Origin of the sequence: Brevundimonas sp. (genome assembly GCF_041648615.1) — a bacterium.
Lineage (GTDB): Bacteria > Pseudomonadota > Alphaproteobacteria > Caulobacterales > Caulobacteraceae > Brevundimonas.
Map to the genome: position 1 here is coordinate 1 of NZ_JBAZOS010000021.1, position 50,097 is coordinate 50,097.

The window sequence follows — 50,097 nt, forward strand, 5'->3', positions numbered from 1 at the left end:
ATGAAGGCGCGTTCGTAATAGGTGTCGGCGGGCCCGGCCGACGCGGCCTGCGGCGCGCACAGAACGGCGGCGGCCAGCAAGGCGGCTTTGGTCTTCGGGGCGGTCTGGCCTATCGTCATGGGCCGCACCCTACGCGCCACGCGTTCCGGTCCGGTTTCCGAGCAGGGTTATCAAAGTGCTTCTGTCCAGCGACCTGTGGGTGTCCGCCCTGATCCGCCGCGCCGAGCTGTCGGGAGCCTTCGCCACGGTCGCGCGCAAGGGCGACGCGCGCGCCGGCACGGTCATCGTCAAGGCCTTCAACACCTCAACCCGCCGCGCCCGACTCTATAGTGAGGCCTTCGGTCCCGACGGCGAACGTCTGTGGATGCAGCCGGTCGAAAGCGAGTTCGAAAGCGAACTGGACGCCTACATCCAGCGCCAGGCCGGCTACGATCCCGACATCTGGGTGGTCGAGATCGAGGACCGCGAGGGGCGGCACTTCATCACGGAGAAGGTGGCGGGCGACTTGAGCGGCTAGTGGCTAGTGGCGAGTGGCGAGTGGCGAGTGGCGAGTGACGAGTGGCGAGTGGCGAGTGGCGAGTGGCGAGTGGCGATTTTTCGACGGCCGGAAAGATGCAAGCCGCAGCCAGCCTTGGCCTTCCCACTAATCACTCGTCACTCGTCACTCGTCACTCTTCGTCCCTAACCACCTGTGACCACCCCGCCCCGCCGGTGCGAAATGCTTAACCGCGTTCGGGAACGGAACCGCAAGCGCCCTGGCCTAGGGTCATCTTCAACGGGTCGAGAAACGAGCCCGGCGGTGGTGGGTGTGTCGATGCTCTTTCTTCTGAACGACGTTGTGTTCGACCTGGACGAGGCCTCCCCGGTCACGCCCGGCGACGCGCGCCGGTTCGAGAACCTGGACCTGGACTATGTCCTGGAGCTGGGCTGCGAGCTGTTCGCCGAAGACCCGCTGATGCACCAGAACGATCCCCAGCGCGCCCGTCGTCTGGCCTGGCTGATCCACGACCGGTCGCCCGAGGTCAACGCCGCCCTGTTCGCCGCCCCCGCCGCCGGCTGCGACCCCGCGCTGGTCGAGCCGCAGTTCTGCGCCCTGCCCACCGCCATCATGCGCCAGCTCAAGACCCGCGCCTCGAAGGGCAAGCTGGACGCCGTCGCCGCCGACAGGGCCGTGTGGATGCGCATGGCGGCCTGACACCCGGCCTTGCACGTACTCCATCCCGCTGTTTAAGGTTGTGGCCTGGGGCTGACGAAGCGGGGGCCATGCGTATGACGGGATATCTGAGGGCGGCCGTCATGGCGGTCACGGCGCTGATTGTGTTCGCAGCAGCGCCGGCCCGGGCGGAATGGCGGAGGGCGGAAACCGACCATTTCATCATCTACGGCGACGTATCCGAGCGCACCCTGCGCACCTACGCCACCAAGATCGAACGTTTCGACGCCCTCCTGCGGACCTATTATCCGATCCAGAGCGACGTCCAGATTCCGAAGCTGGAAATCTATCTGGCGGACGGGGCGCGGGACATGCGCCGCATCCTTCCCGACGGCTCGGAGAGCATCGCCGGCTTCTACTCCGCCGACGCGGGTCGCATCTACACGGTGACCAACATCTCAAACTCGGGGGCGCTGAGCACCCTGTTCCACGAATACGCGCACCATTTCATGTTCCAGATGTCGGCCGAGGCCTATCCGTCGTGGTTCGTGGAGGGCTTCGCCGAATACTATTCCACCGTCGTCATGGAACCGGAGAAGATCGAGGTCGGGCGCGAAGACCGCGGGCGGATGTTGATGTTCACGCAACTGGGGAGCAACGAATGGGCGCCCCTGGCCGACGTGCTGAAATGGCGGATCAGTCGATCCGGTCGGGCTCGCGTCTTCGACTACTACGCCCAAGCCTGGGCGCTGACCCACTATCTGATGAGCGCGCCCGAACGACAGCGGATGTTGAGCCAGTATCTGAACGCCGTGATCCGGGGCGGCGACCCGATCGCGGCGATGCAGACGGCGACCGGCCGCACCTCGATCGAACTTCAGAACGACTTGCGCCGCTACTTTCTCGGACGCATCACCTACTATACCCCCCAGATCGAAATCCCGATGCCCGAGGTCGCGATCTCGACCCTGGACGCGGATGTCGGCGCCCTGGTCTGGTATGATCTCCGACTGGACGACACGCCCCTGGTGGTCCCGCCCGACAACGACCCCGATGATCCGCGCTCCGCGGAGCGAAGAGCCGAGATGGCCCGCGATGCAGCCCGGCATCGCGCTGAACTGGTCACCGACGCCCTCGCGGCGGCGGCGCGGCGCCCGGGCCAGCGCATGGCCATGATGGTCGCCGCCCGAGCGCATCGGTTGAAGGGCGACCCGGCGGCAGGTCTGGCGACGCTGCAACCGCTCCTGTCGGCCACATCCACGGACGCAGACGCGCTACGCATCGCCGCCGCGCTCCTGATGGACCAGATCAAGGCGGAGCCGAACTCCGGGAACGAACCGTCCCAGCGACGCCTCGCCATGTCCTATTTGGGTCAGGCCATGGAATACAAGCCGCTGGACTTCCGCATCTATCTCGGCCTGAACGACACGCGGCGCGGGCAGCCCGGCTATCCCAACGCCAACGACATATCGACCCTGGAGGTGGCCACCGCGCTTGCCCCTCAAGCCGACGAGAACCGGCTGAGGCTGGCCGAGGCCTATATGGCCAGGTTCCTGTGGAGTGAGGCGAAGACGGTGCTCGATCCGGTCGCCAACGCGCCCCACCCCGGCGCCGACCGCGTCCGCGCCCGAACCATGCTCGGCGCCATCGCAACCGCGACCGGGGAGGTTGTGGACGTCGACCAGGAGCCAGAGGCCGCGCTCTAGCGCTTGTGGAAGGTCATCGTCGACAGCCCCGTCCACGTCTTTGATCCATGGCGAACCCTAGAACACGGCGTTGAACAGCACGTGCACCACCGTCGCGCCCAGCACGATGACGCCGAAGCCGGCGATGAGGCTGACGGCGGGATGCGGGCCGGTGTGAGGCGGGGGCGGGTCTGCGTGGTTCGGGGCCATGGCCGTTCCTTCGTTTCCAAAGGCGGCGCCCGGCTGCGTGACCGGGTCGTCTCGCCGGAACCGACGATGACTCCAAAAGCCCTGTCTGGCGAGGGGTTATTCTCCGACGGGTGACTTTCGGCCCCGTCCGCGCTACCTCGCGCGGCCCAACGGATAGAACATGTCGAAGCTCACTCTCGAACAGGAGGCCCTGCGCCGCAGGACCTTCGCCATCATCGCGCACCCCGACGCCGGCAAGACCACGCTGACCGAGCACATCCTGCTGGCCGGTGGCGCCATCCGCGCGGCCGGGGCCGTGCGCGCGCGCGGCGAGAACCGGCGCACCCAGTCCGACTGGATGAAGATCGAGAAGGAACGCGGCATCTCCGTCTCGGCCTCGGTCATGACGTTCGAGCACGACGGCAAGATGTTCAACCTGCTCGACACCCCGGGCCACGAGGACTTCTCGGAAGACACCTACCGCACCCTGACCGCCGCCGACTGCGCCATCATGGTGCTGGACGCCGCCAAGGGCATCGAGCCGCAGACGCTGAAGCTGTTCGAGGTCTGCCGCCTGCGCGACATTCCGATCATCACCTTCATCAACAAGCTGGACCGCGAGGCCCAGGATCCGATGGCCCTGCTGGACGAGATCGCCAGCCGGCTGCAGCTGGACCCCGCCCCGATCTGGTGGCCGGCCGAGAGCGGCGCCCGTCTGCGCGGCATGGTCGAGATGGGCACGGGCCGGTTCCAGCCCTACGCCCGCAAGCCCGCCGGCTCGGCCGAGGACGTGCCCCATCCCGAGGCCCTGCCCCTGGCCGAGGCCGCGCGCTATTTCGAGCCCGGCGAACACGAGGCCCTGATGGAGGCGCAGGAACTGGTCGAGGGCGGCTATCCGGCCTTTGACCGCCAGTCCTTCCTCGAGGGGCATATGACCCCGGTGCTGTGGGGTTCGGCCCTGCGCCATTTCGGCATTGAGGAATTGCTGGCCGCGATCGGCGAATGGGCCCCGCCGCCCAAGGTCATGAAGGCGCACAAGGCGGCTCCCGCCGGAACCCGCAACGCCCCCGATCCGGTCCCCCTGACCGTCCAGCCGGGCGAGCCCGAGGTCACCGGCTTCGTCTTCAAGGTCCAGGCCAATATGGACCCCAACCACCGCGACCGCATCGCCATGTTCCGCATGGCCTCGGGCAAGTTCCAGCGCGGCATGAAGCTGAAGGTCCAGAACACCGGCAAGCAGCTGTCGGTCAACGCCCCGATCATGTTCTTCGCCTCGGACCGCGAACTGGCCGAGGACGCCTACGCCGGAGACGTCATCGGCATCCCCAACCACGGCGTCCTGCGCGTCGGCGACAGCCTGTCCGAAAGCGGCCTGATCCGCTTCGCCGGCCTGCCCAATTTCGCGCCCGAAATCCTCCAGCGTGTCCGGGTCAAGGATCCGCTCAAGGCGAAGCACCTGAAGAAGGCGCTGGACGGCCTGGCCGAGGAGGGCGTCACCCAGCTGTTCCGCCCCGAGATGGGCTCGGACTTCATCGTCGGCGCCGTCGGCCAGCTGCAGTTCGAGGTCATGGCCGACCGCCTGGGCGAGGAATACGGCCTGGAAGTCATCTTCGAGCCCTCGCCCTGGGCCGAGGCCCGATGGATCGGCGGGACAAAGGCCGACCTCGAGGACTTCATGGGCAAATACCGCGGCCAGATGGCCCGCGATATCGACGACGATCCCGTCTTCCTCGCCAAGTCGAGCTGGGAGACCGGCTATGTCATGGAGCGGTTCACCAGCGTCGCCTTCACCAAGACGAAGGAGCGGGGCTAGGCCCTCTGGACAACCTGTCATGGACACCGCCTATGTGCGTCCGGTTGCATGAGGGACTCCATGACCGCTCCGAGCCGTTTCGCCGCCGCCCTTCGGGTCATCCTGATCAGCGCGGCGATCACCGCCATTCCCGGACTGGCGCACGCCGACTGGCGCAAGGCGGAAACCCGGCATTTCGTCGTCTACAGCAACGGTTTCGAGCGCGACCTGCGCGACTATGCGATCGAGCTGGAGCGCATCGATCAACTGATGCGCACGTATTTCGCCCTGCCGGAGCAACAGGACGACCGCAAACTGCCCGTCTATATCGTGCGCAACCGCACCGACCTCGGAATCGTCGCGCCTGAATTGCCAGAGCGTGTCGCGGGCTTCTATTCGGCCAACTTTCGCGACATCCGCGCCGTGGCGATCAGAGCCGCCGGCGACGAGACCCTGCGGCACGAGTACGGCCACCACTTCATGTTCCGGAACTTTCCGGGGGCCTATCCCGCCTGGTTTCGCGAGGGCTTCGCCGAGTTCTTCAGCACCGCGACCGTCAGTCCGGCGGGACGCGCCGCCGTGGGCAAGACCCCGTTCAGCAGCGCACGCGTGTTGAACAATCTTCGTTGGCTGCCGATGGAGGCGGTGCTGGGCGGGCCCCCCAATCTGCAGGACGGTCGCGAGACCGCGGCCTTCTACGCCCAGTCCTGGCTGCTGACGCACTGGACGCTGACCGATCCGGATCGACGCGGCCGCATGGAAAAATACCTGGCCGACACGGCGCGCGGCGTGGCGATCGATGCGGCCTTGAGAACGCATTTCGACATGGACGCCGAACAATTAGGCCGAACCTTGAGGGCGTACCTCGACGCGGGTCCCCGGTACGCCGAGCTGGACCTGGGCGCGGCCAGTCCCGCGTTGACGACTTCGGCCCTGCCCGACAGTGCGGACGAGGTCCTGCTGCTCGACATCAACGCCCGCGACGGCGGTCCCGCCAGCCAGGGGCCGGCCGTACTGGACCGGGCGCGACAGGCGGCGGAACGTCATCCCGGCGATCTGCTGGCCCAGTCGATGGTGGCGAGGGCCGAGCTTCGCTGGGGCGATCCCGCGAAGGCGGAGCAGGCCGTCCAGCCCCTGCTCGACGCCGACCCGACCAACGTCGATCTGTTGTTGCTGATGGCCGACGCCCGGATAACGGCCGGCGACAAGCTCACCGATCCGGAGGCGCGGGAGCGGCTGTACCGCCAGGCGAGGGGGTTCCTGGCCCGGGCGTATGAGGTCGATCCCGCCGAGCACCGGGTCTATCAGTCCATCGCCTACAGCCGGCGGTTCGCCCCGGACTATCCCACCGAGAACGACGTGGAGCTGTGGCGGCGCGCCGTCGCCATCGCCCCCGAGGTCGCCAGCAACCGCCCGGTGACCGCCGAGGCCATGCTCCGCCACGGGCTCGTCGACGAGGCGGAACAGGTCATACTGCCCATCGCCAACGATCCGCACGGCCGCGAAACGCCCGCCCGGATCCAGCGCATCCTGACCCGGATCGCCGAGGCCCGCGCCGGCGCCCCGGCCCCGGCCGGATCGACGGACTGATCCCCGCAAGCTGTGGGCTTCAACAACCTGAGGCTGGACCGCGCTCCGCAAACCGGGCTTAGAATGACGGACGCCTCGGGAGTTCCATTTTGCCGTCAGCCGTTCAACGTCTTCTTCTCGCCCTCGCCCTGCTCGCCCTGACGCCGGCGTCCGCCCTCGCCGAATGGCGCCGCGCCGAGAGTGCGAACTTCATCGTCTACAGTGACGGCTCCGAGCGGACGCTGCGAGAATACACCGCCAAGCTGGAGCGGTTTGATGCGCTGATGAGGCTGACCCTCGGCGGCGGCCCGGCGGACGACATTCGCAAGCTGCCTGTCTATCTGGTCGGCGACGATCGGGCGCTGCGGATCGCCCAGCCCCGGCTCCCGGACGGCATCGCCGGCTATTATTCGTCGAGCGAGAACGACATCTTCGCCATCCTGGTGCGGGGCAAGAGCGACGACATTCTGCTGCACGAATACGGCCACCACTTCATGGCCCGGAGCGGGGACGGCCGGTATCCCGGCTGGCTGAGCGAGGGTTTCGCGGAATATTTCGCCACGGCCACGGTGACCGAGCGCGGAAAGGCGACCATCGGCCTGCCCGACCCCGGCCGCCAGTATGCCCTGCAGCAGAACCGCTGGCTGCCGATGGACCAGGTGCTGAGGGCGAAGGGTTCGTTCGACATCGAGGACCGGACGGGCCGCAGCATGTACTACGCCCAGTCATGGGCGCTGACCCACTGGGCGCTTGGCGATGCGGACCGCGTGCGGCGTCTGGGAGCTTATCAGACCGCTGTCAGCGGGGGTCAGGACCCTGTCGACGCGTGGCAGGCGGCGTTCGGAATGACGCCCGAGCAGTTGACGAGCCAGCTGCGCGCCTATCTTCGCAGCGGCCTCAGGTACGCCCCGATGGACGTCCCTCCCATCACGCCGGTCATCACGGTGTCGAGCCTGTCGCCGGCCGCGGATGCGGTCCTCCTCCCCCTGATCAATGCGCGGACGCCCAATCCCGCCGAGGTCGACGGGCCCGCGCTCCTGGCGTCGCTGCGCGCCGCAGCCGCCCGTTTCCCGGCCGATCCGTTGGCCCTGGTCGCTCTGGGCCGTGCGGAAAGGCAGTGGGGCGAAGACGCGGCCGCAGAGGCGGCCCTGACCGCGGCCCTCGAACGGCAGGCTGACAACATCGAGGCCCTGCTGCTCATGGCGGACATCGTCGATGAGCGCGGCGATCTGGCGGCCGACGAGGTGGAAGGCGTGCGGCAGCGCCGTCTCGCGCAAGGGTTTCTTCGCCGCGCCCTGGACGCCGATCCGACCGACTATCGGGTCTACGCCGCCCTGGCGCGCATCCGGCGCGGCGCATCGGACTATCCCAGCGACAACGATCTCATGACCTGGGTTCTGGCGGTCCAGTACGCGCCGCAGGTCATGTCGATCCGGGGCGACGCCGCAATGGCCATGCTGGAAAGCGGCCGCTACGACGAAGCGGTCATCCTGCTCACCCCCATCGTCAACAATCCCCATGGCGGCTCCAGCGTTGAACGGGGCCGTCAACTGCTCGAACAGATCGCGCAAAGGCGCGCCTCGGCCGGGGACTGACTTTCAGAACACGGTCGAACTCCCGGCGCGGCGCTGCGTTTGCACCTTGCACCCCCGGGACGCCTGTTTGGTCCCGAAGCGGGACGACCGGAGCGCCTGAAGCCATGTTCGAATTCGGCCGGGATCTGAGAAAGCTGTTCGAAAAGGCGCGCGAGAGCGACGACCTCGGCTGGCTGGAGCTGATCGGCGCCGACCTGGTCGAGGCCGAGGCCCGCCGCGAGTCGATCGACGCCGGCCGCGTGTCCTGCACCGACCCCTTCGCCGGCTGGATGCGCGCCTCGGCCCTGTGGCGCGAGCATGCGCGCCGCACCGGCCGCCGGACCAGCCTGGAGCGCGCCGCCGCGGCCGCGTCCGACGCCGCCCGGCACACGGCGACGCCGGACCAGACGGCCGCCACGGCCATCGAATCCGGCGAAATTCACCTGCTGCGCTTCGACCTGTTCGGCGGCCCCGAAAAGCTGACGGCGGCGCTGATGGATGTTCAGTCCCTGACCATGGAACGCCCCGCGACCCGCGCGGCCGCGGCGGCGCTGCACGCCCGGCTGACGGCGCGCCGGGCGCGGCTGTCGGGAGAACCCTCGGCCATGCTCGACGCCGCGGCCCTGCTGGACGCCGCCGTCCACGGCGCCCAGGGCATGCCCCGGACCGTGGGCGACGACCTGAGGCTGGATCGCGCGGCGCTTTCGCTCGACGCCGGCGTGGCGCGGCGGGACGGCCGCCTGCTGGATCAGGCCGGGCGCGACCTGCAGGTGCTGGTCGAGGCCGCGTCGCCCGACTACCGCCCCCTCACCCGCGCCCGCGCCCTGGCCCTCGCCGGCGCCGGCCTGATGGCGCTGGCCCGGCTGGCGCGGAACGAGGCCGCGACCGAGCAGGGCCAGGCCCTTTTCGACGCGGCGGCCGAACAGTTCACGCCGGACCACAGCCCCCTGGACTGGGTCGCGGTGCAGCTTGTTCAGGCCCAGGCCGACACCCCCCTTCTGCCCCTCACCCAGGCCGAGGCCCTGACCCGCGAGCCGGGTCTGGTGCTGGGCGCCCTGGCGCGCGAGCGGCGTCTGGCGGCGGCGACCAACCTCGCCGAGGACGCAGGCGATGTCGCCGCCCTCTTCGGGCTGGAGGCGATCGTCCGTCAGCGACTGCTCAACCGGACCGCGCCGCCGCTGGACTGGGCCGCCGACCAGATCGGCATGGCGCGTCTGGTCATGGCCAGGGGCCGGCTGATGGGCGTCGAGCCGCGCGCCGTCGGCCTGATGCTGACCGAGGCCATGGAGACCGCGCGTGAATGGGGCGCGCCGGCGCTGGTCGAGCGGGCCATGCTGGCCGCGCCCGAGACCATCGGTCTCTGACGGCTAGCCGCCCAGCGCCACGAACCCGCCGTTGCCGAAACAGGATTTGCCATAGCGCAGCGGCTGGCCGTCCTCGGCCATGACCCGTCCGCCGGCCGCTTCCAGCACCGCCTGCCCCGCGGCCGTGTCCCATTCCGACGTCGGGCCCGTGCGCGGATAGGCGTCGAACCGCCCCTCGGCGATCAGGCAGAATTTCAGCGACGAGTCCGTGCCCTGCCACTGGACGCAGCCATGGCGCGAGGCGAGGCGTTCGGCCTCCGCGTCCGTCATGCTGTGGCTCATCACCGCCATCGGCGAGGCCGGCCGGTCACGCACCTTGATGGCCTGCCAGCCTTCGCCGAAGCGGCGACGGAAGGCGCCACCGCCCGGCGCGGCGCTGCGCCAGGTCGTGGCCGTCGCCGGGGCCGTCACCACGCCCGCGACCACGACGCCCTCATGGACCAGGGCGATGTTGACGGTGAAACTCTCGCGGCCCTCGACGAAGCCGCGCGTGCCGTCCAGCGGATCGATCAGCCAGAACCAGTCGGCGGCATGGGCCGGCGCGCCGTCGGCGGCCACGGCCTCCTCCGCCACCGTCTGCACCCCGGGATACAAGGCCTCCAGCCGGGCCAGGATCAGGGCCTCGGCCTCCTTGTCGGCCTGGGTCACGGGGCTGTCGTCGGCCTTGGCCTCAGCGACCACGCCGTTGCGCCAGTACGGCAGGATGACCCGGGCAGCGTCCTCGGCGATGTCGGCCAGGGCCTCGGTCAGGGCGCCGGACGCAAGGTCGGCGGTCAGTCGTTTGATCATGGCGCGGGGATTAGAGCATCGGACCGGTTTCGCGAACCGGCAAATCAGGTCAGCGTCCGGCCTGTTATCGACTGTTGCCCCGGGGCCCTATGACCGACACCTCCACCGCTCTTCCTGATGGTCCGGCCCTTCCGGATGGCCAGGCGCTCGCCGCCCTGATCGCGGGCAAGCTGTGCCACGACTTCATCAGCCCGGCCGGCGCGATCAGCTCGGGCCTGGACCTGTTGAAGGATCCGTCGGCCCAGGACATGCGCGACGACGCCATGAGCCTGATCGAGGCCAGCGCGAGGAAGATGGTGGCCCTGGTCTCGTTCGCCCGGGTCGCCTTCGGAGCCGCGACCTCGGCCGAGCGATTCTCGGGGGCCGAACTGGGCGAGCTGGTGGCCGGCCTGACCGAGGGCGGCCGGGCGACCCTGGACTGGAAGGCCGAGGACGCCAGCTATTCCAAGGCCCAGTCCCGCGCTCTGGTGAACCTGGCCTATCTGACCATGGCGGCCCTGCCTTCCGGCGGGACCGCCGTCGTCTCGACCCGCCGCGACGGCGCCGATCTGGTCATCGAGGGGCTGGCCCAGGGAAACCGGGCCCGCCTGAAGGCCGAGGCCGTTTCGGGCCTGGCGGGAGAGGCCTTGAGCGAAGGTCTCCCCGGTCAGTGGATCCAGCCCTACTGGCTCTGGCTGACGGCGCATGACGCGGGCGGGACGCTGGATGTGCAGTGCGAGGAGGGGCGCGTTGTCCTCACCGCCCGCATGCCTAACTGAGCCTTAAGCCGGTTTCCCAAGGACTCATTAACCGGCTCGGGGCGACTATAGAACTTGCCGCACACGCGGGCGTTGTGCGACGCAATATTGGAACCCGGACCTTGACCCCCAGAACCTGTCTGATCGTCGACGACAGCCGGATCATCCGCAAGGTCGCGCGGCGCATCGTCGAGGGGCTGGGTTTCGAGGTCGATGAGGCCGCCGACGGATCCGAGGCCCTCGTCTTCTGCGCCGGAGTGATTCCCGAGGTCATCCTGCTGGACTGGTCGATGCCCGTGATGGACGGCATGACCTTCCTGCGCCGGCTGCGCGCCCTGCCCGGCGGCCTGGCCCCCAAGGTCCTGTTCTGCACCATCGAGACCCGCGCCGAGCGCATCGCCGAGGCCCTTCTGGCCGGCGCCGACGACTATGTGATGAAGCCGTTCGACGGCGAGATCCTGACCTCGAAATTCGCCGAAGTGGGGGCCGTCTGAACCCATGACGCCAGACGATTTCGATCGCCTGCAGACGTTGATGGCCTCGCGCGCGGGCTTCCGGCTGACGCGCGACCGGATGAAGCTGGCCGAGCATCGCCTGGGTCCGGTGGCCCGGCGCGAGGGCTTCGAAACGGTCGACGCCATGCTGGCCTCGCTCTGGGCCAAACCCGTGGCCTCCCTCGGCTGGGCGGTGATCGAGGCCCTGCTCAACCCCGAAACCTGGTTCCGGCGCGACCGCGACAGCTTCGACACCCTCGCCCGCGAACTGCTCCCCGCCCTGGGCAAGGCCCGCGGCGACCGGCCGGTGCGGATCTGGTCCGCCGGCTGCTCGACCGGCCAGGAGGCCTGGTCCCTCGCCATCGCGGCCCAGGAGGCGCACGTCGCCGTCGAGATCGTCGCCACCGACCTGTCGCAACGGGCGCTCGAAAAGGGCCGCTCGGGCGCCTACACCGGCTTCGAGATCCAGCGCGGGCTGAAGGCCGAAACTATGTTGCGCTGGTTCGATCAGGCCGAGGACGCCTGGATCGCCAAGGCCGAGCTTCGCGCGGTCGTGCATTTCGCCCGCGCCAACCTGGCCGACGCCCCGACCGACGACCACCGCTTCGACGTGATCTTCTGCCGGCATCTGCTCGGCGACGCCGATCCCGCCCGCCGTCGCGACATGTTCGACAATCTGGAACGCCGTCTGGTCGACGACGGCTGCCTGTTCCTCGGTCCGGACGAAACCCCCGACGGCGACAGCATCGCCTTCCGCGCGGTCGCCGGCCGCAAGGGCCTGTTCGTGAAATCGGCCGCGGCGCTGAGGCGGGCGGCGTAAGGCTCCGGACTTTCGTCATTCCGCGGCTTGCGGCTTATGTCGCGCATGTACCGGGTATCGCGCTTGGCCCCGCCATGATGTCGCGCATGTATCGTACGAATTGTCTCGGGTGGCCCGCGTTGGGTTTCGGGTCCTGACGGCGGATCGGACGGTCCGCGTCCGGAGGTCGGTCGCGTCACAGGGAGAGCCCCGGAGCGGGCGCCCCGAAGGTCTCCCAAGGGTGGACAGCGGACGTTGCCCTGCTCCGTTCGCGGTGCAACGTTGCGCGCGCCGGAAGCGAAATGGGCGGCCATAGGGCCGCCCACCGACGTCGCTAGAGGGGACCGCCTGCCGTCAGCTCCCAAGCCGTTCCGGTGTAGGTTGCTTCACACCACTGGCCGGAAGAGAGGCTCTTCAGCGGTCCGGAGCCGACGTTCAGATTGAAGGCTCCGCCTCCGGTTCTGACGAGCCGGAAGCAATCTCCCTTCACCGCGCCGACGGTTGACAGGGACACGGTCCTGTTCGCCGTCAGCGCCGTTTTGAAGAGATTAAGTCGCGGATCGGACCGGGGCGCGAGGGTGACCGGCGCATCCCCGCGATCAGCCGGACCCGGTACGGTCTCGTATTCCACCCGCGACAGGGGACCCGAGAGCGACGCGCTGACGCCGTTCCGCAGTCCGAAGAAGATGTTGTCATCACCTCCGGCTCCCTCTTCAACCTCGTGATGGAAGCCACTGGTATTGTTGCCTTCGCAATCGATCCAGAATCGGTTGCCGACTGACGTACCGAGAATCTGGACGCCCTGGGCCCTGAAGCCGGACACCTTGCCTCGGATCAAAAGCCCGCTGGATTCATAGACGAGAAGGCCATAGCCGTTTTCGGTCGACCCTTTGGTCAGCTGAACGTTCAGGTCGCCGGAAGCCAGATCGCGCAACTGAAGTCCGGAGCCAACGAGTTCTGAGCGCTGCCTGATCGCACCATCTATTCGGCCGCCGTTGTCCCAGATGCGGCCCAATGCAAAAGCGTCGTCGACATCAACGTCCAGATAGACGCTGGACGGATTGCCGGCCCCCTCCGCGCCACAGGCGAACGCTGTCATTCCGCTTGCGCTGATGGACCCGCTCAGGCGGGCGTTCACGGCTTGTCGCCAGAAAACAGCCGTTCCGTTCCCGCCGCTGATCTGGAAGCTTAGGGTCACGTCTTCCGCCGGCTGGCCCGCGACGCCGTAGACCGCCACGCCTCCCGAGGAATCGACACCCGCCGTTCCGCAGTCCCGGGCGTAGACGTCGACAACGATGTTTCGGAGCACATGGCCAACCATGTCGTTTTCGATGTCGAAGGCGAACAGCCTGGCCCGGAAGGACTGAACCTGGAGACGGATGTTCTCACCGGCGATCACGGCGACGCCTTGCCGATAGCAATCTTCGGAAACCACGCGACCGAAGATGTTCGAGCAATAGGCCAGATCGCCGCCACCCGCATCGGGGTCATAGCCATGCGCCAGGACGGCGCCGTCGCCGCGGCAGTTGATGGCCCGCACATCGATATGGGCCGTGTCGACGGCGTAGAGCTGCAGGCCGTGACCCCATTCGCCTTGGCTCGAATTGTGCGCCTTGTCGCCGTCGATTGTGAACCCGAAGACTCTCAGATTGCGGTCCCGATTTGCGTTGGAGCCGGGCCGGCGGGTGACGTTTCCGACCACAGGTTCATGGGCGTTGCGATTGGCTGTTCCCTTAAGCACCGTCCCCGGGTGCGCCGGGTCGCCAACCGCGCCGATATCGTCACCCCAGAGCGTCTCGTTAGAGGCCAGGTAGACGTTCCCGAGATAGCAGAGCCCCGGCTCATGCCGGTCGAGGAACACCTTTCCGTATCTCCGCAGGGCGGTTGTCAGCGTCGTGGAATTCACCGTCACGCCGTCGGCGACGGCGCCGACCTGAAGCGCCCTGACGCCCCCTTCGTGTTCAGCGACCAGCTCCCACCAGCCGCCGTCGGCGGATTGAAATTTGCCTCCATGGTTGGGTTGACTGCCAACCCGTACGTACAGACCGTCGCCCCCGTCGCCCGCGACCGCCAGGCCGGCGATGCGGGCCGACTTTTCGGAAGCCGCAATAGTGGCGGCGGCTGCCTCTGCGCGGGTATCAAACGTAATAGCCATCGTCTTTATCCTCGGGGCGGGATCGCCCGGGGAAGGGCTTATTTCGACCGGACGTCAATATTGGTCGCATGAAGGAATTAATTCCTACTTTTACGCTGAAGAAGCGCGGCCTGTCATACCGCCCGGCGGTGAACCCGGCCTCGCGGGGGAACGTCCCCAACGGGTCGAGTGTTGAACGTCGCCTCCGGGTCGGGAGCGGACCGTTGTCTGATAGTCGATAGCGGTCGTCAGGAGCCCTCGGGCACACGTCGCCCGAGCTTCCAATCAGTGACGTCGTCCACCTCGAAGACATCGCCAGTCGCTTTCTGGACAGCGAACCACCCCATGTTGGTGCTTCCACAGACGTCCTCAAAGCAATGGGCGCGAAGGGCCAGAACGTAGTAGCCGCGAGGGCCGTCCGCTTCCGGGATGTCGTCGCAAAGAGCGACATGGCTGGTCGGCAGGCCTCGCTGTGCCGTGACCCGGGCCGTGGCCGTCGCACAGGCGGCCTCGGCCGTAGAAGCGGGCGGCGTCTGCGCGCAACCCGGCGAGGAAAGCGCGACAATCGCCAGCGGTATTGTGAGGCCTCTCGTCATTGCGGACGTCCCCGTTTCCTGGGCCACTCTACCGCACTATCCAACAGCCGCTACGGGTCGCGACCCGTCCTCGCTTCACCCGTCGAAGGATGACGAAGCCGACTTAGCCCGCTAGCGTAGCCTTTCATCGGGGAGGATGACTCATGCGGCTGCTCTGGCTGGTCGGATCGTTGGCGCTGGCGTTGCTGATCGCGGTGCTGACCTTGCAGAGCCCGCGCCCCGCGCCGGCGAGCGCGCCCGCGACGGCCTTCTCCACCGAACGGGCGATGCTCGACGTCCGCGAAATCGCGCGCCGCCCCCATCCCGTCGGCTCGGCCGACCATGCGCGGGTCCAGGCCCTGCTGCTGCAGCGGATGGCCGCCCTCGGGCTGCAGACCTCGACCCAGACGGGGCCGCTTTCGCCCGAGGCCGTGCGTCGGATCGAGCGCGACGACCGGTCGGCCGCGGGGCTCCAGGCGACCAATCTGATCGGCGTCCTGCCGGGCCGCGACCCGCGCCTGCCCGCCGTCGCCCTGATGGCCCACTACGACACCGTGCCGGACTCCGCCGGCGCGGCGGACGATACGGCGGGCGTCGCCGCCATTCTCGAGGCCGTTCGCGCCATCGGCGCCCGCGGCGGCGCCGACCGCACGCTCGTGGTCCTGCTGACCGACGGCGAGGAACTGAACCTGGACGGCGCCCGCGTCTTCTGGGGCGGCCACCCCTTGCGCGATCGCATCGGCGCGGTGGTCAATCTGGAAGCGCGCGGCGGCGGCGGCCGGGCCATGATGTTCGAGACCGGTCGCGGCAACGCCGAAACCATCGCCCTGTTCGCCCGCTCGGGCGTCAGGGCGACCGGCGGCGTCTCATCCAACTCGCTGGCGGTGTTCGTCTATGAGCTGATGCCCAACGGCACCGACTTCACCATCCCCAGGGATCGCGGCGTCCAGGGGATCAACCTCGCCTTCATCGGCCGCCCGGCCCAGTATCACGCCGACGTCTCGACGCCCGACGCCCTGGATCAGGGCAGCGTCCAGCACATCGGCGCCCAGGCGCTGGAGGTCGCGGACGCCCTGCTGCGGGCCCCCGCCCTGCCCGCGGCGACGCAGAACCTTGTCTACGCCGACCTGTTCGGCCGGGTCATCGTCGGCCATCCGCCGGTCATGGGTTGGGCCTTGCTGGGACTGGGCTTCCTGGGCCTCGGCGCGGCCCTCTGGCGGGCCCGGTCCCGCGCGGGCCTGACCTTCGCGGACGCCGGACGCGGGATGGTCGACGGCCTGTGGTTCCTGTCGACGGGTCTGGTCCTGACCCAGGCCGTCCGCCTGCTGGCCGGACCGCTGTCCGCCCGCGCCGACAGCGCCGACGCCTACTACACCCTGCTGGCCCGGCTGCCGTGGATGGAGGCCGGGACCGCGCTGGCGGTCCTCGCCCTCGCGCTCGCCCTGCTGGGCGGGCGCACCCGGCCCGACCGCCGCGTGGTCGCCGGAGGGATCGCCGCCGCGGCCCTTCTGGCCCTCCTGCTCGGCGGATGGAATGTGGTCGTCATCGGCGCGGCGGTCGTGGCCGTCGGCCTGTCGCTGGCGCCGGGCCTCGCCGCCCGTTCGGCCTGGGGCGGATGGACGGGACTGATCGGCCTGATCCTGATCGTCGCGACAGCGGCGCAAGGCTTCGCGCCCGAGGCGGCCTTCCTGTTCGTCTGGACCGGCCTGCTGGCCGCCCTGGCCGCCGCCGTCGCCGCCTTCGCCGATCCCGGCCTGACCCGCCCCCGGTCCCTGGCCCCGATCGCGGTCGCCGCCGTCCTCGCGGCCGGCTGGATCGCGGGACTGGCCCATACCGTCTTCCTCGGCATCGGCATGGACCTGCCCGGCGTGATGGTCCTGCTCGGCCTGCTGGTGCTGATGTTCATCCGGCCGTTCAGCCCCGAGCGGGCCGCCGCGCGGCCCCTGCTGATGGCGGCGATGGCGGTGCTTTTGCTGGGCGCCGCCCTGTCGGGCGCGGCCCGCTTCGCCGAGCCGGACAGGGCGCCCGCGACGGTCGCCTCGGTATGATCGCGCCGCTCTATCTGGAAGACCTCCACGTCGGCCAGGCCTTCGTCACCCCCTCGGTCGCCGTCACCACCGAAGAGATCAAGGCCTTCGCCCGCCAGTTCGACCCCCAGCCCTTCCACCTCGACGAGGCGGCCGCGCAGGACAGCCTGTTCGCGGGCCTCGCCGCCAGCGGCTGGCACACGGCGGCGCTGAGCATGCGGCTGCTGGTCGACGGCCTGCCGATCGCGGGCGGCCTGATCGGCGTCGGCGGCGAGACCACCTGGCCCCGCCCGACCCGCCCCGGCGACACGCTCACGGTTCACGTCGAGGTGCTGGAGATCACCCCCTCGAAGTCGCGCCCCGACCGCGGCATGGTCCGCACCCGCAACGAGACCCGCAACCAGCACGGCGAGCCGGTGCAGATCTCCACCCTCGGCATCGTCGCCTGGCGCCGCCCGGGCTAGGGGCGCGCGGCCGGCAGGTTCATCACAAAGAACACGAAGGGGTCACGAAGGGCACGAAGGGAGCGGCGATGCGTCGAGCGGGCGGTTTTCTTCCGACTGTCATGAGATTGCGGCTTCGCCGCATTCAGTTTTCGAAGGCGGCTCCTGCCCTGTCCACGGCACAGGACCCTTTGTGTCCTTCGTGACCCCTTCGTGTCCTTCGTGATGAACCAGCCCTGCCCACGTCAGGGCACGGTAACCCTCAGCCCCCGTCCGTCCACACCGTCTTGTACAGGTCGAACCGGCGGTCCCGCAGATTGCGCACCGTGCCCTGCGACTTGGCCCAGGCCAGGTCCGACAGGTCGAGGTCGGCCACGGTCACCGTCTCCACATTCTCCGACGCCTCGGCCGCCACCCCGTCCCGCGCGAACGGGAAGTCGCACGGCGTCAGGATGCACGACTGCGCATACTGGATGTCCATGTTCTCGACGTTCGGCAGATTGCCGACATTGCCCGACAGGATGACGTAGCACTGGTTCTCGATGGCCCGCGCCTGCGAGCAGTAGCGCACCCGCAGATAGCCCTGCCGGTTGTCGGTGCAGAACGGCACGAACAGCAGCCGCGCGCCCTCGTCGACCAGCCGCCGCGCCAGTTCCGGGAACTCGGAATCATAGCAGATCAGCACCCCGATCGGCCCGCAATCGGTCGGGATGGCGTGCACCCGGTCGCCGCCCTTGATGTTCCACCAGTGCCGCTCGTTCGGCGTCGGGTGGATCTTCTCCTGCTCGTGCACCGAGCCGTCGCGCAGGAAGACATAGGCGACGTTCTGGATGTCGCCGTCGTCCGTCTGCGTCGGGTGAGAGCCGCCGATGATGTTGATATTGTACTCGACCGCCATCTTGCGCATCGCCTCGACGAAGCGCGGCGTATAGCGGGTCAGGGCCTCGATCGACTCCACCGGGCTGAGCTTCTTCTTCTCCAGCGACAGCAGCTGCAGGGTGAACAGCTCGGGGAAGACCACGAAGTCCGAGCGGTAGTCCGAGGTCACGTCGACGAAATATTCGATGTTGGAGATGAACTCCTCGAAGCTGGCGACCTTGCGGGCCTGCAGTTGCACCGTCGCCACCCGCACCGTCTCCTTGACCGCGAAGGCCGCGCCCCGCCCGTGCGTCTCGGTATAGTAGGGGTTGCGCCAGACCATGTGCGCCGCATGGCCCATCGAGGCCGTGTCCGAGGTCAGATAGTTCTCCAGCACCCCGATCGGCTCGAAGCCGCCGCGCATGTGGAAGCCGATCACCGGGTCGTTCAGCTTGCGCGCCGTCACCGCGTCCAGATATTCGCGGGCGTCGGGATAGGCCGCCTTGCGCCGCGCCAGCCCCGGCATCCGCCCGCCGAAGACGATGCCGCGCAAGTTCTCGGCCTCGCACAGGTCGCGCCGGGCGTCGTACAGCCGCTGGCCGATGCGCAGGCGGCGCCGGTCCGGATCGACGCACACTTCCATGCCGTAGAACCAGTCCCCGACCGGATCGTGCCGCGCCGCATAGCCGCCGCCGGTGATCTGGGTCCAGGTGTGCGGTGCCATGGCCGTCTTCTCGTCGATGCGGAATCCGGCGGCGTAGCCGACGATCTCGTCGGCGTATTCGACCACGAACTGCCCGTCGGGAAAGGCCGCGATCTGGCCCCGCAGCATGCCCGGCGTATAGGCGGGCATGTCCTTGTAGACCTTGGCCACGAGGGCCGAGATGGCGTTCACATCGGCCAGTCTGGCGTTGCGGATGGAGAGGACGGCGGGCTTGGAAGGTTTTGTCATGCGGTGTGAACGCACGGCGGAGCTTGGGGATCAAGTCCTCGGCCGGCCAATGCGCCGGTCATCTTTGTCAGACTGGCGCAGCGCGGCCAGGTCGGCTTCCGGTGGGAGACAGTCGCGGCCGGGACCATGGCCCCCGATCACAGACAGATCGTCATAGGTGCCGCCATTTCCGCCAATCCTGACGATCGCGTTTCGGCCCTTGCGTTCAAGACCACGGCGCATGGCGCTCCTAGATGAAGAAGTGCAGATGGAGGGAGACAGATGGAATACGCAATCGGCGTGGGTTTGGCGCTTCTGGCGGGCCTGTTCCTGGCGTGGGTGGGCCTGGACAGAGATCGGGCTGCGTACCCCGTGATCCTGATCCTGATCGCCGTACTCTACGAACTGTTCGCTGTGTTGGGCGGCTCAACCGCTGCATTGTTGTCAGAGCTCCTGCCGACGGCCGTCTTCGTCGGGGTTTCCGTCCTGGGCTTCCGCACAAGCCTCTGGTGGGTGGTCGCCGGCCTCATCGGGCACGGCGTCTACGACATCTTTCACCCCGCTATCTTCACGAACCCGGGCGTGCCCGTGTGGTGGCCGATGTTCTGCATGGCCTATGACGTAGCGGCCGGCGTCTTCCTGGCCTGGCGGCTCATGCGCAGTCACGGCGTGCACGCCGGACTTGCCTGATCGACCGGAGTCGCGGGGCGTGAACCATCCCGCGGCCCCTGCGTCTCGTCGACCTTCCAGACAAGCTTCACAGCAGCTAAGTCTTCCGTATGGAGGTCTTGGCGCAAACGCGTGTTGTGCTGTGGGAAGGCGGCAGCCTTTGGCTCGTCGACGCCGCCCGCTTCGAGGGGGAAACCCGAAGCACCGATTTCCACGCCCACCACGCCATTCAGGTAACCTTCAGCCTTGGAGGAACCTTCCGGCTGGTCGCGGAGGATGAAGCGAGTACGACCACCGATACGGTGGTGGCGGCGGACGGCCTTCATCGCTTTGAAGCGGAGGGGCGCATCGCCCTTCTGTTTGTGGAGCCCGAAAGCCGGCTTGGCCGGGGACTCGCCTCCCGCCATATCTCCGGAACCCTGACCGAGCTTGCGCCATCGCCTCTTCTTGCGGCCGAGTTGGCGGCCTTGACGACGTCTGACTGGCGCGCCGCTGACAGCGAGATAGTCGCGTGGGGACGGAGACTCGTCGGCGCGCTGGCGGCCGACGAGCGAGCCGAGATTCCTGACTACAGAATCCGGAAGGTCATCGTGTGGGCGAGTGAACGCCTTGATCGGACGCTGAGCCTGGCTGACGCCGTCCCGGTTGCGGGCCTTTCGTCGAGCCGATTGCGGCACCTGTTCGTCGAGCAGACCGGCTTGCCGTTCAAGACCTACCTTCTGTGGCTGAGGCTCAGCAAGGCTGTCGCGATCGTGGCAAGGGGGTCGCCGCTTACTGCCGCGGCGCATGAGGCCGGGTTCTCGGATTCAGCGCACCTCAGCCGCACCTTCAGGCGGATGTTCGGGGTCGCCCCCACGGCGCTGCAGATGCTGACCTGACCCTGGATCGAGTGAAACGGCAGGCGCCCGAGGGCGGCGCCCATGCAGGACAGGTGAAGACGGACCGACCCCGGGTCGGCCCGTCATCCGGCGCGCACTAGTTCGAGGCGCAGTTCGTCTCGGTCGTGCAACGGCAGTCGTCGCCGCACTGGCAGTCGGGACCGCAGGCGCAGGCGCCGTCGGCGGCGCATGGGCCCTTGGCCGGCGCCAGATCGGCCTGGGAGGTGTTGGTTTCGGTGGGGAACATGAAAGTCTCCTTGGTTGTCATTGTCGATGACCGTCTTCTATCGCCGCCGATCCATCTGCTCTTGAACGCAAGGGCTGTTATCGAACGCCGGTCTTCAGGGCCGACGCGACCCGGCAGGGCCCACCTACGTCAATATCGGTCGCATGCTCGTCGCCATCCGCCGGTCAGCGCGAAAGAACATATTGGCAACCGGAACAAACCGTGTACTAACTGCGCCTCAACAGGGAGTGGGTCACGGTCATCGGACCGAAGGCGGGCCTCTCCTCCAGGTACCGAACGGGAATCATGGCAAGGGAGAGTGGCAAGGTGGCGGCACAGGCGAATCTGAAATTGGTGACCCGGGACGACGGCGACAAACAGCGGGCTCTGGAGGCGGCGATCGCCCAGATCGACCGCGCCTTCGGCAAGGGCTCGGTGATGAAGCTCGGCAGGGGCGGCGCGGCGCTGGAGGCGATTCCGTCCGTCTCGACCGGCTCGCTGGGCCTCGACATGGCGCTCGGCATCGGCGGCCTGCCGCGCGGCCGCGTCATCGAGGTGTTCGGGCCGGAAAGCTCGGGCAAGACGACCCTGGCCCTGCACACCGTGGCCGAGATCCAGAAGGCCGGCGGCACCGCCGCCTTCGTCGACGCCGAACATGCGCTGGATCCGGGCTACGCCCAGAAGCTGGGCGTCAATCTCGACGACCTGCTGGTGTCCCAGCCCGACACGGGCGAACAGGCGCTTGAGATCGTCGACACCCTGGTGCGCTCGGGCGCCGTGGACATCGTGGTGGTCGACTCCGTCGCCGCCCTGACGCCGCGCGCCGAGATCGAGGGCGAGATGGGCGACAGCCTGCCCGGCCTGCAGGCCCGCCTGATGAGCCAGGCGCTGCGCAAGCTGACCGCCTCGATCAACAAGTCGCAGTGCATCGTCCTGTTCATCAACCAGATCCGTCACAAGATCGGCGTCATGTACGGCTCGCCGGAAACGACGACGGGCGGCAACGCGCTGAAATTCTACGCCTCGGTCCGCCTCGACATCCGCCGCACCGGCGCGATCAAGGACCGCGACGAGGTCGTCGGCAACACCACCCGGGTCAAGGTGGTCAAGAACAAGGTCGCCCCGCCGTTCCGCGAGGTCATCTTCGACATCATGTACGGCGAAGGCATCTCCAAACTGGGCGAGATCATCGACCTGGGGGTCAAGGCCGGCATCGTCGAGAAGTCGGGCAGCTGGTTCTCCTACGACAGCCAGCGCATCGGCCAGGGCCGCGAGAATGTGCGCGCCTTCCTCAAGGCCAATCCCGACGTCGCCGACTCGATCGAAAAGGCCGTGCGCGCCTCGACCACCAAGATCGCCGAGGAACTGCTGGGAACCCCCGAACCCGACGAGGGCCAGGACCTCGAGGGCTGACCCGGACGTAGCGGTCGTTCCATCCGCTTCGGCCGATGGTTTCGCGGCCCATGTTTGGACTGGGTAGACTCTTTAGACGGTGTTTTTCGGCCGAAGAGTCTACCTCCCCCCACCTTCTCCGGCCGGGTCCCGCGACCCGCCACCGACCCCGTGTGGGCCGGGCCGGACGGAGCGGCCGTCCGGTCTCCACCCGGACCGGGCGGCCATTTTTCTCAGCCAAGCGCCCGAACCAGCGTCGGGCGTATCCGCAGGAAGGCGATGTAGAGGCGCTCCAGCAGGCCCAGCACCGTCCGGTTCCGCGCCGCCAGCCCCAGCGGCCGCAGGACCGGAATGGCCCGCCACATGGCGGCGAAGGCGGCGGCGCCCGACAGCATCACCCCCGCCTCCCGCGCATGAAACCGGGCCAGCAGCTCGGTCCGGGCGATGGGACAGGACGCCTCGCCGTCCGCCACATCGGTGAAGGCGATGGCGCCGCGCCGGTCCAGCCGGCGCATCAGGGCGATCTCGCGCCGGCACAGGGGACAGCCGCCGTCGAACCAGACTTCAAGCTTGGACATGGGCCCCTCTATACCCGCTCAAGGCGCCCCGGCGGCCACGTGCGGCGATCTGTCCGGTCCGGGCCGGTCGGCCCGCCCGTGTTCACGGCCGGGTGATGCATTGGCGCCCAAACCCCTATATGACGCCCGTTCCCCGTTTCTCCCCGACCGAACGCGCACCGTCATGTCCAGCCTGAACCAGATCCGCTCGACCTTCCTCGACTATTTCGCGGCCGACGGGCACGAGACGGTCGCCTCCGCGCCCCTGGTGCCGCAGAACGACCCGACCCTGCTGTTCGTCAATGCGGGCATGGTGCCGTTCAAGGACTATTTCACCGGCGCGGCCACGCCCCCGTACAAGCGCGCCGCCAGCTCGCAGAAATGCGTCCGCGCCGGCGGCAAGCACAACGATCTCGACAACGTCGGCTACACTGCCCGCCACCACACCTTCTTCGAAATGCTGGGGAATTTCTCCTTCGGCGACTATTTCAAGGAACACGCCATCGAGATGGCGTGGAACCTGTGCACGAAAGAGTTCGGCCTCGACGCCAAACGGCTGATGGTCACCGTCTATATCGACGACGACGAGGCCTTCGACCTGTGGAAGAAGATCGCCGGCCTGCCGGACTCCAGGATCGTCCGCATCGCCGGCTCCGACAATTTCTGGTCCATGGGCGACACCGGCCCCTGCGGCCCCTGCACCGAAATCTTCTGGGACCACGGCGACCACATCCCCGGCGGCCCTCCCGGTTCGCCGGATGAGGACGGCGATCGCTTCGTGGAGATCTGGAACAACGTCTTCATGCAGTTCGAACAGGCCGCCGACGGCAGCCGCACCCTGCTGCCGAAGCCGTCGATCGACACCGGCATGGGCCTCGAGCGCATCGCGGCCGTGCTGCAGGGCGTCCATTCCAACTATGAGACCGACCTGTTCCGCACCCTGATCGCGGCCTCGGAAGACGCCACCCGTACGAAGGCCGAAGGCGACCGCACGCCCAGCCACCGCGTCATCGCCGACCACCTGCGCAGCTCGTCCTTCCTGATCGCCGACGGCGTCACGCCCTCGAACGAGGGCCGCGGCTACGTCCTGCGCCGCATCATGCGCCGCGCCATGCGCCACGCCCACCTGCTGGGCGCCGCCGATCCCCTGATGCACCGCCTGGTGCCGACCCTCGTCGCCGAGATGGGCGAGGCCTACCCCGAGCTGCGCCGCGCCGAGGCCTTCATCACCGACACCCTGAAGCAGGAAGAGATCCGCTTCCGCACCACCCTCGGCCGCGGCATGGGCCTGCTGGAGGACGCGTCGCGCGACCTCGGCGAGGGCGGCGTCCTGTCGGGCCAGACGGCCTTCACCCTCTATGACACCTACGGCTTCCCACTCGACCTGACCCAGGACGAGGCCCGCCGCCGCGGCTTCACCGTCGACACCGACGCCTTCGACGCCGCCATGAACGAACAGCGCAGCCGCAGCCGCGAACACTGGACCGGCTCGGGCCAGACCGCCTCGACCGGCGAATGGCTGGCCCTGCGCGACCGCCTCGGCCCCACCGCCTTCACCGGCTATGACGCCATTGAGGGATCGGGCGAAGTCCTCGCCATCGTCCGCGACGGCGCCTCGGTCGACGAACTGTCATCCGGCGAGACCGCCGAAGTCCTGTTCGACCAGACCCCCTTCTACGGCGAAGGCGGCGGCCAGGCCGGCGACCGCGGCGAGATCGAATGGACCGACACGCACGGCCAGCAGGGCTCGGCCACAGTGCTGGACGTCCAGAAACACGCCGGCGACCTGTTCGCCCACCGCATCGAGGTCACATCCGGAACCCTGGCCGTCGGCGCCCGGGCCCAGCTGCGCGCCGGCGCCGACGCCCGCCTGACCACCCGCGCCAACCACTCCGCCGCCCACCTGCTGCACAAGGCCTTGGCCAATGTGCTGGGCGGCCACGTGGCCCAGAAGGGCCAGATGGTCGACGCCGAACGCCTGCGTTTCGACTTCAGCCACAACGCCCCCGTCACCGAGGACGAACTGGCCCGGATGGAGGACGAGGTGAACGCCGTCATCCGCCAGAACCTGCCCGCCGAGACGAAGATGATGGCCCCTCAGGAGGCCATCGCCGCCGGCGCCGTCGCCCTGTTCGGCGAGAAATACGGCGACGAGGTCCGCGTCCTCACGCTGGGCCGCGCCCTGACCGGCGAGGGGCCCTATTCGGTCGAGCTGTGCGGCGGCACCCATGTGGCCCGCACTGGCGACATCGCCCTGTTCAAGATCACCTCCGAGACCGGCATCGCCGCCGGCGTGCGCCGCATCGAGGCCCTGACCGGCGAGGCCGCGCGCCAGTATCTGCTGGCCCAGGCCGGGGTGGCGAAGTCGCTGGCCCAGTCGTTCAAGGTCCAGGTCGCCGACGTGCCGGCGCGGGTCGAGGCCCTGACCGCCGACCGCCGCGCGCTGGAGAAGCAGGTCGCCGACCTGAAGAAGCAACTGGCCCTCGGCGGCGGCGGAGCGTCCGCCAACGCCGCGCCCGAAGAGATCGCCGGCGTCAAGCTGATCGCCCGCGTGCTGGACGGCGTCGACGGCAAGGGCCTGCGCGGCGTGGCCGAGGACTTCCGCAAACAGGTCGGCTCGGGCGTCGTCGCCCTGGTCGGAGTCACTGACGGCAAGGCCGCGATCACCGTCGCCGTGACCTCGGACATCACCGACAAGGTCAACGCCGCCGACCTGGCGCGCGCGGCGGTCATCGCCATGGGCGGACAGGGCGCGGGCGGCAAGGCCGACTTCGCCCAGGGCGGCGCGCCCGACGGATCGAAGGCCGAGGCCGGTCTGGCGGCGGTGCGGGCGACCCTGGGGGCCCAGGCCGCCTAGGCTGGCGCGCTCTGCAGGTCCACCGCGGCCAGCTTCCAGTCGAACAGGCCCCGCCGCTCCAGGATCAGGGCCAGATGGTCGTCAGGCCGGTCGCGGTCAGTCAGGGTGACGGCGAATTCGTTCAGGCTGCGATAGCCCCAGGACTGGTGGATGTCGTTTCCGTCCCGCTTGTCAGCGGGATCGGGGTCGCCGGGCCGCGTCGGATCCGGGGCTTCAGCCGTGGTGACCATGTTCGCCACCACTTCCGGCGTGACCAAGGTGTCCACCGCGCCGGACAGCAGCATGGGCGCCAGCATCATGCCCAGACCGCCCAGCCCGCTTTCGACCACGCGCGGATCGCGCCGCATGCGGGCGACCAGCTCATCGTTCAGTTCGTCCTTGAGGCTGGCGCGCAGGGACGGAAAGTCCACCAGCTGCTCGATCCTGCGCTCGTCACCGGCCTTCGCCGCCTTGATCAGGGCCTTGGCCGCGAGGATGGGCGACGCGGCCCATGCGAGCATGAAGACGGCCACGGCCGCCACGGCGACGCCGATGAGGATCTTTCTGGTCATGCTTCCCTCTGGCGTCGAAACGCCTTCCCGCCGTCACGGTAACCGGGAATCGGCCGGCAACGCCAGTCCGCGATCAGCCGGCCTTGCCGCCGCTGTCGCCGACCGTCGGCACGGCGCGGGCAGGCGCCGGCGCCACGCCGTCGGGCAGGCCGATATGGACCAGCTTCCATTCGAACGGCCCCTTGCGCTCGAAGGTGAAGATGGTCTCGGAGCCGCCCTCGTCGGTCACGCTCATTCGGGCGCGGTTCATGCCCCAATACACCGGCTTCGGCATCGGCCCGCCCGTGGTCGTGGCGTCCGGCGACGGCAAGGGACCGCCCGTGCGTTGCGCGGCGTAACGGCCCTCTCCCCGGGTCAGGGCTGCGAGAGCGGGCGGAGTCAGATAGCCCTCGACATCCGGAGCCTGGGGCGCCGCCGCCTGTTCGATCTGGCGACGTACGGCGCCGATCGGGTCTTCCATGAAGGACGGGGCCGGGGCCATGGCGGCGGGATTGCCGTCCAGCTGGGGCCGCAGCGACTGGCGCACGGCCGCATAGTCGACCAGCCGCGCCAGGCCGGCGGCGTCATTGGCGTCGGCCGCTGATCTCACGGCGAAGAAGGCGACGCCGGGGGCGGCGAAGAAGCTGATCACCGCAACGGCGATGAAAGCGACGATGAGCCTGCCGACAAACTTCATGGTGGATCCCCGACGTCCTGGCGCCACAATGCACGAACCCCGTTCGGGCTCAAACGAAAGGCTCGCCGGACGCGAGTCCGGCGAGCCTCTTTTCGTTGGGCCGCGGTCGTCGGCCCTACGGGACCTCCCGACCCGACGCGGCCTGGCGCTTCGTGCGGGCGCTCAAACAGCGAGCGACCGCGCCGCGAGCGTTAGCGCCCTTCTAGGACGCCTTCATCGCCGCGGTGAGGTTCTCGGCCACCTTGTCGAGGAAGCCCTCGGTGGTCAGCCAGCTCTGTTGATCACCGACCAGCAGCGCCAGATCCTTGGTCATGAAGCCGGCCTCGACGGTTTCGACGACGACGCGCTCCAGCGTGTCGGCGAAGGTCGCCAGTTCGGCGTTGTCGTCCAGCTTGGCCCGGTGAGAGAAGCCGCGCGTCCAAGCGTAGATCGAGGCGATGGAATTGGTCGAGGTCGCCTCGCCCTTCTGGTGCTGGCGGTAGTGGCGGGTGACGGTGCCGTGGGCGGCTTCCGACTCCAGTATCCTGCCGTCCGGCGTCATCAGCACCGAGGTCATCAGCCCGAGCGAGCCGAAGCCCTGGGCCACCACGTCGGACTGCACGTCGCCGTCGTAGTTCTTGCACGCCCAGACGAAACCGCCCGACCATTTGATGGCCGCGGCCACCATGTCGTCGATCAGGCGGTGCTCATAGGTCAGGCCCTTGGCCTTGAAGTCGGCGGCGAACTCCTCCTCGAACACCTTCTGGAAGATGTCCTTGAAGCGGCCGTCATAGGCTTTCAGGATCGTGTTCTTGGTCGACAGATAGACCGGGAAGTTCCGGCCCAGGCCGAAGGCGAAGCTGGCGCGGGCGAACTCGGTGATCGAGTCGTCGAGGTTGTACATGCCCATGGCGATGCCGGCCGAGGGGAAGTCGAACACTTCGTAGTTCTGCTCCTGGCCGTCATTGCCGACCCACTTCATGGTCAGCTTGCCCGGACCCGGAACGAGGAAGTCCGTGGCCTTGTACTGGTCGCCGAAGGCGTGGCGGCCGACGACGATCGGCTGGGTCCAGCCGGGAACCAGACGGGGCACGTTCGAGCAGATGATCGGCTCGCGGAAGACCACGCCGCCCAGGATGTTGCGGATGGTGCCGTTCGGCGACTTCCACATCTTCTTGAGGCCGAACTCCTTCACCCGCGCTTCGTCGGGGGTGATGGTGGCGCATTTGACGCCCACGCCGTGCTTCTGGATCGCATGGGCCGCGTCGATCGTCACCTGGTCGTCGGTGGCGTCGCGGTTCTCCATCGACAGGTCGTAGTAGTCGAGGTCGACGTCCAGGAAGGGGAAGACCAGCTTGTCCTTGATCATCTGCCAGATGATCCGGGTCATCTCGTCGCCGTCGATGTCCACGATGGGATTGGCGACCTTGATCTTGGCCATGCGGGTGTTCGCCTCTGACTGGGAATGGGGAGTAAGGGGCGCGGTATAGCGGCGCGAGCCGGCGGGCGCAAAGGGGCGAAGGCTGGCGTGTTGAGCCCCGATCCGGAAAAAAGTCTGTGCGGCCAAGCTGAACCACATCGCAACAGCGTGGTTCTGTCGCCGGGAAGGGCGGCTTCCTGTTCGTGCAGGGACATCTGTTGGATATCGAAACCAAAGTACTGGTTCAGCGGTGGATCATCGCCTTCTCTGAGACTCCGATCCTGATCGACGCCGAGTTGATGCGGCGTGTCCTCAGTGACCACGAAGCCCGCCTTGCGGATGCCGCCCGCGTATCGGGTGCGGGCTGTCGCTCCGCGGGCTGACAGGATGGGACGTCCCTCGCAGATTTCGGGTATCGTCCGGAAAGGCGCTGGGCCTGGGCGAGATCGGGGATCGACGATGCGACGTTTTGGAGGGGTTTGCCTGGCGGCCATGGTGTTGGCGGCGTGCGGCCAGGCGGGTGAAAAAGCGGCGGCCCAGGCTCCGGGTGGCGCAGTTGAGGAAGAATCCACCACGCCCGCCTCGGGGGCCCGCAGCGAAACCCGCAAATTCCGCGACTGGCTGGCCATCTGCGACAACACCAACGACTGCGTCGCCTTCGGGCCGACCAGCGAGGGCACGGGCTGGGTGCGGGTCGGCTCGGCGCCGGGGCCGGACGGCGCGCGGACCGTTTCGGTCGGCTTCTGGCCTTCCGGCGGCGACGGCCTGACCGGCCCCATCACCCTGACCCTGGACGGCCGACGCCATGTCGCGGCGGCCGTCGCCGGGGACCACGATCCGGTCGGCGCGGCGGAGGTCGCTGCGGCTGACGTCCCGGCGGTCGTGTCCGGACTGGCGGCAGGGCGGAGTCTGACCCTGACGGGGGGCGGCGAGACGGTCGAGATGTCGCTGTCGGGCGCATCTGCGGCGATGCTGTGGATCGACGAGCGTCAGGGCCGACTGGACACCCCCACCGCCCTCGTCCGCAAGGGAACGCGCCCCGCATCGTCCGTGCCCGGCCCCGCGCCGGCGCCCCGGGTGGTCGCCGCGCCCCCGATCGCCCAGACCGGTTTTGGCGACAGCGGCCAGACCCTTCCCCCCGCGCTGGAGGCGGTGGCCGCGGTCAAGGCCTGCCGGGCCGAGACCGGCGACAGCGCGGTCAGCGACGAGGTCATGTCGGCGCGGCTGGACGTTTCGACCGAACTCTGGGCCGTGCCCTGTTTCGTCGGGGCCTACAACGTCGGTCACGACTGGTATCTGACCGGGCCGGGCGGGCGGAACCCGCGCGCCGTGAGCCTGCTTTCAGCGAACGGCGAAAGCAGCGCCGGCACTATCAACGGCGGCTATGACGCGGAAACCCGCACCATAAGCGCCTTCTCCAAGGGGCGAGGTATCGGGGACTGCGGCACGGCATCGACCTGGACATGGACAGGCCGCGGCTTTGTCCTGAGCTCGGAGACGGCCATGACGGAGTGCTGGGGGATCCCGGCCGATTTCTGGCCGACGACCTGGCGGACGCGATGAACGAAGCCGAAGTCCTGATCGTCGGCGCCGGGCCCGCGGGCCTGACCGCGGCGACCTATCTGGCGCGCTTCCGGCGGCGGGTCCTTGTCGCCGACGGTGGCGCATCACGCGCCCGCTGGATACCGCTGAGCCACAATATGCCGGGCTTTCCCAGCGGCATCCCCGGCGACGCGATCCTGAGCCGGATGACCGAACAGGCGACGGAATATGGCGCAGTCATCGAGGGCGGACGGGTCGAAAGCCTGACCCGCGACGGCGACGGCTTCATCGCCCGGCTGAACGGTCGCGACCTCCACGTCCGCTCGGTGCTGCTGGCCACCGGGGTGATCGACCACCATCCTGATCTGCCCGGCGTCGAGCGCGCCATCGAGCGGGCTTTGGTCCGCATCTGCCCGATCTGTGACGGCTACGAGGTCAGCGACAAGGCCGTCGCGGTGATCGGCGACGACGACAAGGGCGTGCGCGAGGCGGCCTTCCTGCGCACCTATTCCGACCGGGTGACCCTGATCCACATCGGCCCGCCCGAGGCCCTGACCGCGCGGGACGAGATGACGCGTATGGGCATCGAACTGATCTGCGCGCCCATCGACAACGTCCGGCTTGAAGGCGACCGGGTCACGGCGCTGAGTTGGGGCGGGACGTTCCGCAGCTTCGACTCGGTCTATTCGGCCCTGGGCGCCTCGCCGAATGCGGATCTGGCCGAGGGGCTGGATGCGAGGGTCGGCGAGGACGGACGTCTGTTCGTCGATGCGCACCAGCAGACCAGCGTGAAGGGCCTGTACGCAGCCGGCGACGTCGTGCGCGGCCTGAACCAGATCGCGGTCGCCGGCGCCGAGGCGGCCGTCGCCGCCACAGCGATCCACAACCGCCTGCGTGAGGCCGACGGCTGGACGGTGCGCGATTGACCGCTCGTGATCAGCGCCTGCGTCCAGAACCGACGCAGGTGCATGTTTGACTGACCGAACCCGTCGAGGTCCGGTCTTTGACAATCGAATGAATTCGCTCACGCCGTCGCAAGTTGATCATCCGGACGAGCCGGACGGTCCGGACGGTGTTTTTCGACCGTCCGGACCGTCCGTCGGTCAGGCTCCGCCCAGCCGCGCCGCCACCCACTGATCGACCACCCGGCCCAGCACCTCCAGCGGCATCGCACCGCCGTCCAGCACCGCCGAGTGGAAGCTCTTGATGTCGAAGCGGTCGCCGGTGCGCTCGCGAGCGACCGTCCTGAGACGGTCGATCTCGGTGTGGCCGATCTTGTAGCCGCAGGCCTGCCCCGGCCAGACGCAGTAGCGCTCGATCTCGCTCTCGGCCGCCGCGGGCGCCAGGCCCACCGTCTCGATCATGTATCGAATGGCCTGTTCGCGGCTCCAGCCCAGGGCGTGGACGCCGGTGTCGATGACGATGCGGGCGGCGCGATACAGGAACGACTGGTGATAACCCAGCTTCCCTTCCGGGAAGTCGTCATACATGCCCAGTTCGTCGGCCAGTTGCTCGGCGTAGAGGCCCCAGCCCTCGCCATAGGCGTTGAAGCCGAGCGACTTGAGCAGCAGCGGCGTGTCAGTCGCCTCCAGCGCCAGCGCGCCCTGAAGGTGATGGCCCGGCAGGCTCTCGTGATAGGTCAGGGTCGGCAGGGCCCAGCGCGGCCAGATCGCCGTATCGACCAGGTTGATGTAGTAGGCGCCCGGCCGCGACCCATCCAGCGACGGGCTCTGGGCATAGCCGCGCGGCGCGCCCAATTCGATGGACGGCGGCACCCGGCGCACCTCGACCCGCGCCTTCGGCAGGCGTTCGAACATCTGCGGCAACCGCGCCTCGACCGCGGCGACCTGCCGGTTGAGGTCGGCCAGCAGGGCCGCGCGCCCATCGTCCGTGTTCGGATAGAGATAGCGAGGCTCCTTGCCGAAGGCGGTCAGCCGCGCCCCGACCGAGCCCTGCGTATAGCCGCGCTGGCGCAGCAGGGGGTCCGCCAGGGCCTCGATCCGCCCCACCTGCTCCAGGCCCACCTGATGCGCCTCCGCCGGGGTCAGCCCGGTCGATGTCTGGAACCGGAGACAGAGGTTGTAATAGGCCTCGCCGTTCGGACGCGCGCCGATCCCGGCGTCATGGGCGGCGTTGGGAAGATGCCGCTCCATCTGGGCGATCTGCCTGTCCAGCGCGGCGGCGACCGGCCCGTCCACGAGCGCCCTCGCCCGACCGGCCCAGTCTCCGGCGATCCCGGCCGCGGCGGTCTTGCGGACCAGCGACTGAACCAGGCCGGCGCTTTCTCCGGTCTCGCGGCGCAGGGCGCGAAGCTGGGTCAGCGCCTTGTTGATCACGAAGTCGGGCGGGATGACGCCATGATCGGCCGCATCCATGGCGGATCGTCCGGTCTCATGGTCGAGGCCTTCGGCGAAGCTTTCCAGCCGCGCCAGATAGGCGTCGGCGTCGGCCGCCGTGGCGACCGTATGCTGGCTGTCGAGAAAGTCGGGGACCGCCTGATACAGACCGGTCAGCTGGCTGACGACATAGGGGCAGGGATAGCCGTAGCTGTCGACGCCGCCGAACGGGAAGGCGGCGATCTCGGCCGAGCGGTCCGCCATCCAGACCACGCTGTCGTAGTCGGAGCGGTCGCGGCCGGTCAGGGCCGAGGCGTCAAGCGCCGCCAGCGCCGGGCGCGCCTCGACCATGGGCTTGAAGATGTTCAGGCGGTCGGCGTAGCTCCGGCTGTCGAGGCGGGATTTCAGGCCCGCCCGCGGACCGACGTCCAGGCCCAGACCGGTGGCGCCGATGGGCGACGCCTCAAGCACGCCTTCGAAGATGACGTCATAGAGGGCGCGGGCCCGGGACGGTCCGTCGCCTTGCCACGAGGGAACCCCCGCACGGGCGAGAGCGGGAAGGGCGAGAAGCCCCAGCCCGCCGGCGGCGGACGTCAACAGGCGGCGGCGGCTGAGCATAGGTTTCCCCCAACGGACAGCCCGCACCCTCGCGCGGGAGACTCCGCCTGACAAGCCGTCGCCTGCGCGGTCCGGGGGCGGGGGATCCAACGCTCAGGGCCGGACGCGGCTCGACCCGGACCCCGGGAGCAGGAGACTCCAGGATCCGGGCCCCGACCCCCTGGAAGGGCCGACGATCATGCACGGGAGAAGGAAATTTCGCCTGCGGCGGACCGGATTGGCGAAAGGGTCTCAGCGGCTCCAGGGCGTGATGATGCGGTCCGGCGAGCGCAGGCGCCGGCGGGTCCGGCTGCGGCGCCAGTCCTGCAGGACCGAGAGCCAACCCCATGCAGGCTCCTTATGGGTGTGATGCATCTCTTCCATCTCGGCCTCCTCTGGCCTTGCCTTGCTGATATGATCAGGATGAGCTTGACAGGGGCGCTGGACAAACCAGATTGTAGGTTGCTCACATAAGGTTCACTTATGGCCGATCCTCTCGCTGGCATTCCCCTCGCCTCGATCCGCGTGTTCGAGGCCGCCGCCCGTCTCAGGAGCTTCACGCGCGCGGCCGAGGAACTGGGCATGACCCAGGCCGCGGTCAGCTGGCAGATCAAGGCGCTGGAGGGCCGGCTGGGCCAGAGCCTGTTCCGGCGGTTGCCGCGCGAGGTTCAGCCGACCGATGGCGGGGAACGGCTGTCGCGGGCCGCCACCGAAGCGATGACCCTCCTGCGCCGTGCCGTCAGCGACCTGACCGAGGCGGACGAGCACATCCTGTCGATCACCACCCTGGCCTCGCTGGCGGCGCAGTGGCTGGCCCCGCGACTGGGGACGTTCCAGGTGGCCAACCCCGGGCTGGCGGTGCGGCTGGACACCAGTCCGATGCTGCTGGACCTGGCGCGTGAGGGGTTCGACGTCGGCATCCGCTCCGGCCATGGAGACTGGCCGGGGATGGAGAGCCAGCTTTTGATGCCCAGTGTCTTCACCCCCGTGTGCAGCCCGGCCATGGCCGAACGGCTGAACCTGACCCGGCCCGCCGACCTGCTGGACGCGCCGCGCATCGGCATGGAGAAGGAATGGGCCGCCTGGTTCGCCGCGGCCGGGGTCAGCGGCGGAACCCAGCCCATGAGCCGTCTGACCGCCGACTATCAGGTGCTTGAGGTCGCGGCCGCCCTGGGCGACCAGGGCGTCGCCCTGGCCTCGCCTATCCTGTTTGCACGCGAGCTGCGCAACGGCCTGCTGGTTCGCCCCTTCGCCCAGTCGGTGTCATTCCACACCGGCTACTATCTGGTCTGGCCCGAGGGCCGCAGGCGATCGCCCAAGATCGCCCGCTTCCGCGAGTGGCTGGCGGCCCAGGCCGACGCCGATCCGACGATCGTCGAGGCGCGCGCGAGCCTCTAGCTCCGCATCAGCCCTTCCAGCACCGCCAGCGGCACAGAGCCGTTCAGCAGCACGCGGTCGTGGAAGGCCTTGAGATCAAAGCCGGGACGGGCCTCAGCCTCGGCGCGCAGGCGGGCGATCACGGTCTGGCCCAGTTTGTACGAGCAGGCCTGACCGATGGAGACGCAGTAGCGGTCGATCTCCTTTTCGGCCGACTCCGGCGGCTCGCCGCATTCGTCGATCATGTAGCGGATGGCCTGGTCGCGGCTCCAGCGCTTGTGATGCAGGCCGGTGTCGACCACCAGCCGGACGGCGCGGAACAGGTAGGACTGAAGATAGCCCACCCGGCCCAGCGGGTTTCCGGCGTAGACGTCCAGGTCGTCGGCGGCGACGCGCTCGGCGTAGAGCGCCCAGCCTTCATTGTAGGCGGAGTTGCCGGCGACGCGGCGATAGATGGGCAGGCTGCCCGCCTCCCGCGCCACGGTGATCTGGAAATGGTGGCCGGGCGACGCCTCGTGATAGGTCAGGGTCGGCAGACCCCATTTGGGCCAGTTCGCGGTGTTGGACAGGTTGATGTAGTAGGCGCCCGGTCGCGAGCCATCCAGCGACGCGGCCTGGTAGTATCCGCCCGGCGCGCCAAGCTCGATGGCCGGCGGCACGCGCCGGATCTCCACCGCCGCTGTGGGCAGGGTGTTGAATACGCGCGGCAGCAGCGGCTTCAGCGCCGCCATCTGTTCGTTCAGGGAGCCGATCAGCGCGACCTTGGCCTCGTCCGTATTGGGCCAGAGATATTGCGGGTCCTCGCTGAGCGCCTTGATCCGCTCGCCGACCGAACCGTCGGCCATGCCCATGCCCTTCAGGATCGTGTCGATCTCGGCCTGGATCGAGGCGACCTGTTGCAGGCCGATGTCGTGGATGTCCTGGGCGTTGTAGTCGGTGGTGGTGTAGGCGCGAAGGGCCAGGGCATAGGCCTTGTCGCCCTGCGGCAGCTTCCACGCCCCCGCATCCTCCGTGGCGTTAGGACGCTGGGCCTCAAAGGCCGCGATCTGGCGAGCGAGGGCCGGCTTGATCTCGGCATCGACCACCTGGGCGGCCTGGGCGCCCCAGTCGCCGATCATGTCACGCTCGTCCGTCTTGCGGATCAGCGCCTGGATCATGGCCATGTCGTAGGCCGGGGTGTCGCGCAGGGTCCGCAGCTGGGTCAGGGTCTTGTCCATCAGGAAGGACGGCAGCATGACGCCCAGGGCCGCATCGGCGGTGATCCGCTCGCTCTCCTGATCCAGCACCCGGGCGAAGGCGGACAGGCGCGAGATGAAGGCTTCCGCGTCGGCCTCGGTCTCCAGCCGGTGCTGGTTGGCCATGAAGTCCGGCACCGAGAAATAGGCCCCCGACCGCTGGGTCACGACATAGGGACCGATGCCGCCGCCGTACGGGATGTCCGCCGCCCGGGCCGCGCCCTCCGCCGTGAAGCGATAGACGGCCAGCGAGACCTTGGCCTGATCCGACAGGCCCTCTTCCGACACCGTCTGGATCTCGGCCCAGCGGGCGCGGGCGCGAACGCGGTCGGCCTCGGCGTCAGCCAGCCCGACCTGCCGCAACTGGCCCGACAGGGCGGCGCGGGCGTCGCGGTCGAGGCCCAGGTTGGTCGCGTATTCCGGCGACAGGTCCACGTTCTCGTTGAACCAGCGGGTCAGCATGGCGTCGAGCCGGGCGTCCGCCCCGGACATCGCCGGGGTCTGGGCGGCGGCGGGCAGGGCCGCCAGCAGGCCCAGGCCGGCGGCGGAAAGCATCAGGCGGCGGCGGTCGATCATGGGGAATTCCTGCTTGGCGTGGCTGCCCATCCGGCCCGCGCGCGAGCCGGATGGGCAGCTTTCGGGTTCAGGCGCGCTGGGCCGCGATCCAGTCGGACATGATCTTGTCCAGCACGGTCAGCGGCACCCCGCCGGCGTTCATGCCGGCGTCGTGGAAGGCGCGAATGTCGAAGCGGTCGCCGAGCGCGGCCTGGGCCCTGGCGCGCAGCTCCACCCACTTGTTATGGCCGACCTTGTAGCTGGAGGCCTGGCCCGGCCAGACGCAATAGCGTTCGACCTCGGTGGTGACCGCCGTCTCGGAATCGCCGAGGGTTTCGACCATGTAGCGGATGGTCTGTTCCCGGCTCCAGCGCTTGTGGTGCAGCCCGGAGTCGGCGACCAGCCGGGTGGCGCGGAACAGCAGCGACTGGAGATAGCCGATCTGGCCGATCGGGTTGTCGGCATAGACGCCCATCTCGTCGGCCAGCTGTTCGGAATAGAGCGCCCAGCCCTCGGAATAGGCCGAGAAGCCCAGCACCTTCATCAGCAAGGGGCGGTCAGCCTGTTCCTGCTGCAGGGCGATCTGGTGGTGATGGCCCGGCGACGCCTCGTGATAGGTCAGGGTCGGCAGCTGCATGCGCGGCCATTCCGACGTGTCGCGCAGGTTGATGTAGTAGGCGCCGGGCCGCGAGCCGTCGAGCGCGGGCGAGTTGTAGTAGCCGCCGGGCGCGCCCGCCTCGATGAAGGTCGGCACGCGGCGGATCTCGACCGGGGCGGCGGGGATGCGGCCGAAATACTGCGGCAGGCGTTTGGCCATGTCGGCCATCTGGGCGTTGAGGTCGGCCAGCAGCTGGGCCTTGCCCGCGTCGGTGTTGGGATAGAGCTGCGCCGGATCCTTGCCGAGGGCGGAGATGCGCTCGCCCACGGATCCCCGGGTCAGGCCCTGGGCCTTCAGCAGCACGTCGGCGCGCGCCGAAAGCTCGGCCACCTGTTGCAGGCCGAGGGCGTGGATCTCGGCGCCCGACAGGGTCGAGGTGGTGTAGCTGCGGATGCCCCAGTCGTAATAGGCCTCGCCGTCGGGCAGGCGCCAGACGCCGGCGTCATGGGTCGCGTCGGCGCGGCGGGCGCGCATGGCGTCGGCCTGACGGCGCAGGGCCGGATAGACTTCGGTCTCGACGATCCGTCGCGCGCGCGCGCCCCAGTCGCCGGCGAGGTTCTTCTCGCCGGCCCGGCGCACGATGGAGGTGGTCAGGACCGACTGGTCGGGCGGGGTGTCATAGAGGTTGGCGAGCTGGAGCAGGGTCTTGTCGATGACGAAGTCCGGCGGCACCGCGCCGGCCGCGAAATCGGCCTGCATCCGCGCGGTTTCCTGATCCAGCGCTGTCGGGAAGGCGGCCACGCGCGACAGATAGGCCTCGGCGTCCTCGGCCGTCTCGATCGCGTGCTGGGTGTCGAGGAAGTCGGGCAGGCCCTGATACGACCCGGTCAGCTGGGAGATGGTGTAGGGCGCCGGGCCGAACCCGCCGCCGCCATAGGGGAAGCGCTCGCCCATCATCTGGGTGTCGCCGAAGAAGGTCAGGGTGTCGTGGTAGACGCCTTCGGTCTCGGGCAGGGCGCTCCGGTCGATGGCCGCAAGCTCGCCCATCTGGCCCCGGAACACGACCCGGTCGGCGTCGATCTTGGCCTGGGAGCGGTCGTCGAGCCGGGACTTCATCGCCGCCATCGGTCCCTTGTCCATGCCCAGGGAGGTCAGGGTCTCGGGAGACTCCAGCAGGAAGGTCTGCACGACCTTGTCCATCAGGGCGGTGAGCGCGGCCGAGGCCGAGCCCGCGGCGGCGGGCGTTTGCGCCAGGGCCTGGCCGCAGGCGGCGAGGCCCGCTCCGGCGGCGGCGGTGAACAGCAGGCGGCGACGATTGATCATGACGGCAGGCTCCGTGGCGCGAGGCGCCAGAGGATGGCGCCGGGCGGCGATTGGCAAGTTACCGATGGTTCAGCCGGCGTGCAGTTCCTGTTTGACCCGCTCGGCCAGGGTCTTGATGTCCAGCGGCTTGGGCAGGAAGGACACTCCGACCTCATCCTGCAGCAGGTCCGAGAAGTCGCTTTCCGCATAGCCCGAGATGAACAGGACGGGCGCATCGCCGAGGAAGGGCCGCGCCTTCTTCAGCAGGGCCGGCCCGTCGAGGCCGGGCATGATGACGTCCGAGATCATCATGTCGATGGTCCCGGCGTGCTGTTCGGCGAGCTCCAGCGCCTCCTCGCCGTCCGCGGCCTCGATGACCTCATAGCCGCGCTGGCGCAGCAGGCGGGCGGCGATGCCGCGCACGGCGGCCTCGTCCTCGACGAACAGGATGCGGCCGGCGCCCGACAGGTCGCGCGGGGCCTTCACCTTGATCTCGACCGGCGCGATTTCGGCCAGTTCGGCTTCCGCCGCCTCGGGCAGGAAGATGCGGAACACGGCCCCGCCCGCCGGCCCATTGGACACGTTGATGTGGCCGCCGGCCTGTTCGACGATGCCGTAGACGGTGGCCAGACCCATGCCCGTGCCCTCGTTCACCGCCTTGGTGGTGAAGAAGGGCTCGAAGATCTTGTCGAGAAGTTCCGGCGGCACGCCCGGGCCGCTGTCGGTCACCTCGATCAGGGCGACCACGTCGGTGGCCGGACTGGTCCAGCCCAGGGCGCGGGCCTCGTCGGCGGTCAGGCGGGCGGTGCGGATGGTGACCACGCCGGCGCCCGGCTCGACCACGCCGCGCATGGCGTCGCGGGCGTTGACGGCCAGGTTCATCACCGCCGTCTCCAGCTGGCTCTTGTCGGCCAGGACCACCGGCAGGTCGCGGCCGTAGTCGGTCTCGAGCCGCACGTCCTCGCGCAGCAGGCGGCGCAGCAGGACGGCGAACTCGCCCACCAGCTCGCCGAGGTCGAGGCGCTCGCGGCGGACCGTCGACTTGCGCGAGAAGGCCAGCAGCTTGCGCACCAGGTCGGCGGCGCGGATGGCGGTCTGGCGGATTTCGTTGAGGCCCTCGTACGAGGGATCGCCGACCGGATGGCGCTCCAGCAAGCCCGAGAGCTGCAGCTGGATGGCGGTCAGCAGGTTGTTGAAGTCGTGGGCCACGCCGCCGGCCAGCTGGCCCACGGCCTGCATCTTCTGGGCCTGCGAGAGCTGCAGCTCCATCGACTTCTGGGCCGAGACGTCGAACAGCCAGATGCGCCGCTTGTCGCCCTCGGGGGCCACATAGAGGTGCAGCATCTTGTCCGGGAAGGCGCGGGCGACCAGCTCGATCGGGCCTGAGGAGCCGTCCTCCAGCTTGACGCGGGCCTCGTTGACGCCCGCCGGATCGAACAGATGGCCGAAGGCGGCGTCGCGCGCGGCGGCGGGGCCGGTCAGCACCGACAGGGCGGCGTTGGCCTCCTCGACCTTGCCGGCGAACAGGTCTTCGGCGGCGATGACCGCCGAGCCGAACGGCGCCCCGGCGGCCATGGCGCGGCTTTCCACGGCGTTCGAGATCGTGGCGGGCCGGTGGCTGGCCATGGCGCCGACGGGCAGGACAGCCTCCGGCGCGGCGCGAACGAGGAACCGGCCCTCCCCCGCTGCGCCGATCAGCACCTCCTGCTCGCGGTCGCCGATGACGACGATGGCGCGGCCCTGCTGGCCGGCGCGGGCCTGGGCGAAGGCCATGTAGAGGGCCGAGGCCGACTTGCCCTTCGGCAGGGCGGTGGTGGCGCCGTTGGCCTCGGCCCAGGCGCCGTTGAAGGCCAGCACCTGGCCGGTGGCCCAGACCAGGGCGGCCGGCTCGGCCATGGCGTCCAGCAGGTCGACGGCGGCGTCGGCCATCGGCTTGCGGGACTCGCCGCGCGAGAACGAGAACAGGCCGATCAGGGCCACGGCCCCGACGGTGAAGATCAGCACCAGCCCCGGCGCGCTCATGGGATCCGAGCGGAAGGCGGGCCAGGCCAGCGCCGCGACGGCCACGATGAAGCCCACCGCCATGAGGATCAGCAGCGGGTCGAAGGCTCGGGCCGGGGGTGGGGTCCTGGAGGTTGCGGTCATGGCGCCTCGGCCCGAATCAGAAGGGCGGTTCAGGCGATAGTGGTCCGTATGCCCCCGAGGCGCGAATCCGGCCCTCGCGGTCGAAAAATACCGTTCACACCGTTCACATCGTTCACATCGTGCGCTTCGTCCGCGGCGCGAAGGGCGTTGCGGAATCGGGCAGGACGCAGACTGGACGGCCGGCACGTCAGATTTGGACGCAGGGAGCCCCGGGAGTCTGACTTATCACCGTGCACCCCGGCGTTCGCCGGGGTGCACGGCGGGTGGAACGGACGACTAAGCCGCCTTGCGCTGCTCGGCCTTCCGGTCGCGGGCGGCGTTGATGCGGGCCTCGGCGATGGCGTCGGCGATCTCGTGCGTCGGGCGCTTCTCGGCGGCCGAGCGATCCATGATCTCTTCCAGGGTGTCCATCAGGCGCGACAGCCTGGCCTCAACCCAGGCCGGGTCGTAGGCGCCGCCGGTCTGGCGCGCCTTCAGTTCCGAAGCCACGTTGATGATGCCGCCGCCGTTGACGACATAGTCGGGGGCGTAGAGCACGCCGCGTTCGAACAGGATCTGGCCGATATCCGGCGTGGCCAGCTGGTTGTTGGCGGCGCCGACCACCGCCTTGACCGTCAGACGGTCCAGGGTCTGCGGGTTCAGCGTCGCCCCGAGGGCGCAGGGGGCGTAGATGTCGGCCTTGACGTCATAGATGGCGTCGGGGGTCACGATCTCGGCATGGGTGCGGGCGGCGACCTCGGCCAGCAGGGCCGTGTTGACGTCCGTCATGATCAGCCTGGCGCCGGCGGCGTACAGCTTGTCGGCCAGATAGCCGCCGACGTGGCCGATGCCCTGGACCGAGACGGTCAGGCCCGTCAGGTCGTCCTGGTTCCACAGGCGTTTCGCCGCCAGCAGCGTCGAGCGATAGACGCCCTCGGCGGTGACGGGGCTCGGATCGCCCGAGGCCTCGGGACCGTCGTTCAGGCCCAGCACATAGGGGGTGACCTTGCGGGCCTCGGCGATGTCGGCGACAGACACGCCGACGTCTTCCGCCGCATAGTAGAGGCCGCCCAGCGTATCGACGGCGCGGCCGAAGGCGCGGAACAGCTCGGGGGATTTCTGGGTCTTGGAATCGCCGATGATGACCGACTTGCCGCCGCCCATTTCCAGGTCCGCGACCGCGTTCTTGTAGCTCATGCCGCGTGACAGGCGCAGCACATCCTCAAGGGCTTCGGCGCTGGAGGCGTAGTTCCACATCCGGGTGCCGCCGACGGCCGGGCCGCGCGCGCTCGAGTGAACAGCGATAATCGCACGCAGGCCGGTCTTTTCGTCAAAGACAGCATGGACGCCTTCGTGGTTCGCGAAGGACGGGGAATCAAACAGCGTCATGCTCACTTGAGCGTCTCCCGGGGTGTTTTTTTGTTGGCGCGCGTTTACGCCGCGACGGATAACACCGCAAGCATGGCGGTTTGACGTCAGCGTGGGCGGGAAGGGCGAGGGTAGGCGCGAGGACCAGGGATGAGGGATGAGGGATGGGGGACAGGTTTGGGCGGAGGGTCAGGCGGACGGCGCAGACCGGAACGTCATCCCTCATCCCTCATCCCTGAGGGCGGGCAGCACTGGTCCCGCACCCGACGGCAACGGCGCGGCCGCATCGCGCAGCCAGGCCTCGACGTCGCGGTAGACGGTCTCCGCTTCGAGGTCGCGGTTCAGGATGTGCCAGCCGTCGGGATAGAAGCCGGTGCGCAAGCCGGGCCGTTCGCCCGCCTGCTCCAGCGCCCGGCGCATCGGATCCCTCTGGATGACATTGTCGTGGCCGCCGTAGAGCAGCAGGGTCGGCGCGCGGATCTCGCCCAGCCGGACCGAGGCGCGCTCCATCAGGTTCACCAGGCCGTACAGGGCGTCGAACCGGGTCGACAGGATGCTGGCGGGATCGCGGCCGTTGCGGATCAGCTCCAGCCGGTTGCTGGACGCCGGCAGGTCCCGCACGGCCCATTCCGGCGCGGCCACGGCGCGGTCGCCCATGGCGCGGGCGGCGATCCACAGACCGACCGAATTGACCGGCCCCTGCGCCGACCAGCCCCAGACGGCCGGCGCCAGCAGGATGACCCGATCCGCCGCGGGCGGGCGGTCCGAGCCGAAGGCGGCGACGGCGACCGCGCCGCCCATGCTCTCTCCGGCGACGGCGATGACGGCGCGGGGATGACGCGCCCGGGCCAGAGCGACGGCGGTGCGCAGGTCCTCGGCCATCCGCGCCTCGCCGGCCCAGACGCCGCGACCGGGCGCGCCGCCGAAGCCGCGCTGGTCGAAGGCCCAGGTCTCGATTCCGCGCCCGGCCCACCAGGGACCGGCGAGGCGGAAGGCGGCGCGGCTGTCGTTCATGCCGTGCAGGCCGATGATGACGGCCCAGGGCTCGCCGGTTTCGGGCGTCCAGCGAACCAGGGGCAGGCGCGCGCCGTCGTCCATGACCAGGGCCTGCGCTTCGACCGAGGGGCCGGCGAAGCCAGGCGGCGGGGTCAGGGGCGGCTGGACGGCCGGGGTGGCGCAGGCGGCGAGGGTCAGGGTGAGGATGAGGGTCAGGGCGAGACTGCGCCCTTCTCCCCTCGGGGGAGAAGGTGGGCGGCGAAGCCGCTCGGATGAGGGGGCGCGGTCCGCTCGCAACCTGACCACCGGCGAGCGTGAGGCCGACGGCCCCCCCCTCCCGCCCCCCCGGCCCCCCTCTCCCCCGAGGGGAGAAGGGAAGAGGCGATCGTCGGGACTGCGCGCATCAGACGAGGATGCCACGCACCCGCTCCCTGAGGTAGGGCAGCACCTCGTCCTCAAACCACGGATTCCCCCGCAGCCAGGCCGTGTTGCGCCACGACGGGTGCGGCAGGGGCAGGATGTCCGGCGCATGGTCGCGCCACGCCCGCACCGTCTCGGTCATGTTGATCTTCGCCCGGTCGCCCAGCGCCCAGACCTGGGCGTAGCCGCCGACCAGCAGGGTCAGCTCGACGCCCGGCAGCTCGGTCAGCAACCGCGGCCGCCACAGTTCGGCGCAACGCCGGGGCGGCGGATAGTCTCCGCCTTTCGGGGCCGTCCCCGGATAGCAGAAGGCCTGGGCCGCGACGCCCAGCCGCTGGTCGGCGTAGAAGTTCTCGTAGTCGACCCCCATCCACTGGCGCAGCCGGTCGCCCGACGGGTCGGTGAACGGCAGGCCGCTCTCATGCACCCGCCGGCCCGGAGCCTGGCCGCAGATCAGCAGCCGCGTCCCGGGAAAGACGCGGACCACCGGGCGCGGCGTATGGGGAAGATGGCCGAGGCAGGCCCGGCAGGCGCGGATGTCGTCCAGGACGGCCTGAAGGCCATCGGTCGGATCAGGCGAAGTCGTCATCGTCCTCGACGACGGCCGGCAGGGCGGCCAGCGCCGCGGCCGTCTCGGCCTCGGTCGGCAGGCGCAGGCGGATGACGCCCTTGAAGGCGTTCGGATCGACCGGCTTGCCCTTCTTGGTGATGGTCAGCTTGCCCTGACGCATCAGGCCCAGGGCGCAGTGCCGCACCTTGGGCAACATCCGCTGCCACTGCTCGGGCTGCAGCTCCTTGGCCACGTCGGCCGGTTCGATGCTCTTGCCGCCGACGCCCTTGGGGTCGGCCTTCGCCAATTTTTCGAAGATGGCGGTTTCGATGGGGTCGCTCATCGGGCCTGTATGGTGCATTGCGAGAGCAAGAAGAAGGCGGAGTTTTCGATGGTCGAGAAAGTCACGGTCTCAGAGGGCGAGTTCGCCGGCTGGCAGATGTATGACCTGCACGGCACCTTCGACCAGGTCGTGGGCCCCTTCTATTTCAAGCCGGACCCCGACGGGCGCATGCGCTGCGCCTTCCGCGCCGAGCAAAAGCATATGAACGCCGGCCACCGGATGCACGGCGGCTGCCTGATGACCTTCGCCGACATCGCCCTGTTCCAGACGGCCTATCAGGAGATGGAGGGCGCCTCGGGCGTGACCGTGTCGCTGGATTCCACCTTCATCGACGGCGCCTATGTCGGCGAACTGGTCGAGGCGACGGGCGAGGTCATCCGCGCCGGCAAGAGCCTGATCTTCGTGCGCGGCCAGATCAACGCGGCCGGGCGGGTGCTGATGACCTTCTCGGGCGTGATCCGGAAATTCACGCCGCGCGGCTGACGCCGTCAGTTGTCGATGATGTCCTGCAGGATGCGGCCCATCCGCTCGGCCAGCTTTTCGCATTCCGGCGGGGTCAGGCCGAAGCCGGCGGTGACCTCGCGGCTGACGGCCATGCCCATGATGGTCGCCGCGGCGAGGCGCGCCCGAACCGCCGCGTCCTCTCCGCCGATCCAGGCGGCGAAGGGATCAAAGAAGCTCTCGCTGCCCGTGCGCTGAACCAGTTCCATGGCCTTGGCGGAGCCGACCGAGCGCAACATGATCAGCAGCTTCTTGAGTTTCCGCTCGTCCTTGCTCTCGAAAATGACGTCGCGGGCGACCCGGCGGCCGAAGTCCTCCCGTCCGCCGTCCATCAGCTCCCGACCGTTGGCACAGCTGTCCAGGACGGTCAGGAACAGTTCTTCCTTGGAGCCGAAGTAGCGGGACACGAGAGCGGCGTCGACGCCGACGTCGCCCGCGATGTCACGCATGCCGACATCGTCGTAGCTTTCGCGCGAGAAGCGTTCGAGCGCCGCCGCCAGAATAGCGGCGCGCGTCGCCTCGGCGTTCCGGGGCCGAGGCGCGATGTGGCAAAACAATTCGTGATCTCCGCAATAGCCCCAAAATGCATATGGCTTTGTCATCGGACGTTGACAAGCGAAACCGCGATCACCATTAAGTCACCGGGCGTTGACTACCGGCCTCCTCCCCGTTCGCCGCGTCGACAAAAGACAGGGATCTACCTTTCATGCGAACCGCGAAGATGGTGGCCGCGGCCGTCCTTATGACGACCGTGCTCTATGGCTGCTCCCAGCGAAGTGAAGCCCAGGCGCCGCCGGCGCCGGCCGTGACCGTCGCCGTGCCCCTGGTGCGCGCTGTGCAGGACTGGGACGAATTCACCGGCCGCTTCGAAGCGACCCAGTCGGTCGAGGTGCGCGCCCGCGTCGGCGGCTACATCTCGGGCGTCCACTTCCGCGACGGCGACTATGTGCGGCGCGGCCAGCTGCTGTTCACCCTCGACCCGCGTCCGGCCCAGGCGGCGCTCGCCTCGGCCCGCGCGCAACTGTCGCAGGCCCAGGCCCAGCTGGCGCTGGCCCGCAGCGAGCTGACGCGGTCCGAAACCCTGCTGGAGTCCCAGGCGGTGTCCCAGGCCGAGGTCGACACCCGGCGCGGCGCCCTGCAGACGGCCCAGGCGGCCATCGCCGCCGCCAACGCCAATGTCCGCGCCCGCCAGCTGGACCTGGAGTTCACCCGCGTCACCGCCCCGATCTCGGGCCGCGTGTCCGACCGCCGGGTCGACGCCGGCAACCTCGTCGCGGGCGGATCCTCGGCGGCGGACGTGCTGACCACGGTCGTCTCAAGCGCCCCGATCCACTTCGTCTTCGACGGCTCCGAAGCCATTCTGCTGAAGTACCAGCGTCAGGCCCGCACCGGCGCCGCCCCGATCCAGGTGCGGCTGCAGGACGAGGCGGACTTCAACCGCGCCGGCACCCTCGACTTCACCGACAATGCGGTCGACACGGCCTCGGGCGTGATCCGGCTGCGGGCCCTGATCCCCAACGCGGACGGCTTCCTGAAGCCCGGCATGTTCGGCCAGGCCCGTCTGGCCGGCGCCGGAACCTATAACGCCATGCTGGTGCCCGACGCCGCCGTCGCCACCGATCAGGCCCGGCGCATCGTCTATGTCGTGGCCGCCGACGGTTCGGTCGCGCCCAAACCGGTGCAGCTGGGGCCGCTGGTCGACGGCCTGAGGGTGGTCCGTTCGGGCCTCGCCGCGACCGACCGCGTCATCATCAACGGGGTCCAGCGCATCCAGCAGCCGGGCATGAAGGTGAAGGCCACCAACGGCCGGATCCAGCCGGTCGCGACTCCCGAAGCCGCCCCGGTGACCACCATCGCCCCGGCGTCGAGCGCCACCTTCGCCAACAGCCTGTCGTCGGGCGACTGAGCCTTACATGAACATCTCACGCTTCTTCATCGACCGGCCGATCTTCGCGGCCGTGATCGCGGTGTTCATCACCCTTGTCGGCGTCTTCGCCTATCCGCTGCTGCCGCTGTCGCAGTATCCGGAGATCGCGCCGCCGACGATCACCATCAACGCCTCCTACCCCGGCGCCTCGGCCGAAACCCTGGCCGAGACCGTCGCCGCCCCCATCGAGCAGGAGGTCAACGGCGTCGAGGGCATGCTGTACCTGTCCTCCTCGTCCACCTCGGACGGGGTGGCGGCGATCACCGTGACCTTCCAGCCGGGCACCGACCTGGACGCCGCCCAGGTGCTGGTCCAGAACCGGGTCGCGCTGGCCGAGCCGCGCCTGCCTGAACAGGTCCGCCAGACCGGCGTGGTCGTGAACAAGCAGGAGAGCGGTTTCCTGATGATCCTGGGGCTGACGTCCCCGGACAAGTCGCTGGATAACGACTACGTCGGCAACTACGCCAACTCGACCCTGCGGGACCGGCTGTTGCGCCTTGAAGGCGTGGGCAGCGTGCAGATTTTCGGCGGCGGCAACTATTCGATGCGGGTCTGGATCGACCCGGCCAAGGCCGCCCAGCGCGGCCTGACCGGATCGGACATCGTCGCCGCCCTGCGCGCCCAGAATGTGCAGGCCGCCGCCGGCGCCATCGGCCAGCCGCCCTTCGCCACCAACGCCGCGGCCTTCCAGCTGCCGGTGCAGGTGCAGGGCCGTCTGTCCGACCCGGCCCAGTTCAGCGACATCGTCATCAAGACGGACGCCGAGGGCCGCGTCACCCGGGTCCGCGACGTCGCCCGGGTCGAACTGGGCGCCCAGGACTACGGCATCCGCGGCTTCTTCGACGGCGAGCGCGGCGTCGGCGTCGCCATCGTCCAGCAGCCGGGCGCCAACGCCCTCGGGACCGCCGAGCGCGTCAAGGCCGAGATGGAGGCCGTGAAGGCCGAACTGCCCCAGGGCATGGCCCTGTCGGTGGCCTACAATCCGACCGAGTTCGTCGCCGCCTCGGTGGAGTCGGTGCAGCACACCCTGATCGAGGCCATCCTGCTGGTGGTCCTGGTCGTGGTCGTCTTCCTGCAGACCTGGCGGGCGGCGATCATCCCCATCGTGGCCATTCCGGTGGCGCTGGTGGCGACCTTCGCGGTCCAGCTGATGCTGGGCTATTCAATCAACTCGCTGAGCCTGTTCGCCCTCGTCCTCGCCGTCGGCATCGTCGTCGACGACGCCATCGTCGTGGTCGAGAACGTCGAGCGCTATATCCGCGAAGGACTGACGCCCAAGGAGGCCGCCTACCGCTCCATGCAGGAGGTGTCGGGCGCCCTGATCTCGATCGGCCTGGTGCTGGTCTCGGTGTTCATCCCGACCATGTTCGTGCCGGGCATCCCGGGCATCTTCTACCGCGAGTTCGCCATCGTCATCACCACGGCCTCGGTGGTGTCGCTGCTGGTGTCGCTGACGCTGTCGCCGGCCATGGCCGCCCTGCTGCTGAAGCCGCACAGGGAACATGACACCGACCGCAAGCCGGGCGCTTGGGGGACGGTCACCTACTATGGCGGCTACGCGGGACGGAAGTTCAACGAGGGCTTCGACTGGCTGTCCGACAAATACGGCCGCCTGACCGCGCGGCTGGTGCGCACCGTCGGCATCGTGCTGATCGTCTACGTCGGCCTGCTGGGCCTGACCGGCTGGCGGCTGATGGACACCCCGTCCGGCTTCATCCCCGAGCAGGACCAGGGCTTCCTGATCGGCGTCATCCAGCTGCCCCCGGGCGCCTCGCTGGAGCGCACCGAGGCGGTCATGCGCCGGGCCTCGGACACGATCAGGAAGACCGAGGGCGTGGAAGGCCTCGTCGCCTTCGCCGGCCTGGACGGCTCCAGCTTCTCGTTCGGCTCCAACGCGGCGACGATCTTCGTCCGCCTCGACGCCTTCGAGGACCGCAAGAGCGCCGAACAGAGCGCGGCCGCCCTGGCCGGCGCCATCACCGGCGCGACCATGGGCATCGAGGACGCCAACATCTTCGTCATCGCCCCGCCCGCGGTTCAGGGTCTGGGCAACGGCAACGGCTTCCAGATGATGGTGCAGGACCGCACCGGCGCCGGCTACCGTCCGCTGGAAGGCGCGACCTTCGCCATGATGGGCGCCGCCGCCCAGGCGCCGGAGCAGGTGCAGCAGGTCTTCTCCACCTACAACACCGGCTCGCCCCGCATCGCCGCCGACGTCGACCGCGACAAGGCCTTGATGATGGGGGTCCAGCCGTCCGACGTGTTCAACACCCTGGGGGTCTATCTGGGCTCGTCCTACGTCAACGACTTCAACTATCTGGGCCGCACCTTCCGGGTGACGGCGCAGGCGGAGCCGACGTCGCGGGACGACATCGCGGACATCGCCAATCTGAAGACGCGCTCCGCCAGCGGCGCCATGGTGCCCATCGGATCGGTCGCCAATCTGCGCGAGGACTCCGGCCCGTCGCGGGTCGTGCGCTACAACCTGTTCCCGGCGTCCGAGCTTCAGGGACAGGCGGCGGCGGGCGTGTCGTCCGGACAGGCGATCGAGCGGATGGAGGCGCTGGCCGAGGCCACCCTGCCCCCGGGCTTCTCGTACGAATGGACCGGTCTGGCGCTGCAGGAGAAGCAGTCCGCGGGCGGAGCCACCCTGGTCTTCGTCATGGCGGTGGTGTTCGTCTTCCTGGTGTTGGCCGCGCAATATGAGGCTTTCACCCTGCCGCTGGCGGTCGTGCTGATCGTGCCGATGTGCATCCTGGCGGCGATGATCGGGATCAACATCCGCGGCCTCGACAACAACATCCTGGTCCAGGTCGGACTGGTGGTGCTGATCGCCCTGGCGGCCAAGAACGCCATCCTGATCGTGGAGTTCGCCAAACAGGCCGAGGAGGAGGGACTGAACCGCTGGGACGCGGCCGTTCGCGCCGCCCGGACCCGTCTGCGTCCGATCCTGATGACCTCGTTCGCCTTCATCTTCGGCGTCGTGCCGCTCATGCTGGCGACCGGAGCGGGCGCCGAGATGCGCCAGTCGCTGGGCACCGCGGTCTTCTCCGGCATGCTGGGGGTGACCTTCTTCGGCCTGATCTTCACGCCGGTCTTCTACGTTGTGATGCGCGGACTGGCGGCCAGACTGCCGGGCGCGCCGAAGAAGGAGCCCGGGATTCCGACCACCGGCGGCCTGCCGCCCCATGACCGGATCGAGGGCGCGCCGGCTCCGGCCAGCCCGCGCCTGGGAGACGCCTGATGACCTTCGCCCCCAACCCCCGGATCCTGACCGCAACCGCCTTCGCCAGCCTCGCGCTCGCGTCGTGCGCGGTCGGGCCGAGGGCGCCCGACGCCACCCTTCCCCCCTCGGCGTCGGGCGCCTTCGTAAGCGCCGCCAACCCCGCCGTGACCGCCTCGGCGGCCCGCGACGACTGGTGGCGTCTGTATGACGACCCGACGCTGGACGCCCTGATCGGTCAGGCCCTGACCGAGAACAACGAGCTGGAGGCCGCGGCCGCCAACCTGCGCCGCGTCCGCGCGGCCCTGGGCGAGGCCCGCGTCGGCCGCTTCCCGACCACGACGACCTCGGCCGCCTTCAGCAACGGCCGGCCCTCGGCGGCGACCCAGCCGGCCGGGACCCTGCCCCCGGGCGAGAACGCGCCGGACAGCGACACCTGGGACGCCGGTCTGGACGTCGCCTACGAGATCGACCTGTTCGGCCGCGTCGGCTCGACCATCCGCGCCGCCCGCGCCGATGCGGACGCGGCCGCCGCCGCCCTCGACGTGGTGCGGGTGACCGTCGCCGCCGAGACGGCCCGCGCCTATGCCGACGCCTGCTCGGCCAACGCCCAGATCGCGGTCGCCGAACGGACCATCGAGCTGCAGTCGAACAGCGTCGACCTCACCCGGCGTCTGCTGGACGCCGGCTCGGGCAACGGGCTGGACACCGCCCGCGCCCGCTCGGCGCTGGAAAGCAGCCGCGCCGGCCTGCCGCCCCTGCGGGCCCAGCGCGACGGGGCCCTG

The 50,097-nt window shown here is 69.1% G+C and carries 43 protein-coding genes; 24 read left to right on the forward strand and 19 right to left on the reverse strand.

The annotated features are described in order from the left end of the window. The first annotated feature begins 175 nt into the window (after positions 1 to 175). From WC555_RS09375 to WC555_RS09385, 3 genes are all read left to right on the forward strand, one after another. Positions 176 to 517: a DUF1491 family protein gene (locus WC555_RS09375; RefSeq protein ID WP_373253072.1), complete on the forward strand. Its 342-nt coding sequence runs from the start codon at positions 176 to 178 to the stop codon at positions 515 to 517. Between the two features lie 297 nt (positions 518 to 814). Next, on the forward strand, positions 815 to 1,195 hold the full coding sequence (locus WC555_RS09380; protein ID WP_373253074.1) for a hypothetical protein: 381 nt from the start codon (positions 815 to 817) through the stop codon (positions 1,193 to 1,195). A 68-nt stretch (positions 1,196 to 1,263) separates the two neighbouring features. After that, entirely contained in the window at positions 1,264 to 2,859 is a 1,596-nt protein-coding gene (locus WC555_RS09385; protein WP_373253075.1) for a DUF1570 domain-containing protein, read from the forward strand. 57 nt (positions 2,860 to 2,916) lie between these two features. On the opposite strand, the gene WC555_RS09390 is transcribed toward WC555_RS09385, so the two are convergent. Continuing rightward, complete coding sequence (locus WC555_RS09390; protein WP_373253077.1) at positions 2,917 to 3,048, reverse strand: hypothetical protein; 132 nt, start codon at positions 3,046 to 3,048, stop codon at positions 2,917 to 2,919. 160 nt (positions 3,049 to 3,208) lie between these two features. Between WC555_RS09390 and WC555_RS09395 the strand changes: the two genes are divergently transcribed. From WC555_RS09395 to WC555_RS09410, 4 genes are all read left to right on the forward strand, one after another. After that, positions 3,209 to 4,840: a peptide chain release factor 3 gene (locus WC555_RS09395; RefSeq protein ID WP_373253079.1), complete on the forward strand. Its 1,632-nt coding sequence runs from the start codon at positions 3,209 to 3,211 to the stop codon at positions 4,838 to 4,840. Positions 4,841 to 4,900: 60 nt separating this feature from the next. Further along, positions 4,901 to 6,409 (forward strand): hypothetical protein, encoded by a 1,509-nt coding sequence (locus tag WC555_RS09400; protein ID WP_373253081.1) that lies wholly within the window; start codon positions 4,901 to 4,903, stop codon positions 6,407 to 6,409. Between the two features lie 89 nt (positions 6,410 to 6,498). Then, complete coding sequence (locus WC555_RS09405; RefSeq protein ID WP_373253082.1) at positions 6,499 to 7,983, forward strand: hypothetical protein; 1,485 nt, start codon at positions 6,499 to 6,501, stop codon at positions 7,981 to 7,983. 104 nt (positions 7,984 to 8,087) lie between these two features. Next, positions 8,088 to 9,326 carry a hypothetical protein gene (locus WC555_RS09410; RefSeq protein WP_373253083.1) on the forward strand — a complete coding sequence of 413 codons (1,239 nt, stop codon included), beginning with the start codon at positions 8,088 to 8,090 and terminating at the stop codon, positions 9,324 to 9,326. 3 nt (positions 9,327 to 9,329) lie between these two features. Here WC555_RS09410 and cysQ read toward each other — a convergent pair whose 3' ends face one another. Continuing rightward, positions 9,330 to 10,115, reverse strand: a complete 786-nt coding sequence (gene cysQ, locus WC555_RS09415) for a 3'(2'),5'-bisphosphate nucleotidase CysQ (RefSeq protein WP_373253085.1) — start codon at positions 10,113 to 10,115, stop codon at positions 9,330 to 9,332. Positions 10,116 to 10,204: 89 nt separating this feature from the next. On the opposite strand from cysQ, the gene chpT reads away from it, so the two are divergent. From chpT to WC555_RS09430, 3 genes are all read left to right on the forward strand, one after another. Continuing rightward, positions 10,205 to 10,873 carry a histidine phosphotransferase ChpT gene (gene chpT, locus WC555_RS09420; RefSeq protein WP_373253087.1) on the forward strand — a complete coding sequence of 223 codons (669 nt, stop codon included), beginning with the start codon at positions 10,205 to 10,207 and terminating at the stop codon, positions 10,871 to 10,873. 101 nt (positions 10,874 to 10,974) lie between these two features. Further along, positions 10,975 to 11,346 (forward strand): response regulator, encoded by a 372-nt coding sequence (locus tag WC555_RS09425; RefSeq protein WP_373253088.1) that lies wholly within the window; start codon positions 10,975 to 10,977, stop codon positions 11,344 to 11,346. Positions 11,347 to 11,350: 4 nt separating this feature from the next. Continuing rightward, on the forward strand, positions 11,351 to 12,166 hold the full coding sequence (locus WC555_RS09430) for a protein-glutamate O-methyltransferase CheR (RefSeq protein WP_373253090.1): 816 nt from the start codon (positions 11,351 to 11,353) through the stop codon (positions 12,164 to 12,166). A 313-nt stretch (positions 12,167 to 12,479) separates the two neighbouring features. Here the strand turns inward: WC555_RS09430 and WC555_RS09435 are convergent, their stop codons facing one another. Beyond that, complete coding sequence (locus tag WC555_RS09435) at positions 12,480 to 14,300, reverse strand: hypothetical protein (RefSeq protein WP_373253091.1); 1,821 nt, start codon at positions 14,298 to 14,300, stop codon at positions 12,480 to 12,482. A 718-nt stretch (positions 14,301 to 15,018) separates the two neighbouring features. Between WC555_RS09435 and WC555_RS09440 the strand changes: the two genes are divergently transcribed. Further along, a complete protein-coding gene (locus tag WC555_RS09440) occupies positions 15,019 to 16,902 on the forward strand; it encodes a M20/M25/M40 family metallo-hydrolase (RefSeq protein WP_373253093.1) in 1,884 nt (627 codons plus the stop codon). Next, complete coding sequence (locus WC555_RS09445; protein WP_373253094.1) at positions 16,899 to 17,345, forward strand: MaoC family dehydratase; 447 nt, start codon at positions 16,899 to 16,901, stop codon at positions 17,343 to 17,345. The genes WC555_RS09440 and WC555_RS09445 overlap by 4 nt, the downstream gene beginning before the upstream one ends. A gap of 241 nt (positions 17,346 to 17,586) precedes the next feature. Here WC555_RS09445 and WC555_RS09450 read toward each other — a convergent pair whose 3' ends face one another. Continuing rightward, positions 17,587 to 19,134 (reverse strand): GNAT family N-acetyltransferase, encoded by a 1,548-nt coding sequence (locus tag WC555_RS09450; protein ID WP_373253096.1) that lies wholly within the window; start codon positions 19,132 to 19,134, stop codon positions 17,587 to 17,589. A gap of 261 nt (positions 19,135 to 19,395) precedes the next feature. Between WC555_RS09450 and WC555_RS09455 the strand changes: the two genes are divergently transcribed. Together WC555_RS09455 and WC555_RS09460 are read left to right on the forward strand one after the other, a co-directional pair. Further along, positions 19,396 to 19,803, forward strand: coding sequence for a hypothetical protein (locus WC555_RS09455; protein WP_373253097.1), 408 nt, complete (start codon positions 19,396 to 19,398; stop codon positions 19,801 to 19,803). Positions 19,804 to 19,901: 98 nt separating this feature from the next. Then, positions 19,902 to 20,660, forward strand: coding sequence for a helix-turn-helix transcriptional regulator (locus WC555_RS09460; RefSeq protein ID WP_373253099.1), 759 nt, complete (start codon positions 19,902 to 19,904; stop codon positions 20,658 to 20,660). A 97-nt stretch (positions 20,661 to 20,757) separates the two neighbouring features. Here WC555_RS09460 and WC555_RS09465 read toward each other — a convergent pair whose 3' ends face one another. Continuing rightward, on the reverse strand, positions 20,758 to 20,907 hold the full coding sequence (locus WC555_RS09465; RefSeq protein ID WP_373253101.1) for a hypothetical protein: 150 nt from the start codon (positions 20,905 to 20,907) through the stop codon (positions 20,758 to 20,760). A 306-nt stretch (positions 20,908 to 21,213) separates the two neighbouring features. On the opposite strand from WC555_RS09465, the gene recA reads away from it, so the two are divergent. Beyond that, complete coding sequence (gene recA / locus WC555_RS09470; protein ID WP_373253102.1) at positions 21,214 to 22,299, forward strand: recombinase RecA; 1,086 nt, start codon at positions 21,214 to 21,216, stop codon at positions 22,297 to 22,299. A 212-nt stretch (positions 22,300 to 22,511) separates the two neighbouring features. Here recA and WC555_RS09475 read toward each other — a convergent pair whose 3' ends face one another. Continuing rightward, the gene (locus WC555_RS09475; protein ID WP_373253103.1) at positions 22,512 to 22,856 is read right to left on the reverse strand and encodes a DCC1-like thiol-disulfide oxidoreductase family protein; all 345 of its coding nucleotides are present in this window, start codon (positions 22,854 to 22,856) and stop codon (positions 22,512 to 22,514) included. Between the two features lie 163 nt (positions 22,857 to 23,019). Here WC555_RS09475 and alaS point away from each other — a divergent pair, with 163 nt between their 5' ends. Further along, positions 23,020 to 25,692 carry an alanine--tRNA ligase gene (gene alaS / locus WC555_RS09480; protein ID WP_373253105.1) on the forward strand — a complete coding sequence of 891 codons (2,673 nt, stop codon included), beginning with the start codon at positions 23,020 to 23,022 and terminating at the stop codon, positions 25,690 to 25,692. On the opposite strand, the gene WC555_RS09485 is transcribed toward alaS, so the two are convergent. The 3 genes from WC555_RS09485 to WC555_RS09495 all read right to left on the reverse strand — a co-directional run bounded on the left by WC555_RS09485 (position 25,689) and on the right by WC555_RS09495 (position 28,339). After that, entirely contained in the window at positions 25,689 to 26,243 is a 555-nt protein-coding gene (locus tag WC555_RS09485) for a DUF2939 domain-containing protein (protein WP_373253106.1), read from the reverse strand. The genes alaS and WC555_RS09485 overlap by 4 nt on opposite strands. Positions 26,244 to 26,316: 73 nt before the next feature. Beyond that, positions 26,317 to 26,919 carry a DUF2939 domain-containing protein gene (locus WC555_RS09490; protein ID WP_373253108.1) on the reverse strand — a complete coding sequence of 201 codons (603 nt, stop codon included), beginning with the start codon at positions 26,917 to 26,919 and terminating at the stop codon, positions 26,317 to 26,319. A gap of 202 nt (positions 26,920 to 27,121) precedes the next feature. Further along, complete coding sequence (locus WC555_RS09495; protein ID WP_373253110.1) at positions 27,122 to 28,339, reverse strand: NADP-dependent isocitrate dehydrogenase; 1,218 nt, start codon at positions 28,337 to 28,339, stop codon at positions 27,122 to 27,124. 197 nt (positions 28,340 to 28,536) lie between these two features. Between WC555_RS09495 and WC555_RS09500 the strand changes: the two genes are divergently transcribed. The 3 genes from WC555_RS09500 (at position 28,537) to WC555_RS09510 (ending at position 30,786) form a co-directional block, all read left to right on the forward strand. Then, entirely contained in the window at positions 28,537 to 28,701 is a 165-nt protein-coding gene (locus WC555_RS09500) for a hypothetical protein (protein WP_373253111.1), read from the forward strand. 76 nt (positions 28,702 to 28,777) lie between these two features. Further along, entirely contained in the window at positions 28,778 to 29,881 is a 1,104-nt protein-coding gene (locus WC555_RS09505; RefSeq protein WP_373253112.1) for a DUF1176 domain-containing protein, read from the forward strand. Beyond that, on the forward strand, positions 29,878 to 30,786 hold the full coding sequence (locus WC555_RS09510) for an NAD(P)/FAD-dependent oxidoreductase (RefSeq protein ID WP_373253113.1): 909 nt from the start codon (positions 29,878 to 29,880) through the stop codon (positions 30,784 to 30,786). Before WC555_RS09505 ends, WC555_RS09510 begins: the two co-directional genes overlap by 4 nt. A 177-nt stretch (positions 30,787 to 30,963) precedes the next feature. Here the strand turns inward: WC555_RS09510 and WC555_RS09515 are convergent, their stop codons facing one another. Together WC555_RS09515 and WC555_RS09520 are read right to left on the reverse strand one after the other, a co-directional pair. Next, positions 30,964 to 32,814, reverse strand: coding sequence for a DUF885 family protein (locus tag WC555_RS09515; protein WP_373253114.1), 1,851 nt, complete (start codon positions 32,812 to 32,814; stop codon positions 30,964 to 30,966). A 231-nt stretch (positions 32,815 to 33,045) separates the two neighbouring features. Beyond that, positions 33,046 to 33,177: a hypothetical protein gene (locus tag WC555_RS09520; protein ID WP_373253115.1), complete on the reverse strand. Its 132-nt coding sequence runs from the start codon at positions 33,175 to 33,177 to the stop codon at positions 33,046 to 33,048. 99 nt (positions 33,178 to 33,276) lie between these two features. On the opposite strand from WC555_RS09520, the gene WC555_RS09525 reads away from it, so the two are divergent. Continuing rightward, entirely contained in the window at positions 33,277 to 34,191 is a 915-nt protein-coding gene (locus WC555_RS09525; RefSeq protein ID WP_373253117.1) for a LysR substrate-binding domain-containing protein, read from the forward strand. On the opposite strand, the gene WC555_RS09530 is transcribed toward WC555_RS09525, so the two are convergent. The 7 genes from WC555_RS09530 to WC555_RS09560 form a co-directional block, all read right to left on the reverse strand. After that, positions 34,188 to 35,981, reverse strand: a complete 1,794-nt coding sequence (locus WC555_RS09530; protein WP_373253118.1) for a DUF885 family protein — start codon at positions 35,979 to 35,981, stop codon at positions 34,188 to 34,190. The two genes, WC555_RS09525 and WC555_RS09530, sit on opposite strands and share 4 nt — an antisense overlap. Positions 35,982 to 36,048: 67 nt before the next feature. After that, complete coding sequence (locus tag WC555_RS09535; protein ID WP_373253119.1) at positions 36,049 to 37,881, reverse strand: DUF885 family protein; 1,833 nt, start codon at positions 37,879 to 37,881, stop codon at positions 36,049 to 36,051. A 69-nt stretch (positions 37,882 to 37,950) separates the two neighbouring features. Further along, positions 37,951 to 40,005 (reverse strand): cell cycle histidine kinase CckA, encoded by a 2,055-nt coding sequence (cckA, locus tag WC555_RS09540; RefSeq protein ID WP_373253121.1) that lies wholly within the window; start codon positions 40,003 to 40,005, stop codon positions 37,951 to 37,953. Positions 40,006 to 40,281: 276 nt separating this feature from the next. Then, on the reverse strand, positions 40,282 to 41,373 hold the full coding sequence (locus tag WC555_RS09545; protein ID WP_373253123.1) for a Glu/Leu/Phe/Val dehydrogenase: 1,092 nt from the start codon (positions 41,371 to 41,373) through the stop codon (positions 40,282 to 40,284). A 201-nt stretch (positions 41,374 to 41,574) separates the two neighbouring features. After that, positions 41,575 to 42,645 carry an alpha/beta fold hydrolase gene (locus WC555_RS09550; protein ID WP_373253125.1) on the reverse strand — a complete coding sequence of 357 codons (1,071 nt, stop codon included), beginning with the start codon at positions 42,643 to 42,645 and terminating at the stop codon, positions 41,575 to 41,577. A gap of 106 nt (positions 42,646 to 42,751) precedes the next feature. After that, positions 42,752 to 43,357 carry a uracil-DNA glycosylase family protein gene (locus WC555_RS09555; RefSeq protein WP_373253127.1) on the reverse strand — a complete coding sequence of 202 codons (606 nt, stop codon included), beginning with the start codon at positions 43,355 to 43,357 and terminating at the stop codon, positions 42,752 to 42,754. Next, positions 43,341 to 43,661, reverse strand: a complete 321-nt coding sequence (locus tag WC555_RS09560) for a DUF3253 domain-containing protein (RefSeq protein WP_373253128.1) — start codon at positions 43,659 to 43,661, stop codon at positions 43,341 to 43,343. The genes WC555_RS09555 and WC555_RS09560 overlap by 17 nt, the downstream gene beginning before the upstream one ends. Positions 43,662 to 43,709: 48 nt before the next feature. Here WC555_RS09560 and WC555_RS09565 point away from each other — a divergent pair, with 48 nt between their 5' ends. Further along, on the forward strand, positions 43,710 to 44,144 hold the full coding sequence (locus WC555_RS09565) for a PaaI family thioesterase (RefSeq protein WP_373253129.1): 435 nt from the start codon (positions 43,710 to 43,712) through the stop codon (positions 44,142 to 44,144). A 5-nt stretch (positions 44,145 to 44,149) separates the two neighbouring features. Here the strand turns inward: WC555_RS09565 and WC555_RS09570 are convergent, their stop codons facing one another. Next, entirely contained in the window at positions 44,150 to 44,719 is a 570-nt protein-coding gene (locus tag WC555_RS09570; protein WP_373253130.1) for a TetR family transcriptional regulator, read from the reverse strand. A gap of 149 nt (positions 44,720 to 44,868) precedes the next feature. On the opposite strand from WC555_RS09570, the gene WC555_RS09575 reads away from it, so the two are divergent. The 3 genes from WC555_RS09575 to WC555_RS09585 form a co-directional block, all read left to right on the forward strand. Next, on the forward strand, positions 44,869 to 46,068 hold the full coding sequence (locus WC555_RS09575) for an efflux RND transporter periplasmic adaptor subunit (RefSeq protein WP_373253132.1): 1,200 nt from the start codon (positions 44,869 to 44,871) through the stop codon (positions 46,066 to 46,068). Between the two features lie 7 nt (positions 46,069 to 46,075). Next, positions 46,076 to 49,333 carry an efflux RND transporter permease subunit gene (locus tag WC555_RS09580; RefSeq protein ID WP_373253134.1) on the forward strand — a complete coding sequence of 1,086 codons (3,258 nt, stop codon included), beginning with the start codon at positions 46,076 to 46,078 and terminating at the stop codon, positions 49,331 to 49,333. Beyond that, the coding region (locus WC555_RS09585) for a TolC family protein (RefSeq protein WP_373253136.1) at positions 49,333 to 50,097 on the forward strand (765 nt) is incomplete at its 3' end. The genes WC555_RS09580 and WC555_RS09585, both read left to right, overlap by 1 nt.

Excerpts from the sequence above, each read along its gene's own strand:
- WC555_RS09530 (WP_373253118.1), bottom strand. The coding sequence starts at position 35,981 with ATGATCGACCGCCGCCGCCTGATGCTTTCCGCCGCCGGCCTGGGCCTG.
- WC555_RS09580 (WP_373253134.1), top strand. The coding sequence starts at position 46,076 with ATGAACATCTCACGCTTCTTCATCGACCGGCCGATCTTCGCGGCCGTG.
- WC555_RS09445 (WP_373253094.1), top strand. The coding sequence starts at position 16,899 with ATGATCGCGCCGCTCTATCTGGAAGACCTCCACGTCGGCCAGGCCTTC.
- WC555_RS09505 (WP_373253112.1), top strand. The coding sequence starts at position 28,778 with ATGCGACGTTTTGGAGGGGTTTGCCTGGCGGCCATGGTGTTGGCGGCG.
- alaS (WP_373253105.1), top strand. The coding sequence starts at position 23,020 with ATGTCCAGCCTGAACCAGATCCGCTCGACCTTCCTCGACTATTTCGCG.
- WC555_RS09385 (WP_373253075.1), top strand. The coding sequence starts at position 1,264 with ATGCGTATGACGGGATATCTGAGGGCGGCCGTCATGGCGGTCACGGCG.
- WC555_RS09435 (WP_373253091.1), bottom strand. The coding sequence starts at position 14,300 with ATGGCTATTACGTTTGATACCCGCGCAGAGGCAGCCGCCGCCACTATT.
- WC555_RS09440 (WP_373253093.1), top strand. The coding sequence starts at position 15,019 with ATGCGGCTGCTCTGGCTGGTCGGATCGTTGGCGCTGGCGTTGCTGATC.
- WC555_RS09430 (WP_373253090.1), top strand. The coding sequence starts at position 11,351 with ATGACGCCAGACGATTTCGATCGCCTGCAGACGTTGATGGCCTCGCGC.
- WC555_RS09525 (WP_373253117.1), top strand. The coding sequence starts at position 33,277 with ATGGCCGATCCTCTCGCTGGCATTCCCCTCGCCTCGATCCGCGTGTTC.
- WC555_RS09555 (WP_373253127.1), bottom strand. The coding sequence starts at position 43,357 with ATGACGACTTCGCCTGATCCGACCGATGGCCTTCAGGCCGTCCTGGAC.
- cckA (WP_373253121.1), bottom strand. The coding sequence starts at position 40,005 with ATGACCGCAACCTCCAGGACCCCACCCCCGGCCCGAGCCTTCGACCCG.
- WC555_RS09560 (WP_373253128.1), bottom strand. The coding sequence starts at position 43,661 with ATGAGCGACCCCATCGAAACCGCCATCTTCGAAAAATTGGCGAAGGCC.
- WC555_RS09575 (WP_373253132.1), top strand. The coding sequence starts at position 44,869 with ATGCGAACCGCGAAGATGGTGGCCGCGGCCGTCCTTATGACGACCGTG.
- WC555_RS09495 (WP_373253110.1), bottom strand. The coding sequence starts at position 28,339 with ATGGCCAAGATCAAGGTCGCCAATCCCATCGTGGACATCGACGGCGAC.
- WC555_RS09515 (WP_373253114.1), bottom strand. The coding sequence starts at position 32,814 with ATGCTCAGCCGCCGCCGCCTGTTGACGTCCGCCGCCGGCGGGCTGGGG.
- WC555_RS09485 (WP_373253106.1), bottom strand. The coding sequence starts at position 26,243 with ATGACCAGAAAGATCCTCATCGGCGTCGCCGTGGCGGCCGTGGCCGTC.
- WC555_RS09520 (WP_373253115.1), bottom strand. The coding sequence starts at position 33,177 with ATGGAAGAGATGCATCACACCCATAAGGAGCCTGCATGGGGTTGGCTC.
- WC555_RS09400 (WP_373253081.1), top strand. The coding sequence starts at position 4,901 with ATGACCGCTCCGAGCCGTTTCGCCGCCGCCCTTCGGGTCATCCTGATC.
- WC555_RS09455 (WP_373253097.1), top strand. The coding sequence starts at position 19,396 with ATGGAATACGCAATCGGCGTGGGTTTGGCGCTTCTGGCGGGCCTGTTC.
- WC555_RS09410 (WP_373253083.1), top strand. The coding sequence starts at position 8,088 with ATGTTCGAATTCGGCCGGGATCTGAGAAAGCTGTTCGAAAAGGCGCGC.
- WC555_RS09545 (WP_373253123.1), bottom strand. The coding sequence starts at position 41,373 with ATGACGCTGTTTGATTCCCCGTCCTTCGCGAACCACGAAGGCGTCCAT.
- WC555_RS09535 (WP_373253119.1), bottom strand. The coding sequence starts at position 37,881 with ATGATCAATCGTCGCCGCCTGCTGTTCACCGCCGCCGCCGGAGCGGGC.
- WC555_RS09565 (WP_373253129.1), top strand. The coding sequence starts at position 43,710 with ATGGTCGAGAAAGTCACGGTCTCAGAGGGCGAGTTCGCCGGCTGGCAG.
- WC555_RS09510 (WP_373253113.1), top strand. The coding sequence starts at position 29,878 with ATGAACGAAGCCGAAGTCCTGATCGTCGGCGCCGGGCCCGCGGGCCTG.
- WC555_RS09450 (WP_373253096.1), bottom strand. The coding sequence starts at position 19,134 with ATGACAAAACCTTCCAAGCCCGCCGTCCTCTCCATCCGCAACGCCAGA.
- WC555_RS09465 (WP_373253101.1), bottom strand. The coding sequence starts at position 20,907 with ATGTTCCCCACCGAAACCAACACCTCCCAGGCCGATCTGGCGCCGGCC.
- chpT (WP_373253087.1), top strand. The coding sequence starts at position 10,205 with ATGACCGACACCTCCACCGCTCTTCCTGATGGTCCGGCCCTTCCGGAT.
- WC555_RS09490 (WP_373253108.1), bottom strand. The coding sequence starts at position 26,919 with ATGAAGTTTGTCGGCAGGCTCATCGTCGCTTTCATCGCCGTTGCGGTG.
- cysQ (WP_373253085.1), bottom strand. The coding sequence starts at position 10,115 with ATGATCAAACGACTGACCGCCGACCTTGCGTCCGGCGCCCTGACCGAG.
- WC555_RS09395 (WP_373253079.1), top strand. The coding sequence starts at position 3,209 with ATGTCGAAGCTCACTCTCGAACAGGAGGCCCTGCGCCGCAGGACCTTC.
- WC555_RS09380 (WP_373253074.1), top strand. The coding sequence starts at position 815 with ATGCTCTTTCTTCTGAACGACGTTGTGTTCGACCTGGACGAGGCCTCC.
- WC555_RS09390 (WP_373253077.1), bottom strand. The coding sequence starts at position 3,048 with ATGGCCCCGAACCACGCAGACCCGCCCCCGCCTCACACCGGCCCGCAT.
- WC555_RS09475 (WP_373253103.1), bottom strand. The coding sequence starts at position 22,856 with ATGTCCAAGCTTGAAGTCTGGTTCGACGGCGGCTGTCCCCTGTGCCGG.